General features: G+C 68.8%; 55 protein-coding genes (2 of these 55 running past the window's edge). 29 read left to right on the forward strand and 26 right to left on the reverse strand.

What is annotated here, in order from left to right:
• Positions 1-310: the beginning of a cryptochrome/photolyase family protein gene (locus F3H57_RS00295; protein ID WP_149753844.1), read on the reverse strand. Its footprint begins 1,109 nt before the window's first position; only the first 310 of its 1,419 coding nucleotides appear in the window; it begins with the start codon at positions 308-310; its stop codon lies off the left edge, out of view.
• A 150-nt stretch (positions 311-460) separates the two neighbouring features.
• Between F3H57_RS00295 and lexA the strand changes: the two genes are divergently transcribed.
• A complete protein-coding gene (lexA, locus tag F3H57_RS00300) occupies positions 461-1,156 on the forward strand; it encodes a transcriptional repressor LexA (protein WP_149753846.1) in 696 nt (231 codons plus the stop codon).
• Here lexA and F3H57_RS00305 read toward each other — a convergent pair.
• On the reverse strand, positions 1,150-3,255 hold the full coding sequence (locus F3H57_RS00305) for a ComEC/Rec2 family competence protein (protein ID WP_149753847.1): 2,106 nt from the start codon (positions 3,253-3,255) through the stop codon (positions 1,150-1,152). The two genes, lexA and F3H57_RS00305, sit on opposite strands and share 7 nt — an antisense overlap.
• A 79-nt stretch (positions 3,256-3,334) precedes the next feature.
• On the opposite strand from F3H57_RS00305, the gene gltX reads away from it, so the two are divergent.
• From gltX to F3H57_RS00320, 3 genes are all read left to right on the forward strand, one after another.
• Positions 3,335-4,744: a glutamate--tRNA ligase gene (gene gltX / locus F3H57_RS00310; RefSeq protein ID WP_149753849.1), complete on the forward strand. Its 1,410-nt coding sequence runs from the start codon at positions 3,335-3,337 to the stop codon at positions 4,742-4,744.
• Between the two features lie 105 nt (positions 4,745-4,849).
• Positions 4,850-6,151, forward strand: a complete 1,302-nt coding sequence (locus tag F3H57_RS00315) for a citrate synthase (protein ID WP_149753851.1) — start codon at positions 4,850-4,852, stop codon at positions 6,149-6,151.
• A 396-nt stretch (positions 6,152-6,547) separates the two neighbouring features.
• Positions 6,548-8,665, forward strand: a complete 2,118-nt coding sequence (locus tag F3H57_RS00320; RefSeq protein ID WP_149753852.1) for a hypothetical protein — start codon at positions 6,548-6,550, stop codon at positions 8,663-8,665.
• Positions 8,666-8,724: 59 nt separating this feature from the next.
• Here F3H57_RS00320 and F3H57_RS00325 read toward each other — a convergent pair whose 3' ends face one another.
• The 5 genes from F3H57_RS00325 to F3H57_RS00345 all read right to left on the reverse strand — a co-directional run bounded on the left by F3H57_RS00325 (position 8,725) and on the right by F3H57_RS00345 (position 13,467).
• Positions 8,725-9,501, reverse strand: a complete 777-nt coding sequence (locus F3H57_RS00325; protein WP_149753854.1) for an enoyl-CoA hydratase-related protein — start codon at positions 9,499-9,501, stop codon at positions 8,725-8,727.
• 163 nt (positions 9,502-9,664) lie between these two features.
• Entirely contained in the window at positions 9,665-10,135 is a 471-nt protein-coding gene (locus tag F3H57_RS00330; protein WP_149753856.1) for a cytochrome c-type biogenesis protein, read from the reverse strand.
• On the reverse strand, positions 10,132-12,096 hold the full coding sequence (locus tag F3H57_RS00335; RefSeq protein WP_149753857.1) for a heme lyase CcmF/NrfE family subunit: 1,965 nt from the start codon (positions 12,094-12,096) through the stop codon (positions 10,132-10,134). Before F3H57_RS00335 ends, F3H57_RS00330 begins: the two co-directional genes overlap by 4 nt.
• Before the next feature lie 160 nt (positions 12,097-12,256).
• A complete protein-coding gene (locus tag F3H57_RS00340; RefSeq protein WP_149753859.1) occupies positions 12,257-12,853 on the reverse strand; it encodes a holin family protein in 597 nt (198 codons plus the stop codon).
• Positions 12,844-13,467 (reverse strand): holin-associated N-acetylmuramidase, encoded by a 624-nt coding sequence (locus tag F3H57_RS00345; protein WP_149753861.1) that lies wholly within the window; start codon positions 13,465-13,467, stop codon positions 12,844-12,846. Before F3H57_RS00345 ends, F3H57_RS00340 begins: the two co-directional genes overlap by 10 nt.
• Before the next feature lie 109 nt (positions 13,468-13,576).
• On the opposite strand from F3H57_RS00345, the gene F3H57_RS00350 reads away from it, so the two are divergent.
• The gene (locus tag F3H57_RS00350) at positions 13,577-14,005 is read left to right on the forward strand and encodes a cupin domain-containing protein (protein ID WP_149753863.1); all 429 of its coding nucleotides are present in this window, start codon (positions 13,577-13,579) and stop codon (positions 14,003-14,005) included.
• 14 nt (positions 14,006-14,019) lie between these two features.
• Here the strand turns inward: F3H57_RS00350 and F3H57_RS00355 are convergent, their stop codons facing one another.
• From F3H57_RS00355 to zwf, 4 genes are all read right to left on the reverse strand, one after another.
• Positions 14,020-14,754 (reverse strand): lysozyme family protein, encoded by a 735-nt coding sequence (locus tag F3H57_RS00355; protein ID WP_149753865.1) that lies wholly within the window; start codon positions 14,752-14,754, stop codon positions 14,020-14,022.
• 65 nt (positions 14,755-14,819) lie between these two features.
• A complete protein-coding gene (gene pgi, locus F3H57_RS00360) occupies positions 14,820-16,403 on the reverse strand; it encodes a glucose-6-phosphate isomerase (RefSeq protein ID WP_149753867.1) in 1,584 nt (527 codons plus the stop codon).
• A gap of 59 nt (positions 16,404-16,462) precedes the next feature.
• Complete coding sequence (gene pgl / locus F3H57_RS00365) at positions 16,463-17,140, reverse strand: 6-phosphogluconolactonase (RefSeq protein WP_223162883.1); 678 nt, start codon at positions 17,138-17,140, stop codon at positions 16,463-16,465.
• Between the two features lie 11 nt (positions 17,141-17,151).
• Positions 17,152-18,603: a glucose-6-phosphate dehydrogenase gene (zwf, locus tag F3H57_RS00370; protein WP_149753869.1), complete on the reverse strand. Its 1,452-nt coding sequence runs from the start codon at positions 18,601-18,603 to the stop codon at positions 17,152-17,154.
• A 282-nt stretch (positions 18,604-18,885) separates the two neighbouring features.
• Between zwf and F3H57_RS00375 the strand changes: the two genes are divergently transcribed.
• The 4 genes from F3H57_RS00375 to F3H57_RS00390 all read left to right on the forward strand — a co-directional run bounded on the left by F3H57_RS00375 (position 18,886) and on the right by F3H57_RS00390 (position 22,371).
• Entirely contained in the window at positions 18,886-19,827 is a 942-nt protein-coding gene (locus F3H57_RS00375; protein WP_149753871.1) for a nucleoside hydrolase, read from the forward strand.
• Between the two features lie 38 nt (positions 19,828-19,865).
• Positions 19,866-20,396 carry a hypothetical protein gene (locus F3H57_RS00380; RefSeq protein WP_149753872.1) on the forward strand — a complete coding sequence of 177 codons (531 nt, stop codon included), beginning with the start codon at positions 19,866-19,868 and terminating at the stop codon, positions 20,394-20,396.
• A gap of 24 nt (positions 20,397-20,420) precedes the next feature.
• Positions 20,421-20,870, forward strand: a complete 450-nt coding sequence (locus tag F3H57_RS00385; RefSeq protein WP_149753874.1) for a GNAT family N-acetyltransferase — start codon at positions 20,421-20,423, stop codon at positions 20,868-20,870.
• An 82-nt stretch (positions 20,871-20,952) separates the two neighbouring features.
• A complete protein-coding gene (locus F3H57_RS00390; RefSeq protein WP_149753875.1) occupies positions 20,953-22,371 on the forward strand; it encodes a protein adenylyltransferase SelO in 1,419 nt (472 codons plus the stop codon).
• A 22-nt stretch (positions 22,372-22,393) separates the two neighbouring features.
• On the opposite strand, the gene F3H57_RS00395 is transcribed toward F3H57_RS00390, so the two are convergent.
• Genes F3H57_RS00395 through F3H57_RS00430 form a run of 8 tightly spaced genes read right to left on the reverse strand, consistent with a single transcriptional unit; the run spans position 22,394 to position 29,545 of the window.
• Positions 22,394-22,834, reverse strand: a complete 441-nt coding sequence (locus F3H57_RS00395; RefSeq protein WP_149753877.1) for an SRPBCC family protein — start codon at positions 22,832-22,834, stop codon at positions 22,394-22,396.
• A gap of 11 nt (positions 22,835-22,845) precedes the next feature.
• A complete protein-coding gene (locus F3H57_RS00400) occupies positions 22,846-23,688 on the reverse strand; it encodes a phosphoenolpyruvate hydrolase family protein (protein ID WP_149753879.1) in 843 nt (280 codons plus the stop codon).
• A complete protein-coding gene (locus tag F3H57_RS00405; protein WP_149753881.1) occupies positions 23,688-24,893 on the reverse strand; it encodes a Tm-1-like ATP-binding domain-containing protein in 1,206 nt (401 codons plus the stop codon). Before F3H57_RS00405 ends, F3H57_RS00400 begins: the two co-directional genes overlap by 1 nt.
• A 13-nt stretch (positions 24,894-24,906) precedes the next feature.
• Complete coding sequence (locus F3H57_RS00410) at positions 24,907-25,620, reverse strand: ABC transporter ATP-binding protein (RefSeq protein WP_149753882.1); 714 nt, start codon at positions 25,618-25,620, stop codon at positions 24,907-24,909.
• Complete coding sequence (locus F3H57_RS00415; RefSeq protein ID WP_149753884.1) at positions 25,610-26,377, reverse strand: ABC transporter ATP-binding protein; 768 nt, start codon at positions 26,375-26,377, stop codon at positions 25,610-25,612. Before F3H57_RS00415 ends, F3H57_RS00410 begins: the two co-directional genes overlap by 11 nt.
• A complete protein-coding gene (locus tag F3H57_RS00420) occupies positions 26,377-27,642 on the reverse strand; it encodes an ABC transporter substrate-binding protein (protein ID WP_149753886.1) in 1,266 nt (421 codons plus the stop codon). Before F3H57_RS00420 ends, F3H57_RS00415 begins: the two co-directional genes overlap by 1 nt.
• Before the next feature lie 14 nt (positions 27,643-27,656).
• Complete coding sequence (locus F3H57_RS00425; protein ID WP_149753888.1) at positions 27,657-28,658, reverse strand: branched-chain amino acid ABC transporter permease; 1,002 nt, start codon at positions 28,656-28,658, stop codon at positions 27,657-27,659.
• On the reverse strand, positions 28,658-29,545 hold the full coding sequence (locus tag F3H57_RS00430; RefSeq protein WP_149753890.1) for a branched-chain amino acid ABC transporter permease: 888 nt from the start codon (positions 29,543-29,545) through the stop codon (positions 28,658-28,660). The genes F3H57_RS00425 and F3H57_RS00430 overlap by 1 nt, the downstream gene beginning before the upstream one ends.
• A 337-nt stretch (positions 29,546-29,882) precedes the next feature.
• On the opposite strand from F3H57_RS00430, the gene F3H57_RS00435 reads away from it, so the two are divergent.
• Positions 29,883-30,449 carry a hypothetical protein gene (locus F3H57_RS00435; RefSeq protein ID WP_149753892.1) on the forward strand — a complete coding sequence of 189 codons (567 nt, stop codon included), beginning with the start codon at positions 29,883-29,885 and terminating at the stop codon, positions 30,447-30,449.
• Here F3H57_RS00435 and F3H57_RS00440 read toward each other — a convergent pair.
• Positions 30,439-32,166, reverse strand: coding sequence for a phosphoenolpyruvate hydrolase family protein (locus tag F3H57_RS00440; RefSeq protein WP_149753894.1), 1,728 nt, complete (start codon positions 32,164-32,166; stop codon positions 30,439-30,441). The two genes, F3H57_RS00435 and F3H57_RS00440, sit on opposite strands and share 11 nt — an antisense overlap.
• A gap of 258 nt (positions 32,167-32,424) precedes the next feature.
• On the opposite strand from F3H57_RS00440, the gene F3H57_RS00445 reads away from it, so the two are divergent.
• From F3H57_RS00445 to F3H57_RS00460, 4 genes are all read left to right on the forward strand, one after another.
• On the forward strand, positions 32,425-33,375 hold the full coding sequence (locus F3H57_RS00445; protein WP_149753896.1) for a CorA family divalent cation transporter: 951 nt from the start codon (positions 32,425-32,427) through the stop codon (positions 33,373-33,375).
• Positions 33,376-33,457: 82 nt separating this feature from the next.
• Positions 33,458-34,243 (forward strand): DUF533 domain-containing protein, encoded by a 786-nt coding sequence (locus tag F3H57_RS00450; RefSeq protein ID WP_149753898.1) that lies wholly within the window; start codon positions 33,458-33,460, stop codon positions 34,241-34,243.
• A 36-nt stretch (positions 34,244-34,279) separates the two neighbouring features.
• Positions 34,280-35,197, forward strand: coding sequence for a DMT family transporter (locus F3H57_RS00455; protein WP_149753900.1), 918 nt, complete (start codon positions 34,280-34,282; stop codon positions 35,195-35,197).
• Positions 35,194-35,610, forward strand: a complete 417-nt coding sequence (locus F3H57_RS00460; protein WP_149753902.1) for a Fur family transcriptional regulator — start codon at positions 35,194-35,196, stop codon at positions 35,608-35,610. Before F3H57_RS00455 ends, F3H57_RS00460 begins: the two co-directional genes overlap by 4 nt.
• 71 nt (positions 35,611-35,681) lie before the next feature.
• Here the strand turns inward: F3H57_RS00460 and F3H57_RS00465 are convergent, their stop codons facing one another.
• Together F3H57_RS00465 and F3H57_RS00470 are read right to left on the reverse strand one after the other, a co-directional pair.
• Positions 35,682-36,527 (reverse strand): fumarylacetoacetate hydrolase family protein, encoded by an 846-nt coding sequence (locus F3H57_RS00465; RefSeq protein WP_149753904.1) that lies wholly within the window; start codon positions 36,525-36,527, stop codon positions 35,682-35,684.
• Between the two features lie 39 nt (positions 36,528-36,566).
• Entirely contained in the window at positions 36,567-37,226 is a 660-nt protein-coding gene (locus F3H57_RS00470) for a GntR family transcriptional regulator (RefSeq protein ID WP_149753906.1), read from the reverse strand.
• A 228-nt stretch (positions 37,227-37,454) separates the two neighbouring features.
• On the opposite strand from F3H57_RS00470, the gene F3H57_RS00475 reads away from it, so the two are divergent.
• From F3H57_RS00475 to F3H57_RS00500, 6 genes are all read left to right on the forward strand, one after another.
• Positions 37,455-38,480 carry a TRAP transporter substrate-binding protein gene (locus tag F3H57_RS00475; RefSeq protein WP_149753908.1) on the forward strand — a complete coding sequence of 342 codons (1,026 nt, stop codon included), beginning with the start codon at positions 37,455-37,457 and terminating at the stop codon, positions 38,478-38,480.
• A gap of 101 nt (positions 38,481-38,581) precedes the next feature.
• Positions 38,582-39,388 carry a TRAP transporter small permease subunit gene (locus F3H57_RS00480; RefSeq protein WP_149753910.1) on the forward strand — a complete coding sequence of 269 codons (807 nt, stop codon included), beginning with the start codon at positions 38,582-38,584 and terminating at the stop codon, positions 39,386-39,388.
• A 1-nt stretch (position 39,389) separates the two neighbouring features.
• Positions 39,390-40,985 carry a TRAP transporter large permease gene (locus F3H57_RS00485; protein ID WP_188129566.1) on the forward strand — a complete coding sequence of 532 codons (1,596 nt, stop codon included), beginning with the start codon at positions 39,390-39,392 and terminating at the stop codon, positions 40,983-40,985.
• The gene (locus F3H57_RS00490) at positions 40,955-41,992 is read left to right on the forward strand and encodes an NAD(P)-dependent oxidoreductase (RefSeq protein ID WP_262504479.1); all 1,038 of its coding nucleotides are present in this window, start codon (positions 40,955-40,957) and stop codon (positions 41,990-41,992) included. The genes F3H57_RS00485 and F3H57_RS00490 overlap by 31 nt, the downstream gene beginning before the upstream one ends.
• A gap of 7 nt (positions 41,993-41,999) precedes the next feature.
• Positions 42,000-42,725, forward strand: coding sequence for an SDR family oxidoreductase (locus tag F3H57_RS00495; RefSeq protein ID WP_149753913.1), 726 nt, complete (start codon positions 42,000-42,002; stop codon positions 42,723-42,725).
• Entirely contained in the window at positions 42,725-43,615 is an 891-nt protein-coding gene (locus tag F3H57_RS00500; protein WP_149753915.1) for a DMT family transporter, read from the forward strand. Before F3H57_RS00495 ends, F3H57_RS00500 begins: the two co-directional genes overlap by 1 nt.
• Before the next feature lie 36 nt (positions 43,616-43,651).
• Here F3H57_RS00500 and F3H57_RS00505 read toward each other — a convergent pair whose 3' ends face one another.
• Both F3H57_RS00505 and F3H57_RS00510 read right to left on the reverse strand, forming a co-directional pair.
• Positions 43,652-44,389: an SDR family oxidoreductase gene (locus F3H57_RS00505; protein WP_149753917.1), complete on the reverse strand. Its 738-nt coding sequence runs from the start codon at positions 44,387-44,389 to the stop codon at positions 43,652-43,654.
• A gap of 74 nt (positions 44,390-44,463) precedes the next feature.
• Positions 44,464-46,245 (reverse strand): IlvD/Edd family dehydratase, encoded by a 1,782-nt coding sequence (locus tag F3H57_RS00510; protein ID WP_149753918.1) that lies wholly within the window; start codon positions 46,243-46,245, stop codon positions 44,464-44,466.
• Between the two features lie 121 nt (positions 46,246-46,366).
• Between F3H57_RS00510 and F3H57_RS00515 the strand changes: the two genes are divergently transcribed.
• From F3H57_RS00515 to F3H57_RS00525, 3 genes are read left to right on the forward strand one after another with little or no spacing between them, the layout of a single operon-like run.
• The gene (locus F3H57_RS00515) at positions 46,367-46,756 is read left to right on the forward strand and encodes a hypothetical protein (protein ID WP_149753919.1); all 390 of its coding nucleotides are present in this window, start codon (positions 46,367-46,369) and stop codon (positions 46,754-46,756) included.
• A complete protein-coding gene (locus F3H57_RS00520) occupies positions 46,753-47,454 on the forward strand; it encodes an AzlC family ABC transporter permease (RefSeq protein ID WP_149753920.1) in 702 nt (233 codons plus the stop codon). The genes F3H57_RS00515 and F3H57_RS00520 overlap by 4 nt, the downstream gene beginning before the upstream one ends.
• Entirely contained in the window at positions 47,451-47,771 is a 321-nt protein-coding gene (locus tag F3H57_RS00525; RefSeq protein WP_149753921.1) for an AzlD domain-containing protein, read from the forward strand. Before F3H57_RS00520 ends, F3H57_RS00525 begins: the two co-directional genes overlap by 4 nt.
• A gap of 99 nt (positions 47,772-47,870) precedes the next feature.
• On the opposite strand, the gene F3H57_RS00530 is transcribed toward F3H57_RS00525, so the two are convergent.
• Entirely contained in the window at positions 47,871-48,632 is a 762-nt protein-coding gene (locus F3H57_RS00530) for an SDR family oxidoreductase (protein WP_149753922.1), read from the reverse strand.
• 137 nt (positions 48,633-48,769) lie between these two features.
• On the opposite strand from F3H57_RS00530, the gene F3H57_RS00535 reads away from it, so the two are divergent.
• From F3H57_RS00535 to denD, 6 genes are read left to right on the forward strand one after another with little or no spacing between them, the layout of a single operon-like run.
• Positions 48,770-49,807: an L-idonate 5-dehydrogenase gene (locus F3H57_RS00535; protein WP_149753923.1), complete on the forward strand. Its 1,038-nt coding sequence runs from the start codon at positions 48,770-48,772 to the stop codon at positions 49,805-49,807.
• Complete coding sequence (locus F3H57_RS00540) at positions 49,801-50,403, forward strand: LysE family translocator (protein WP_149753924.1); 603 nt, start codon at positions 49,801-49,803, stop codon at positions 50,401-50,403. The genes F3H57_RS00535 and F3H57_RS00540 overlap by 7 nt, the downstream gene beginning before the upstream one ends.
• Positions 50,404-50,446: 43 nt before the next feature.
• On the forward strand, positions 50,447-51,361 hold the full coding sequence (locus tag F3H57_RS00545; RefSeq protein WP_149753925.1) for a dihydrodipicolinate synthase family protein: 915 nt from the start codon (positions 50,447-50,449) through the stop codon (positions 51,359-51,361).
• On the forward strand, positions 51,358-52,725 hold the full coding sequence (locus tag F3H57_RS00550; RefSeq protein ID WP_149753926.1) for an FAD-binding oxidoreductase: 1,368 nt from the start codon (positions 51,358-51,360) through the stop codon (positions 52,723-52,725). Before F3H57_RS00545 ends, F3H57_RS00550 begins: the two co-directional genes overlap by 4 nt.
• Positions 52,722-53,639 carry a sugar kinase gene (locus F3H57_RS00555; RefSeq protein ID WP_149753927.1) on the forward strand — a complete coding sequence of 306 codons (918 nt, stop codon included), beginning with the start codon at positions 52,722-52,724 and terminating at the stop codon, positions 53,637-53,639. The genes F3H57_RS00550 and F3H57_RS00555 overlap by 4 nt, the downstream gene beginning before the upstream one ends.
• Entirely contained in the window at positions 53,636-54,601 is a 966-nt protein-coding gene (denD, locus tag F3H57_RS00560) for a D-erythronate dehydrogenase (protein ID WP_149753928.1), read from the forward strand. The genes F3H57_RS00555 and denD overlap by 4 nt, the downstream gene beginning before the upstream one ends.
• 98 nt (positions 54,602-54,699) lie before the next feature.
• Here the strand turns inward: denD and F3H57_RS00565 are convergent, their stop codons facing one another.
• Positions 54,700-55,052 carry the 3' end of a 2-hydroxyacid dehydrogenase gene (locus F3H57_RS00565; protein ID WP_149753929.1) on the reverse strand. The gene runs 586 nt beyond the window's last position, so 353 of the gene's 939 nt are visible here — the last part of the coding sequence; the start codon falls outside the window, past its right edge; its stop codon occupies positions 54,700-54,702.

Consider the following 55,052-nt stretch of genomic DNA (forward strand, 5'->3'; position numbering starts at 1 on the left):
TCACCGGATCGTAGGCGCGCATCCAGTAGACCGCGCCGGCGCCGGTCTCTTCGATCAACGCCTCGAGCGCCTCGCGGGCAGGGCCGGAGCGCAGGATCAATCGGCTGCCCTTCGCCTCCAGCGTCTCGGCCAGCGCGCCGGCCCCGAGGCCCAGCCGCCATGCCGGCGCGGTGCGGAGCATCTTCACCCCTTCGTCACGCAAGAACACAGGGATCACCGGGCCGCCGCGCCGCAAGGCCGCGTCCCAGGCGGGATGGTCCGACAGCCGCAGATCACGGCGGAACCACAGGATCGTCGGGGTCTCGGGCATGGGCGCTCCTTCATCGGTTGCGCCGATAGCTAGCGCCCGCGCGGTGCCGGCAAGCCGCCCCGCCCGATTCGGATTATCCACAAGCGGTTGACACAAACCGTGAACACCCATAGAACATGAACACGGCAATGTTCCAAAAGGGCGGTCCGCATGCTGACGAAGAAACAACTCGACCTGCTCGACTTCATCAACCGGCGCGTGGCGCGCGACGGCGTGCCCCCGTCCTTCGACGAGATGAAGGAGGCGCTGGATCTGCGGTCGAAATCCGGCATCCACCGCCTGATCACGGCGCTGGAAGAACGCGGCTTCATCCGCCGCCTCGCCCACCGTGCCCGCGCGATCGAGATCGTGAAGCTGCCCGAGAGCCTCGGGGGGGAGCCCTCGGGCTTCAGCCCCCGCGTGGTCGACGGCGGGCGCCCGGATGCGCGACCGGCCAATGCCCAGCCGGTGGAGGCACTGAACGCGAGCGAACTTCCGGTGCTCGGCCGCATCGCCGCCGGCCGCCCGATCGAGGCGATCGACGACAATCCGCCGGGGATCGCGGTGCCTGGGCAGATGCTGTCGGGTCGCGGCAAGCACTACGCGCTGGAGGTCAAGGGCGACTCCATGATCGACGCGGGGATCAACGACGGCGACGTCGTGGTGATCCGCGAGACATCCGACGCCGACGATGGCGATATCGTGGTCGCGCAGGTCGAAGGCTACGAGGCGACGCTCAAGCGCTTCCGCCGCAAGGGCGAGACGATCGTGCTGGAGGCGGCGAACCCCGCCTACGAGGCGCGCGTCCTGCCGCACGGCGCCGTCAAGGTGCAGGGCCGGCTCGTCGGGCTTATCCGCACCTACTGAGCCCGCGCGGCAAGGCGCCTCGGGACCGGCCAGGGCCAGAGCGCGGGGCGCGCCCCGTTCCAGAGGCGAATGCCGCTCACGTCGCGCACGCTGACCCGGCGAAGGCCGCCGTACTTGTCATGGTAATAGGCCAGCGCCCCAGTCTGCCGCAACAGCGCCGGCGACGCGATCTCGCAGCGCCAGCCTGCCGACGGCTCGGTATCGAGGACGACCAAGTCCTCGCCATCACAGCCGGGAAAGGCCGCGGCCGCACGTTTGCCCCGCAGATGTGCAATGCGTCGACCGGCCAGTTGCACCTCCACCCAAGGGGTGCCCGTTTCCGGCCAACGCGCCGCCGCCTGTTCCTGCCCCGCGCCGTCGCCGTCGTTCTCCAACCAGATCCCGGCGACGAAGCCTTCCCCGCGCTGGCGGCTGAGCGCACGCCCCTCATCGGTCATCGTGCCGACAAGCTTTCCGGTGTCGGAGACCAGCAGCGCCGGCCGCTCCGCCCCGACCCAGAGGCCGAGCGCCAGAGCCACCGGCGCCAGGCCGAGTGCGCGCACCCTGCCCTGCCAGAGCACGACGAAAAGCGCGCCCGCCGCGATCAGCGGCAACACCGGGCCGGGCGGCTGCGGTACCTGCCCGACCGCGCCGGGCAACGCCGCCACCCCGTGCGCGATGGTCAGGATGGCGCCAAGGCCCCAACCCATGACGGCAAAGCCCAGCCCGTCGAGGCCCAGCGGCATCAGCGCCATCGCCGCGACACCGGCCGGCATGACCAAGGTGCCCATCAGCGGCACCGCCAGCAGATTGGCCAGCAGACCATAATGCGACACCTGGTTGAAATGCGCCATCGCCACCGGCGCCGTCGCCGCGCCGGCCACCGCAGATGAGACGACCACCGCCAGCACCGGCCGCAGCCAGCGCGGCACGTGGTCCGAAACCCTCGCCTCGCGCAGCACACCGAAGGCGGCGACGAGCGCGGTGGTCGCGGCGAAGGACATCTGGAAGCCAGGGCCGGTCAGCGCTTCTGGCGTCGTGATCAGCACGATCAGCGCCGCGATTGCCACCGAACGCAGCGTCAGCGCCCGCCGGTCGCACAGCACCGCGCCGAGCGCGACCGCCGCCATGACGAATGCCCGCTCGGTCGCGACGTTGCCACCGGACAGCGCAAGGTAGCCGGCCGCCGCGGCCAGCGCGCCAACGGCCGCGATCTTCTTGACTGGCCAGGTCAGCGCGATGCGGCGCGGCAGCAGAAAGAGCATCCGCAGACCCCCGAAGACGACGCCGGCCAAGAGCCCCATGTGCAGGCCCGAAATCGCCAGCAGATGCGCAAGGTTCGTCTCGCGCAGCGCGTCCCGCGTCCCGGCCCCGATGGCACTGCGGTCGCCGGTGAGGATCGCGGCTGCAAAGGCCCCCGTCTCACCCGGCAGGGCCGCGCGAACCCGCGCTGAAAGCGCCTGGCGCGCGGCAAAGACCGGCACGCCGCCCGCGTCCGGTTCCAGCACCAGGACCGGCGTGCGAGTGTAGCCCACCGCGCCCAGCCGCTGGAACCAGGCGTGCCGGCGGAAGTCGAAGCCGCCCGGCTCTGCCGGACCGGAGGGGCCGGCGAGGTGTCCCGTGAGGATGACCACCATGCCCGGCGAAGGCTCGATCCAGCGCTGCTCTCCATGCAGCGAGATGCGCACGCGGTGCGGCGTCCGCGAGGACGCGACGTCATCCAGCCGCACCCGGTCGAGCGTCAGCCGCACCGCGTCGGAGGCGGAGCGGTCGATCCCCACGACACGCCCCTCCACCGGCCCGTAGTAGCGAAAGCCCAGGACCGGTTCGGCCACGAGATGCGCCCGCGCGCCGGCGAGCGCCACCCCGGCCAGCCCCAACGCGACGGCGACGCGAATGGCCCGCGGCCCAGGCCCTTCCCGACGTGCCGACCAGAGCCCCGCGGCGGCGCCTGCGCCACAGAGTGCCAGCACCCAGACGGCAGGTTCGGCCCTCAGCCCGAAGTAGAGCCCGATACCGACCGCGAGGCAGACCGGTGCCCAGGGGAACAGGTGTCCCTCTTGTTTTTCGAGCCCGAGCTGTCGCCCGAAACCGCCGAGGACCCGACCCAGGCTGTCCATCTTGTCCTTCGCCGCCCCCATCGCTAAGGGTTGCGTCCAACTTTCCAGACCGACGTTAGAAAAAGGTTAACGCGCGCCCATGTCCCAGGACGTCGTCACCCGTTTCGCCCCCTCGCCGACGGGATTTCTGCATATCGGCGGCGCACGGACGGCGCTGTTCAACTGGCTCTTCGCGCGCGGACGCGGCGGAAAATTCCTGCTGCGGATCGAGGACACCGACCGCGCCCGCTCCACGCAGGCGGCGACCGACGCGATCCTCAAGGGGCTCGCCTGGCTCGGCCTCGACCACGACGGCGACGTCGTCTCCCAGGCTGCGGGCGCGGAGCGCCACGCAGAGGTCGCGCGGCAGATGCTGGACGCCGGCGATGCCTACAAGTGCTTCTCCACCCAGGACGAGATCGAGGCATTCCGCGAGGAGGCGCGCGCCGCCGGCCGCTCCACCCTCTTCCGCTCGCCCTGGCGCGACGCCGATCCCGCAACGCACCCGGACGCGCCCTACGCGATCCGCCTGCGCGCCCCGCAGGAGGGTACGACGGTGATCGCCGACGCAGTGCAAGGCGACGTGACCATCGGCAACGACCAGCTCGACGACATGGTGCTGCTGCGCTCGGACGGAACGCCGGTCTACATGCTGGCCGTGGTGGTCGACGATCACGACATGGGCGTCACCCACGTCATCCGCGGCGACGATCACCTCAACAACGCCGCGCGGCAGATGCAGATCTATCACGCGCTCGGATGGCCGGTGCCGGTCTACGCCCATATCCCGCTGATTCACGGCCCCGACGGCAAGAAGCTGTCGAAGCGCCACGGCGCGGTCGGGCTCGAGGAATACCAGGTGATGGGCTACCCGTCGGCGGGGATGCGCAACTACCTCGCGCGGCTCGGCTGGAGCCACGGCGACGACGAAGTCTTCTCGGATGTGCAGGCGATCGAATGGTTCGACCTGTCCGGCATCGGGCGTTCTCCGGCGCGCCTCGACTTCAAGAAGCTCGACAATATCTCGGGCCAGCACATCGCGATGATGGACGATGCCGCGCTGCTGAATGAAATCGAGGCCTTCCTGGCCGCCGCGGGCCGCCTGCCGCTGACCGATACGCAGCGGGACGGGCTGTCGCGCGCCATGTACTGCCTCAAGGACCGGGCCAAGACCTTGCCGGAACTCCTTGACAAGGCTCATTTCGTTCTAGCTGAACCGCCGATCGAGCCGGACGAGAAGGCGGCGAAGGCCCTGGACGATGTATCCCGTGGTATACTGTCAGAATTGACGCCGCAGCTGCAAAATGCTAGCTGGTCGCGCAACGATCTGGAGGCGGCCGCGAACGCTGTGGCCGAGGCCAACGGGGTCAAGTTCGGAAAGCTCGCCGGCCCCTTGCGCGCCGCCCTCGCAGGCCGCACGGTTTGCCCGAGCGTGTTCGACATGATGCTCGTGCTGGGCCGCGACGAAAGCCTCGCCCGGCTCGCCCGGGCGGCGAGCGGAGAGAGCTGATCCGCCTTTCGGTCAGCATCTCTTAACCGCTTGGTGATTTGACAGGACGGACGGCGCGGGACGATGGCCCCTGCCGTCTCACCAGAGACGAAAGGGACCACGAAAATGGCCGATTCCTCGACCTCGAAGACCGCGACTCTGAGCTTCGACGGCAAGTCGTTCGACCTGCCGATGTACTCTCCCACGGCCGGGCCGGAAGTCATCGACATCCGCAAGCTCTACGGCACGGCCGGCGTGTTCACCTACGATCCGGGCTACACCTCCACGGCGTCCTGCGACTCGACCATCACGTTCATCGACGGCGACAAGGGCGAGCTTCTGCACCGCGGCTACCCGATCGACCAGCTGGCGTCGAAGTCGCACTACCTCGAGGTCTGCTTCCTGCTGCTCTACGGCGAATTGCCAACGGCCGAGCAGCTCGAGACCTTCGAGAGCACGATCACCCGCCACACGATGATCCACGAACAGATGCACAACTTCTTCCGGGGCTTCCGGCGGGATGCGCATCCGATGGCGACGATGGTGGGCGTTGTCGGCGCGATGTCGGCGTTCTACCACGACAGCACCAATATCCACGACCCGCGCGAGCGCGAGATCGCCAGCCACCGGCTGATCGCGAAGATGCCGACGATCGCTGCGATGGCCTACAAGTACTCCATCGGCCAGCCCTTCGTGTATCCGCGGAACGATCTCGATTACGCGGCGAACTTCCTGCACATGTGCTTTGCCGTCCCGGCAGAGGAATACGTGCCCGATCCGATCCTCGCCCGCGCGATGGACCGGATCTTCACCCTGCATGCCGACCACGAGCAGAACGCGTCGACCTCCACCGTGCGGCTCGCCTCGTCCTCGGGGGCCAACCCGTTCGCCTGTATCGCTGCCGGGATCGCCTGCCTCTGGGGGCCGGCGCATGGCGGCGCCAACCAGGCCTGCCTGCAGATGCTGCGCGAGATCGGAACACCCGACCAGATCCCTGAATACCTCGCCCGCGCGAAGGACAAGAACGACCCGTTCCGCCTGATGGGCTTCGGCCACCGCGTCTACAAGAACGTCGACCCGCGCGCGCGGGTGATGAAGCAGTCCGCCGACGAGGTGCTGGAGCTGATGGGGGTGGAGAACAACCCCACTCTGCAGGTCGCCAAGGAGCTCGAGAAACAGGCGCTGGAGGACGATTACTTCGTCGAGAAAAAGCTGTTCCCGAACGTGGACTTCTACTCCGGCATCATCCTGGAAGCGATGGGCTTCCCGCTGTCGATGTTCACGCCCATCTTCGCCATCGGCCGCACCGTCGGCTGGATCTCCCAGTGGAAAGAGATGCTGGGGGATCCGCAGAACAAGATCGGCCGGCCGCGCCAACTCTATCTCGGTCATACGCTGCGCGACTACGTGGATATCGAGAACCGCTGACAATTCCGGCCGTCAGGAACGATAGGGCCCGCCATTCTGCGGGCCCTTTTCCATTCCGTCTCGGAAACAATTCCTGAAAATCACGCCGATCCCCACGCAATTGGCCAGCAATGGAATTGATGCTGTCCGCGCAGGTTGGACACTGGCAAAGCCCCGCATACGGCTATCGATTCGACTTTGACCCGCCCTGAAGGTGACAATTTTCACTCATGGGATCGCCCGGAATGCAGGACAAAATCGCCCCTATCAGCGCTCTAACCCCATACCGGAAACAATTACCGAAGCATTGCGGCCAAAGCCGGAGGAACTTGGGCCAAAATCGGTTTTTCTTTGGTCGAACTACGGTACCGGCGATATCACCTTCTTCGGATTTCCATTTCTCGGAGTGTTTTCGAAATGACCGGCATCAAGACGGAAAAGGTAGTGAAGCTCGGCTGCGATCCGCAGGTCACCGTCACCATCGTCGAAGACGACGGCAGCCTTCAGCTGCGCGTCACCGCACTCGATCCCGAAACGGACATCGACGCGCTGGCGTTCAACATGACGAACCAGCAGGCGCTCGAGACGCTGACGGTCTACCCCGAGGTGGATACCCAGGACGTGACCGGCTTCCAGGTCGAGGCCGGCGGCATCGACAGCCCCGCGACCGGCGTGATCCTGCCCGAGAGCTTCGACGTCGGCGTGCAATTCGGCACCGAGCAGAACCTCACCTCCGAGGGCGACATCAACAATGTGGCGTTCAACGTCTTCGTTCTGGAGGGTGAAAACCTGACCGTCGACGACATCGACATGGATAGCCTGACCGCGGTCGTCAACTCCGAAGACGGCAACGGCCTCGCCCTGACCCCGGTCACTCCCGACACCACCACCGAGATCGTCGAGACCGTGCAGCTTGAGGAAGATTTCGATCACCTCTGGAGCGCGGACCACAGCGACGCGATCAAGTCCGACGCGCACTGGATCATCTGGAACGACAAGCTGACCACCACCGGCTGCAACGACGGCGCGCTGCAGCTGAGCGAGGTGCGCACCGACGATCCGGTGAAACTGACCTTCGACGCAAAGGTCTGGGACGCCTCGAAGTTCGATAACAGCGGCCACTTCGCGGACGAGCTGAGCGTCGAGGTCCGGCTCGACAACGGCGACTGGGTCAAGCTCGACACCTTCAAGGTGAACGATCAGGGCACCGCGCTCGTGGGCGACCAGACCGGCCAGACCATCGGCGAGGACATGGGCGCGCTGGAATATTCCGGCGGCCTCCTCGACGACGTGAACCACGGCGCGGAGTTTCGCATCGTCTCCGACTTCACCAGCTACGACGAGATCCTGATGGTCGACAACCTTCAGGTGACGACGCTGGAGGAGGTCGAGATCGAGGCCGGCGAGGAGATCCGCGAGACCGTCCAGCAGGAGGATTTCGACCGCCTGTGGTGGAACCCCGACCACAGCGACGAGATCGTCTCCGACGGGCGTTGGGCCGTGGCTCACGATCAGCTCGTCACCAACGGCTACAGGGACGGCACGCTGACCTTCAAGGAGATCCAGACCGACAAACCGGTGGAACTCAGTTTCGACTCCAAGGCCTGGAACGTCGACGAATTCGAGAGCGCCGGCCACCAGGCCGACAGCCTGAAACTGCAGGTGCAGATCGACAACGGCGACTGGGTCACGCTGGATGACTTCGTGGTCAACGACCAGGGCACCGCGCTCGTCGGCTCCGAGACCGGGCAGGAGATCAATGGCGATCCCTCGACGCTCAGCTACGGTGGCGGCGTGCTGGACGAGGCCGAAGAGAATGTGCAGTTCCGCCTCGTCTCCGACCTCAGCGCATGCGACGAGGTCGTCAAGATCGACAACTGGAAGGTGGAGACGGTCGAAACCACCGGCACCGAAAAGGACCCTGCCTGCATCGACGAGGATTTCGAGGATGCCGAGGCCGGCGACACCGTGTCCGACCAGTTCGAGGGCTACACCGTCTCGGGCCAGAAGGCCGGCGACGCGGAAGACAGCGCCAACGACGCGATGATCTTCGACACCGGCAACCCGACCGGCCGCGATGACGATCTCGGCTACGACGACCGGGGCAATGCCATCATCCTCTCGGAAGACGGCGACGCGAGCGATCCCGATGACAATGCAGGCGGCGGCACACTCAGCTTCGCTTTCGACGACTCCTCCACGATCCAGCAACTCACCCTTCTGGACATCGAGGAAGAGGGCGGCTCCATCGACCTCTACGACATCGACGGAGAACTTCTGAACTCTATCGAGATCCCGGTAGCGGGCAACAATTCCGCCCAGGACCTGGCGGTCGAAACCTCTGGCGTGAGCTTCATGGACGTCAACCTCGCAGGGTCCGGCGCGGTCGACAACATGTGCTGGGCGCCCGACAAGGATTGCCAGTTCCAGTACGGCGTCGGCTATAAATTCCTCGAGGACGAGGAGGCGCCGGACGATGAGCCCGAGCCCGAAGAGGACGAGGAGGAGATCGTCGAAAGCTACCTGGCCGCCTGACCGGCCCCGCCCCGACCGAACGCGCCCCGGCCCGCAGCCCGCGGCCGGGGCGCGTTACGTCAGCGCCCCTCGTAGCGCGCTGGTCGCTTCTCCAGGAAGGCCAGCACGCCTTCCTTGAAATCCCGCGTCTTGCCGCATTCACCCTGCAGGCGCGCCTCCACGGCCAGCTGATCCTCGAGGCTGTTGCCGAAGGACGTCCGCAGCGCCTCCTTCACCCGGGCATAGGCGGCGGTCGGGCCCTGCGCCAGATGCGCCGCCCGCGCGCGCCAGCCGGCCCCGAACTCGGCATCGGGGTAGCTCTCCCAGATCATGCCCCAGCGCTCGGCCTCGGCCGCGGTGATCCGTTCGGCGAACAGGGCCGCGCCCATTGCCTTGGCCATGCCCACCTGCCGCGGCAGGAGCCACGTGCCCCCCGCATCGGGGATGAGCCCGATCTTCGTGAACGCCTGGGTGAAGGCCGCGCTTTCCGCCGCGATCACCACGTCGGCAGACAGCGCGAGGTTCGCCCCCGCCCCCGCCGCCGCGCCGTTCACTGCGGCAATGGTCGGCACCGGGCAACCGGCGATGGCCGTGAGCATCGGCACGTATTCGTCGCGCAGCGTCCGCTCCAGGTCGAGGCTCGCCGCGTTGCCGCCGTCACCGAGATCCTGGCCCGAGCAGAACGCCCTTCCCTCACCGGTCAGCACCACGACCCGCGCCTCGGACCCGCCGCGCTTCACCGCGTCGGTCAGCTCGGCCCGCATCGCTGTGTTGAGCGCATTCATGACCTCCGGCCGGTTCAGCGTGACGACGGCCACCCTGTCCTCCACCCCGTAGGTGATCGTGTCGTACTGCATGGGTCTCCCTCCGCCGGCCGCTTCGGCCCGCATCAAACACGGGCGGCTCGGCGGCGCCAAGCTCAACGCGGCGTCAGGGCCGGCCTCATCGGCATGTCCCCGGCTTCATCTGCCCGGAAAATATCCCCGCCGGAGGCTCTGCCGGCACCGCGCGCGGTGCCGCCTACCGGTCGCGCAGAAGCTCCCGCAGGCGCGCCTCTTCCTCCGCCGAAAGCGCCGCGGCGCCGTCCTCGCCGCGGGCCCGTCCCCGCAAGTAGACGGCCCCGACACCTCCCGCGACCAGCAACATCAGCGGCCCCGCGGCCCACAGGAGCCAGTTCCAGCCGCCGGTCGTCGGTTGCAACAGCACGAACTCGCCGTAGCGCGCGACGATGAAGTCGACGACCTCCTCGTCGCTGTCCCCTTCGACCAGCCGGTCGCGCACCAGGATGCGCAGGTCGCGCGCCAGCGGCGCGTTCGATTCGTCGATCGACTCGTTCTGGCAGACGAGACAGCGCAGCCCCTCGCTGATCTCCCGCGCCCGCTCCTCGAGCGCGGGATCGTCCAGCATCTCGTCCGGCTGCACCGCCCCCGCCGGGGCCGCCAGCGCGGCCGCGAGGACGCCCGCAAGGGCGGAGGAGCGCAGCCCTCTCATTCCGCCGGCACCGCGGTCCCGGGCGCCTTGCGCGCCCCGGCCGCGACCCGGAACCGCCGGTCGGACAGCGACAGCCCGGCGCCGAAGGCCATCAAGAGGCAGCCCGCCCAGATCCAGTTCGCCAGCGGCTTGATATAGGTGCGCACGACCCAGCCTCCGCCCTCCTGCGCATCGCCGATCACCACGTAGAGATCGCGCAGGAACCGGTAATCGATCGCCGCCTCGGTGGTCGGCATCTGTGCCACCGGGTAATTCCGCTTCTCGGGATGGAGTGTGACGATCTCGGCCCCGTCCTGCCGCACCACGATCTCGCCCATGGTCGAGAGGTAGTTCGGCCCCTGCACCTGCCGCACGTCCGCCAGTTCCAGCTCGAAGCTGCCGACGGTGAAGCGCTCGCCGATCTGCGCGACGCGGATATCCTCGCTCTCCCAGGCAAGAAGCCCGGCGATCCCGAGCATCGTCACGCCCAGCCCTCCATGCGCCACCGCCTTGCCCCAGTCGGCCCGCGGCAGCCGGCCGAGCCGTGCCAGCGACCCGCCGCGCCCGGTCTTCGACCAGAGGTCCGTCGCCGCGCCGGCGACCAGCCAGGCCCCCAGGAAGACACCGACGGGCCCGAGGATCGACCGGCCCGTCTGTATCGCCCAGACGAGCGCGGCCAGCGCGAGCGCGAGGCCGAAGGCCGGCGCCAGCGCCCGCAGCGTACGGCCCGCGCGCCCGCGCTTCCACGACAGCATGGCGCCCACCGGCAGGATCAGCCCAAGGACCAGCATGAACGGCGTGAACGCGAGGTTGAAGAAGGGCGCGCCCACCGACAGCTTTCGGTCGAGGAACATCTCCGCCACCAGCGGCCACATCGTCCCCACGAAGACCACGAAGGACGACACCGCCAGCAGGATGTTGTTGGCCACCAGCGCGCCCTCACGGCTGACCACGCCGAAGACGCCGCGCGCCTGCATAACCCCGGCCCGCGCGGCGAAGAGCGTCAGCGCCCCGCCGGTGAAGACCACCAGGATCGCCAGGATGAAGACGCCGCGCTCGGGATCGTTGGCGAAGGCGTGGACGGAGGTCAGCAGCCCCGAGCGCACGATGAACGTGCCGATCAGCGAGAATCCGAAGGCGAGGATGGCCAGGAGGATCGTCCAGGCCTTGAGCGCCTCGCGCTTCTCCACCACGATCGCCGAATGGAGCAGCGCCGCGGCAAAGAGCCAGGGCATGAACGACGCGTTCTCCACCGGGTCCCAGAACCAGAAGCCGCCCCAGCCGAGCTCGTAATACGCCCACCAGGACCCCAGCCCGATGCCGATCGTCAGGAAGCCCCAGGAGGCCAGTGTCCACGGCCGTACCCAACGGCCCCAGGCGGCGTCCACCCGCCCCTCGATAAGCGCTGCGACGGCGAAGGAGAAGCAGATCGAGAGCCCGACATAACCGAGGTAGAGAAACGGCGGATGGAAGGCGAGCCCGGGATCCTGCAGAAGCGGGTTGAGGTCCTGTCCGTCGAAGGGCGGCACCGCGAGCCGGTCGAACGGGTTCGAGGTGAAGAGGATGAAGGCGAAGAACGCGGCCGCGACCGAGGACTGCACCGCCAGCACCCGCGCCCGCAGGCTCGGCGGCAGGCCGCCCCCGAACCACGCCGCCATCGCCCCGAACAGCGTCAGGATCAGCACCCACAGCAGCATGGAGCCTTCGTGGTTCCCCCATGTCCCGGTGATCTTGTAGAGGAGCGGCTTGGCCGAGTGCGAATTCGACGTCACTACGGCAAGGCTGAAATCCGAGGTCACGAAGGCGTAGACCAGCGCGGCGAACGACCCCGCGGTCAGCAGGAACTGCGCCGAGGCCGCGGGCTCGGCGACCGCCATCCAGCCCGGCCAGCGCATATGCGCGCCGACAAGCGGCACGATCATCTGCACGAGCGCCGTCAGGAAGGCGAGGATCAGGGCGAAGTGGCCAAGCTCGGTAATCATGACAAAGCTATAGCGGTCTCGGGCCGGGTTTGTCCAACCACGCAGACGTGACACTGTGCCTCGCACGCTGGGCGCCGGCGGGGCCCGCGGAACGCCCGTCGCCGGACCATTGGTGGCCCGGCGACGTATCTGAAATCCGAAGATGCGCGCAAAGCCGACCTCAGGCCCGTCCCCGCGACCAGTCGGCCAGAGCGGCGTTGTCGCCGGCCTCCACGAGCTCGGCTGCCCGGTCCGGTCCGGGCTCGGCCGCCGCCGCACGCAAAGCGACGGGGTCCGGCGCCGCGATCGCGGCGCGCAGCCGCTCGATCTCGCCGACGCGGGCGGCGACCTGCGGCGCCGCCGCCATGGTCGCGGCGATCTCGCGCCGGAACTCCTGCCCCTTGGCCTGGTGGCGCGCACCGAAATAGAAACTGACGATGGCGCCCAGCAGCCACCAGAGCGGCTCCGGTACCAGCGCGATCCCGGTCATGCGCGCGGCGAACCAGACCGGATCGACCATCGCCGCGGCGAAGAGCGCCAGTGTACCCAGCGCCATCGCCGGCCGCGGCACACGGTTGAGCCCGTCGATCAGCCGGTCGAACCAGGACCGTCTGTTTGCACCGAACTCCGCGGCGAACTGCGTCAGCGCCTGCCCCTGCAGATTGGCTCTGCGCTCAGCGTCGGCCTCGGCGTTCACGCGGAAGACCTCCGCGGTCTCCACGATGGCGTTGCGCCCTTCACCGAAGACCAGCCCGAACAGCTGCGAGATCAGTCCCATGCCGCGACCCTCGCCTCGAACTCCTGCGCGCTCAGGTGGTAGCGTGGCGCGATGAATTCCTCGGCCCGGCGGATCCAGCCACCTTTGCCGCCCGCCCGCGTGCGGGCGTACTTGCGCGAGGCCGGGCGGCGGTCTGCGAGCGCGAAGTAGTAGTTGCGCCGCGCGATCCCGTAGGCGTCGGCCAGGTGGTCGGGCGCGGCCGCCTGCGCCTCGGACGCCGCCGCAAGCGTCTGCGGCCCGACCACCCCGTCGACCGCGATCTGCCAGCCCATCCGGCGCAGCAGGCGCTGCAGGATCTTCACCGCGTTGGCACCCGCGTTGACATACATGTCGAAAACCGACGCCTGCAGCGGTTCGGGCAGCGCACCGATGCGCGGCCGCGCGAAGTAATGCTCGAGGAAGATCTCCACCGCCTGCGCGCGGGTCAGTCTTTTCACATCGGCCGGCGTCACCCGCCCGTCGCCGTCGAGGTCCATTCCCAGCCGCGCCATCGTGCCGATGGTCACGCCGAAATTGGTCGCGCCGCCGGGATCGTCGGGGTCATTGACATACCCCCCCTCGCGGGCGACGATTCCTTCCGCGATCTGCCGTACATCCGGTCCGCTCTGGCCCATGTCTTTCACCTCCGGTGCAGACGGAGGCTCTGTGCCGCCTCCCACCGTGCAAGGTGCCGGAGGCGCGCTAATACCGGCTGAGCCCACCGCACGCTGCCTTGAGGAGCCCATGGAAGCCGACGAGATCATCGCCAAGCTGGGCCTCGCGCCGCATCCCGAGGGCGGGCATTTCCGCGAGACCTGGCGCGCCGAGACGCCGGAAGGCGGCCGCGCCACCGGCACCTGCATCTATTTCCTGCTGAAGGCGGGGGAGCGGAGCCACTGGCACCGCGTCGACGCCACGGAGATCTGGCACCATTACGCCGGCGCGCCGCTGACGCTGTCCCTCGCCCCGGACGACGCCGGCCCGCGCACCGATCACGTGCTCGGCCCTGACCTGGCCGCCGGCGCCGCGCCGCAGGTGATCGTGCCCGAGGGGCATTGGCAGGCCGCGGCGGCGGCGGATGACGGCTGGACGCTCTGCGGCTGCACGGTCTCGCCGGGCTTCGACTTCGCGGGGTTCGAACTGGCGCCAAAGGATTTCGACATCCCGCGCTGAGCGCCGGAGGCCAGTCATCCCGGGAATATCTCGCGCATCGCGGCGTCGAACTGCGCCCAGCTCATGGTCGCGTGGTTTCCGGCATAGCCGTGGTAATGGGACCGGCCCGAGGAGTTCGGAAAGCCCGCCCAGATCTTCGCGAGATTGTTCATGAACCCGGTGCGCGACAGCTGCCCGCGCGTCATCTGCGCCAGTCCCGCCTCATCCAGCAGCAGGTCCGCCAGACGGTCCTGCACTGCCGGGGAAAAGCGCGTCCGCTCGCCCAGCCCCAGCGTCGCGACCAGTCGGCGCAGGGTGGCGGGGATGAACTGGTAACGCCCGATCGCGTGCGGCTGGCCAGGCGTCGCGTCGATCCAATCGTAGATGTCCCCGATCGTCATGGCCGTGGGACGCCGCGGCGGTTTGATCCGTGCGCCGTGCTGCACGGCATCGTAGCCGCGCTTGCCGGCCTCAGCCCGGGCGATCAGATGGCGGATCCGCTCCGCCGCCGAGGCGAACGGGCCGGGCAACGCGGCACGACCCGCCACCGGGCGCCGGGCCACGGGCGCGAACAGGCCCGCCCGCGCGCGCCCGGCGAAGAGGCTGCCGCCCGCGGCCGCGCCGGCCGGGGCGGAGACCTCCACCAGCGCCGCGCCCGGACGCAACAGCGGCCCGCGCGCGCCGCCGAAGAGCGGTTCGGCCCGCGCCAATCCGGCGGCGGCCAGCACCGCCAGCAGAGACAGGATCAGAACGAAGCTCTTGCGGACCATGGCCCCCGCGCCAACAGGATCGGATGGCGCGGATCATGGCGCAGGGAAGTTCACATTCCGTTTCCTCAGCCGCGATAAAGCAGCACGTAGTCCACGAGCTGCCTTGTGGAGCCGTCCTTGTCGCCGGCTGGCGCGTCCCCGGTCACCACGGGCTCCAGCGACTTGGCCAGTTCCTTGCCGAGCTCCACGCCCCACTGGTCGAAGGAGTTGATGTTCAGGATCGCCCCCTCGACGAAGACCCGGTGCTCGTAAAGCGCGACGATCTTGCCGAGGATCTCGGGCGTGAGCTGCGGGTAGATCAGCGTCGTGGACGGTCGGTCGCCCGGGAACACGCGATGCCGCGCCTGCCGTTCCAGTTCGTCGCCTTCGAAGCCCTTCGCGGCGCAGATCTCGCGCGCCTCGTCCAGGCCGCGGCCGCGCATCAGCGCCTCGGACTGCGCAAGGCAATTGGCGACTAGAAGGTCGTGGTGATGGCCGAGATCGGGCTCGTGCCCCGTCGCCGCGACCATGAATTCGCAGGGCACCACCCGCGTGCCCTGGTGGATGAGCTGGTAGAAGGCGTGTTGCCCGTTGGTGCCCGGCTCGCCCCAGACTACGGGGCCGGAGGGCACGTCGAGCGTCCGGCCGTCCATCGACACGCCCTTGCCGTTCGATTCCATCTCGAGCTGTTGCAGGTAGGCCGGCAGCCTTGCCAGGCGGTTGTCGTAGGGCAGCACCGCACGGGTCGCGTGCCCCATCACCTGATTATGCCACATGCCGACCAATGCCAACAGCACCGGCATGTTCTCGTGCAGCGGCGCCGACAGGAAGTGCCGGTCCATCTCCTGCCCGCCGCGCAGGAAGCTGCGGAAGGCCTTGGGCCCTATCGCCATCATCAGCGACAGACCGATCGGTCCCCACATCGAATAGCGCCCTCCGACCCAGTCGGCGAAGCCGAAGACGCGGTCCTCGGAGATACCCCACTCCGCCGCCTTCTCCTTGTTCGACGACAGTGCCACGAAACGGCCCTCGTGCCTCACCCCCTTGTCGTCGAGCCAGGCCTTCGCGGTGCGCGCGTTGGTCATCGTCTCGATCGTCGTGAAAGTCTTGGAGGCGACGACGAATAGCGTGGTCTCGGGGTCGAGCGTGCGCAGCGTGTCGGCGATGTCGGCGCCGTCGACGTTCGAGACGAAGTGGCAGCGCGGCCCGTCGGCATAGGGCTTGAGCGCAAGATATGCCATCGCGGGGCCGAGGTCCGATCCGCCGATGCCGATATTGACCACGTCGGTGACGTCGCCGGCGCGCACGTCGTCGGCCAGCTTGGCCATCCGGTCGAGCGTATCCCGCACCTCGGGCATGACGTCGGCGCCGTCCACCAGCACCGGCCCGCCATCGAGATTGCGCAAGGCCGTGTGCAGGACGGCACGCCCCTCGGTCTCGTTGATCGCGTGCCCGGCGAACATGGCATCGCGGCGCTCTGCCACGCCGGTTGTGCGCGCGATATCCAGAAGCGCCGCGCGGCTTTGCTCGTCCAGCTGCGTCTTCGAATAGTCGAACAGCATCCCCGCCGCGTTCAGGCTGAACTCCGCCGCGCGGTTCGCGTTGTCGAACCGCGCCAGGATGCTCTTTCCCGCCCCGGCCCCGGCCAGCCGCTTCACCTCGTCCCACATGGGCCCTTGCCTCCGTATCGTCGCCCCTTCGGGCCATCCATGTCTCGCACGCCCGGCCGTCAGGGGGCCCAGTGCACCTCGGCCTCGTCGAGGATCGCGTTGACCGGCGCCTCCTCAGCGCTCTTGCCCTTCGCGGCCTCGAGCGCGGCGCGCTTCTCGTCACCGAAGATCAGCAGATGCTTGGAGAGCGCCCCGCCCAGCACCGGCGCCGTCAACGTCACTCGCGGCTCCCCCGCGCCGGGGGCGCGCATCGGCATCAGGATCGGCGCCGAGCTTTCCAGCGCCGCGGCAAGATTGTCCGCCCCGGGAAAGAGCGACGCGGTGTGCATGTCCGTTCCCATCCCCAGAAGGACCACCGATAGCGGCAGGTTCGGGCGGATGATCTCCGCCAGTTCCTCAAGCCGTTCCTCGGGCTCCTGGCAGGGCAGGAACATCGGCAGGAGCCGCGCCGCCGCCGCCTTGCCAACCGTCAGGCGCTCGCGCAGCAGCCGGGTGTTGGACCGCTCGTGGTCTTCCGGCACCCAGCGCTCGTCGGTGAGCATCACGTCGACGCGGTCCCAATCGAGCTCCACTTCGCAAAGGTCGTCGAAGACCGGCCCGGGCGAGGTGCCGCCGGGCACCGCCATGGTCACCCGTTCGGCCCGCGCCAGCGCGCCGCGCAATTCTCCGGCGATGCGGTCGGCGAGCGCGAGCGACAGCATCTCTCGGTCGGCATATTCGTTGAAACTGTAGGACAAGTCGTGGCTCCTCAGGCCTTTATGTCGCGCCAGCGGCGTCCGTCTCGGTGCAAAAGCATCAACGCATCCTCCGGCCCCGACGATCCCGGATCGTAGGGCTTGGGCACGTCGCCGCGCGCTTCCCAGCCGTCGATCATCGGATCGGTCCAGGCCCACGCGGCCTCGACCTCGTCGCCGCGCATGAACAGGGTCTGGTTGCCCCGGATCACATCCATCACCAGCCGCTCGTAGGCGTCCGGCACGTTGGCCCCGTCCGGGCCAAGCGCATCCGCGAAGGTCATGTCGAGCGGCACGTCGACCAGCCGCATGCCGCCCGGCCCCGGCTCCTTGATCGTCACGTCGAGGGTCATGCCCTCGTTCGGCTGCAATCGGATTGCCAGCACGTTGTTGTGCCGCCCCGCCTCCGCGCCGAAGATCGAGTGCGGCGCGTCCTTGAAGACCACCGCGATCTCGGAGGTGCGCGCCCGCAGCATCTTGCCCGTGCGCAGGTAGAAGGGCGTCCCCGCCCAGCGCCAATTCGACACGTGCGCCTTGAGAGCCACGAAGCTTTCGGTGCGCGAGCGTTCGTTCTCCACGTGCGCGCGGTAGCCCGGTTGCTTCTCGTCGGCGCCGTACTGGCCGCGCACGATATGGTGCGGCTCCACCGGATCGAGCGCGCGGATCACCTTGAGCTTCTCGTCGCGTACCGAATCCGGTTCGAACTGCGCCGGCGGCTCCATCGCGATCAGACACAGAAGCTGCATAAGGTGGTTCTGCACCATATCCCGCATGGCACCGGAATCGTCATAGTAACCGCCGCGCCCGCCGACGCCGACGGTTTCGGCCACGGTGATCTGGATGTGGTCGACGAACTGCGCGTTCCAGAGCGGCTCGAACAGCACGTTGCCGAAACGCACCGCCATCAGATTCTGCACTGTCTCCTTTCCGAGATAATGGTCGATCCGGTAGATCTGCGTCTCGTCGAAATATTGCGCCAGCTCGCGGTTGAGCGCGCGCGCGCTCTCCAGATCGTGGCCGAACGGCTTTTCCACGACGATGCGGCTTGTCTCCGTGGCAAGGCCGAAGGCGCGCAGCCGCTCCGCAAGGTCGCCGAACAGTGCCGGTCCCACGGAGAAATAGAACGCCCGCACGCAATCGTCGCGCAGCCTGTCCTTCAGAGCCTTCCAGCCGCCGTCGCCCTTGGCGTCCACCGCGACGTAGCCTACTCGCTCCAGAAAAGAGTCGAGCTGGCCAGGGTCCTCCGCCCCGCCGCCGAATTCGTCGATCGCCGCGCGCACCATGTCGCGAAAGCCCGCATCGTCCATCTCGGTCCGGGCGGCGCCGACGATCTGCGCCTCGGGCGGCATCTGCCCGGCGCAGAAGCGTCGGAAGAGGCCGGGAAGAATCTTTCGTCGCGCCAGGTCGCCCGTGCCGCCGAAAATGACGAGGTCGAACGAGTCGACGGGAATGACGCGCGATACCATGGCAGCCTCCAGCTGAGCTCCGCTTCTATCCGTGTCGTGGGCGCCGCAGCGCATGTTACCGCTAACGGACCATCACGTCGCGGCAGATACCGCAGGTCCCGGGCAAAGTCTAACATTCGTCGCCGCTGCGGCAATGACGGCGGCCCGAAAGTCCACGCGGCGCACCCGGCCGCAGCATATGCGCCGCAATGCCGACCCGAGGGCCCGGGCCGACAAGACCCTTGCGGCCCCCCGCCGCCCGTGCGACCCCAAGCATCGCACCCAGCCGGAGCCCGCTGTCCCATGCCCCCGCGCAAGATCATCATCGACACCGATCCGGGCCAGGACGACGCTGTCGCCATCCTGCTGGCCCTCGCCTCGCCCGAGGAGATCGAGGTCCTGGGCATCACCGCCGTCGCCGGTAACGTGCCGCTGGAGTTGACCGCCAAGAACGCGCGCATCGTCTGCGAACTGGCCGGCCGGCCCGAGATACGCGTCTTCGCGGGCTGCGACACGCCGCTCGCCCGCCCGCTCGTCACCGCCGAACACGTCCATGGCAAGACCGGGCTCGACGGTCCGGACCTGCCGGACCCGGCGATGCCGCTGCAAGACACCCACGCCGTCGACTTCATCGTCGAGACGCTCCGCGCGGAGCCTCCGGGGACCGTCACGCTCTGCCCGCTCGGGCCGCTGACGAACATCGCCACGGCGCTGGCGCGCGCGCCCGACATCGCGAACCGGATCGCCGAGATCGTGCTCATGGGCGGCGCCTATTTCGAGGTGGGCAACATCACGCCCACGGCCGAGTTCAACATCTACGTCGACCCCGAAGCTGCGGCGCAGGTCTTCGCGTCCGGTGTGCCGCTGACGGTCATGCCGCTCGACGTGACGCACAAGGCGCTGGTGACCGGCCCGCGCAACGACGCCTTCCGCGCGCTCGGCACGCCCGTCGGCCGCGCAGTGGCAGAGATGACCGACTTCTTCGAACGGTTCGACAAGGACAAGTACGGCTCTCTCGGCGCGCCGCTGCACGATCCCTGCGTGACCGCCTACCTGATCGAGCCGGAGATCTTCACCGGCCGCCACATCAACGTCGAGATCGAGACGACTGCCGAGCTTACCCTCGGCATGACCGTCGCCGACTGGTGGGGCGTCACGTCCCGCGCGCCCAACGCCACCTTCATGGGCGATCTCGACGCCGACCGTTTCTTCGCCCTGCTGACCGACCGCCTCGCCCGGCTCTGACGCTGGCGCGCTCCGCTTCACAGATCGAAAGACCCGCCATGCCCCGCCTCTCGCTTTCCGCCCTTCTCGCCGCCCTGCCCGGCCTTGCCGCCGCGCAGGACTTCGCCCCGCGCTGGGAGGTGCTGGGCACCTTCGAGGCGACCGTCGAGGGCACGGACCACACGCTCTACGCGCTGGCGGACAATGAGGGCGGATCGGACTTCGTTGGCGTGACCGAAGCCGGCGGCTTCACGGTCATCACCGTCACCGCCGCCGCACCGGGCGCCGGCGGTCAGCCCGCCCCGCCCTACCTGTCGGCCACGATCGGCCCCTTCCGCGACGCGCCGGGCGACGGCGCCGGCATTGAGTGGCGCGAGGGCGAGACCGCCTGGTTCGCCACCTCCGACAGCGGCACGCGCGCCGACATGTCGGATGTCGACTACGATGGCGAGCGGCTATCCTTCACCTTCGACGCGCCCGAGCTCGTCGCGCTCGAGACCGACGAGGACTGGAACTTCATCCCCGTCGAGGGCGTCGCACCGGTTTCGGCCTCCGGCACGTTCGAGGGCCGCGTGCCCGCCTCCGACTAAGCCGCGAACCGGAGACCTACACCCGTGAAATCGCTCCACCTTGCCGGTCCGGAAGACGCACCGAAGCTTCTGCCGATGGTCGCCGCCTTCCACGCCGAAAGCGGCTTCGATACCGATGCCGATCATCAGGAAAGCGCAATCGCCCCGCTGCTTGAAGGCTCGCCGCACGGCGCGGTCTGGCTGATCGGCCCGCGAAAGGCGCCGGTGGGCTACATCGTCGTCACCTTCGGCTGGTCGGTGGAGTTCGGCGGACTCGATGCCATCATCGACGAGGTCTACGTCCGCGCCGCCGTACGCGGCCGCGGCATGGGCTCCGATGCGCTCGAAGGAATCGCCAAGGCCCTGCGCGAAGCCGGCGTGCGCGCCCTCCACCTCGAGGCGGACCGGAGCGACACGCAACTTCATAGCTTTTACGCCCGTGCACGCTTCAAGCCGCGGGAGGACTACATGTACATGACGCGCCTTCTCGGCTGAGGGGCCTACGGGCGCATCGCGCCCTCCGGGCATCGTCGGCGCACGGGTGGCACATAGCCGCCCCGACTCCTATGTATCCACCATGACCTTCGCGATCCCGTTCGACAACAGTTACGCCGCCCTGCCCCCGGGCTTCTACTCTCGCCTCGACCCCAAGCCCGTGGCGCAGCCGTCGCTCGTCGCCTGGAACCGGCCACTGGCGGATACGCTCGGCATCGGCGAGGCGGATGATGCCACGCTCGCCCGCGTCTTCTCGGGCTCCGAGGTGCCCTCGGGCGCGGCGCCGCTGGCGCAGCTCTATGCCGGGCACCAGTTCGGCCAGTTCAACCCGCAGCTCGGCGACGGCCGCGCGCATCTCCTGGGCGAGGTGATCGGCACCGACGGGGTCCGCCGCGACATCCAGCTCAAGGGCTCCGGTCCCACGCCGTATTCGCGCATGGGCGATGGCCGCGCCTGGCTCGGCCCGGTGCTGCGCGAATACGTGGTGTCCGAGGCGATGCACGCCCTCGGCATCCCCACCACCCGCGCCCTCGCCGCCGTCCGCACCGGCGAGGAGGTCGTGCGCGAGGCGCCGCTGCCCGGCGCCGTCCTCACCCGCGTCGCGCGCAGCCACATCCGTGTCGGCACCTTCCAGATCTTCGCCGCGCGCCAGGACATCGAGGCGCTGCGCGCCCTCTACGACTACACGGTCGACCGCCACTACCCAGACGTGACCGACCCCGCCGATCTGCTGCAGCGCGTGATCGACCGGCAGGCCGCGCTCGTCGCGCAATGGATGAGCGTCGGTTTCATCCACGGCGTGATGAACACCGACAATTGCACGCTCTCGGGCGAGACCATCGATTACGGCCCCTGTGCCTTCATGGACGACTACCACCCCGACACGGTGTTTTCCTCCATCGACCGGTTCGGCCGCTACGGCTTTGCCAACCAGGCCGACATCATCGTGTGGAACATGGCGCAGCTGGCCACCTCGCTTCTCCAGCTCATGCCCGACCCCGAGGCGTCGGTGGAGCCGTTCACCCGGCAGGTCCACGCCATGCCCGACGTGATCCGCGCGGAGTGGGAACATCGCTTCGCCGCCAAGATCGGCATCTCGACCCCGCGCGACGGGGACGCGACGCTCGTCGCCGATCTTCTGACCCGGATGCAGGCGAACCAGGCCGATTTCACCAACACCTTCCGGGGCCTGCTGACCGGCACCGCGCGCGACAATTTCACCGACCGCGCGGCCTTCGACGAATGGGAACCGCGCTGGCGCGCCCGCATTGAGGAAGAGCCGGAGCCAGAGGCGCAGATGGCCCGGTCCAATCCGGCGTTCATCCCGCGCAACCACCGGATCGAGCAGATGATCGAGGCGGCGACCGAAGGCGACGACGCCCGCTTCCACCGGCTGAACGCCGTTCTGGCCCGCCCCTACGAGGACCAGCCCGGCGCCGAGGACCTGACCCGCGCGCCGCTTCCCGCGGAGCGCGTGCCGGCCACCTTCTGCGGCACCTGATCGGTCCCGCGCGCGCCGGCGGTCAGCCGCCGGCGAGCCGTTCCGCCAGCGCGCGGATGCCGGCGGCGAAGGTCTCCTGCCCCACCGCCTGCCGGATCTCCGCCTCGTCCTCGGCGCCGACCTCGAAGGTCGCCCACCACTCGACGAACGTCGCGCCCCGCTCGGTCACCGGGGTGCAACGGAAGGTGGCGACGTAGTTCTCGATCGGCATCGGGGAGACGATGATCGAATAGGTGAACGCGTGGTCGAGATCGCTGAAGCTCAGCAGGCGCTCGCGTAGATGGCCACCATCGGTGAGGGTGAAATTGCGCACGCAGCCGACCTGATCGGGCGGCAAGCCGTCCTCGATGGTGCTTTCGGCGATCCGGGGATGCCAGTCGCCATGACCGTTGAAGTCCCGCGCCAAGGCCCAGACCTTGTCCACGGGCGCCTCGATGATATCGCTGATATAGACCTTTGCCATGTTCTCCTCCGTCACCGGGCCGCGCCGGGTTTCAATGCCTTGAACTCGCGCGTCTGGGCGATCAGCGCGTTCTCGGTCGGCAGCCGCTCCATGGAGCTTGCGCCGTAGAAGCCGTGGCACCCGGGGCAATTGTCCAGGATGAAGGCCGCGTCGTCCGGCATCGCGATCGGGCCGCCGTGGCAGATCACCATGACGTCGTCGCGCACCGTGCGGGCGGCGTCGGCGATGGCGTTGACCTCGTCCACGCAATCCTCGAGCGTCAGGGCGGTTTCCGCGCCGATGGCGCCGCCGGTCGTCAGGCCCATATGGGCGACGACGATGTCGGCACCGGCGCGGGCCATGTCCTGCGCGTTGGCGGCATTGAAGACGTAAGGCGTGGTCAGCAGGTCCTTGCCCCGCGCGCGGGCGACGAGGTCGACCTCCAGCCCGTATCCCATGCCGGTCTCTTCGAGGTTGGCGCGGAAGGTCCCGTCGATCAGGCCCACGGTCGGGAAGTTCTGGATCCCGGAAAAGCCAACCGCGCTCAGCTGGTCGAGGAACCAGTCGAAGTTGCAGAACGGATCGGTCCCGTTGACCCCGGCGAGGACCGGCGTCTCGCGTACCACGGGCAGCACCTCGCGGGACATCTCCATCACCACGTCGTTGGCGTTGCCGTAAGCCAGGAGCCCGGCGAGAGAGCCGCGCCCGGCCATGCGGTAGCGCCCGGAATTGTAGATCACGATGAGGTCGATGCCGCCGGCCTCCTCGCACTTGGCCGAAAGGCCGGTGCCGGCGCCGCCGCCGACGATGGGCCGGCCCTCGTCGATCATGCGGCGGAACTTGGCGAGGATCTCCTCGCGGGGGATGCGGGGCATCACTGACCTCCTGTCGTTGTCTCCCGCCAGGCCGAGACGAGCGCGTCGGCGAAGGCGGGATCGTTGATGTGATGGGGCACGCGGACAAGGCGGCGGGTCTGTGTCTGCTCCACCGTGGCCTCGAGCGCCTCGAAGAGGGCGGTCCGCGCGGCATCGTCGTGGAAGGCCGCGCCCGGCGCGTCGAGGGCGGAGATGCCGCCCTCGGGCAAGAGGAACCGCACAGGTCCCTCGCAGGCGTTGAGCTTCGCGCCCAGCCAGCGGCCCATCTCGGCGTTCTCTTCCGGCGTGGTCCGCATCAGCGTGACCTGCGGGTTGTGTTCGTAGAAAAGCCGGCCGGCGTAGCGCTCCGGCACCGTGTCCGGAGCCCCGAAATTCACCATGTCGAGCGCCCCGACGGAGCCGACATACGGCACCCGCGTGCGCGCGATGGCGCCAAGCCGGTCCTCGGTGGCGGGAAAGACGCCGCCGAACAGCAGATCGCAGATCTCGGTCGTGGTGGTGTCGATGACGCCCTCGACGAGGCCCGACTCCACCAGCTTCTCCATCGACTGCCCGCCGGTGCCGGTGGCGTGGAAGACGAGGCAGTCGTAGGTATCCGACAGCCGCTCCACACTCTGGTTCACGCACGTCGTGGTGACGCCGAACATGGTCAGGCCGAGCGCCGGCTTGACGTCCGCCGCCGGCACCTCTGCGCGGGCCATGCCGGCGATGGCCCCGGCAGCGTTCGCGAGAACCCGGCGCGAGATGCGGTTGAGACCCGCGACGTCCGTGACCGAGTACATCATCGTCACGTCCGACGGCCCGACATAGGGGGCCACGTTGCCCGACGCGACGGTGGACACCATGAGCTTCGGCACCCCCACGTCGAGCGTGCGCATCGCCGGCGTGATGAGCGCCGTGCCGCCCGAGCCACCGATCCCGATCAGGCCCGCGAGGTCCTCGCGGCCGCGCGCGAACCGCTCGAACGCCTCTGCCATCGCCGCGACGGCGCTGCCGCGGTCGCCGGTGAAGACCGCGTCGGCGCCGTCCGGGTGGTGCGCCGCGACCTCGCGGGCCGGAATGTCGGCGCCGCTCGGCGGGCTTTCGGTGGTCGACAGGTCCACGAGCGCGACCTCCGCACCCGCCGCGCGGATGCGGTCGCGGACGTAGTCGAGTTCAGGATATTTCGTGTCGCAGGTCCCTGCGAGGTAGATGCGCGTGGTCATCCTGTTTCCTCCCTCAAGCCTCGGCGGCCACACCGAGATAGCGGTTGCGCAGCGCGCGGTCGTTCAGCAGAGACTCCGCATCGGTCTCCAGCGCGATCTCGCCGTTCATCATCACCATGATCCGGTCGCTGACCTGCGTGGCGACGCTCAGGTTCTGCTCCACCAGCAGCAGCCCGACACCCGACCGGCCGATCTCGCGCAGAACCTCGACCACGTGATCGACGATCACCGGCGCCAGCCCCTCGGTCGGCTCGTCCATGACCAGAAGCCGCGGGTTCAGCAGCAGCGCGCGGGAGATCGCCAGCATCTGCTGCTCTCCGCCCGACAGCGCGCCGCCGCCGTTCTTGCGACGCTCCGCAAGGCGGGGGAAGGTGTCGTAGATACGCTCGATCGTCCATTCGCCGCCGGGCTTTCCGACGAGCTTCAGGTGCTCCTCCACGCTGAGCGAGCGGTACACGCGGCGCCCCTGCGGCACGTAGCCCACCCCGGCGCGCGCCACCCTGTAGGCGCGGCGCCCGTTGAGCCGTTCGCCGCCGAGCCGGACCTCGCCGCGCGCGGCCGGAACAAGGCCCATGATCGCCTGGCAGAGCGTCGACTTGCCCATGCCGTTGCGGCCGACGAGGGACAGGGGCTCCGTCCCCGCCTCCAGCGACAGCCCGTGCAGGACGTGGCTGGAGCCGTAATAGACGTGCAGGTCCTCGACCTTCAGAAGCGGGTCATTTGCCATGGCGGCCCATGTAGATGTCCTGGATGTCCTGGTTGGCCGAGATCTCGGCCGGTGTGCCTTCGGCCAGAAGGTGGCCGTTGTGCATGACGCTGACGTAGTCGACGGCCTTCAGCGCGATATCCAGATCGTGCTCGATCAGGATCAGCGTCAGATCGCGCGGAAGGTCGGCCAGCATGGCCACCAGCGACTCGCGCTCGCGGGTCGACAGGCCCGCCGCGGGTTCGTCCAGCAGCAGCAGTTTCGGCGGATGCGCCAGCGCCATGCCAAGCTCGAGCTGGCGCTGCTCGCCGTGGCTGAGTTCATTCGCCATCGTGTCGAGCCGGTCGGTCAGCCCCACCCGCTCGGCCAGCGCGTCGGTCTGCGCGCGGTCGGGCTGGTTTTCGGCCCGCTTCCAGATCGTCAGCCGCGGGCCCGTGGCGCCGCGGATCGCGACATAAAGGTTGTCTCTGACGGTCATGCCGCCGAAAACCAGCGATTTCTGGTAGGTGCGGCGCACCCCCGCCAGTACGCGCTTTTGCGGCGATAGCTCGGTGATGTCCTCTCCGAAGAGCCGGATATGCCCGGCGCTCGGGGGCAGATCGCCCGCGATCATGTTGAACAGCGTCGTCTTGCCTGCGCCGTTGGCGCCAAGCACCGCCCGGCGTTCTCCGGCCGAGACGCGCAAGGTCACGTCATCGACCGCCACGAGCGCGCCGAAGCGGCGGGTGAGGCCCTCGATCGCGAGGGCCTCCTCCGTAGTCTGGCGAGCCGCCTGCATCACGACGGGCAGGACGGGTTTTCGCGGGACGGCAGACCAAGCTCCATGTAGGTCTCCCGGTCGAGCCCGAGATACTGGTCCACGCTCTCGATCCGTTCCAGCGGTTCGAGCGCGAGGGAACCGCCTTCCTGCTCCACCACCTCGTTGATGTAGATCGCGGCGGTCGCCTGCCGGTTCTCGTTGAGGCTCACGGTGCCCGTCGGGCTGGTGAACTCCAGGTTGGCAAGCGCTTCGTTGAACGCGGCGTGGTTGTCGGACAGGTCGCCCTCGACCTCCTGCAGTGCCAGCAGCGCGGCCTTCGTGTTGGTGTAGTAGTTCGACGCGAAGAGCGACGGCGACGGCAGGCCCTCGTCACCATAGTAGTCGCGGTAGAGTTGCTTGAACTCTTCCCACGCCTCGAGGTCGTCGTTGTCCGACACCGGGCCCGAGGACAGGATGCCGGGCAGAAGCTCGCGCGCCGGGCCCTGGGTGGTCAGCACGGTCTGGTCGGTCACGTTGGTACCGCCGACGATGGGAAGCTGCCCGCCCATCTGCGCGTATTGCGACAGGAAGTTCACCGCGTCCGAACCGCCGAGCACGACGTACATGCCGTCGATCTCTCCGGCTTCCAGCGGCAGCTGCGCGATCACCGAGGAATAGTCGTTGTTGCCGACGGGCGTGAAGTACTTGTCGGCCACGGTGCCCCCGGCCTCGCAGTAGGTGGCCATGAAGCCGAAGATCTGCGCGTAGGGGAACGAGTAGTCCTCGGACACGATGACGATGTTGTCCCAGCCGCGCTCGTTCACGACGTACTCGCCCAGGGGCGCGGTCCATTGCGCGCCCTCGGTGTTGAAGCGGAAGAAGTTCTCGGCCGGGTCCACCAGCGTCGTCTCGATCGCCGCGGAGCCGCCGTTGAGGAACGTGGTGCCGGGCTGCTCCTTGGCGTATTGCGCGATCCGGATGCCTTCGGAGCCCGAGAGCGGCCCGACCATGATGTCGGCGCCGTCCTGCTCCACCAGGCGGCGGGCGGATTCGAGCGCGACGTCGGGGTTGCCGTCCGAGGACGCGGTGATGAACTCGATCGGGTGGCCGGCGATCTCGCCGCCGAACTCGTGGATCGCCAGCTCGACGCCGCGCAGGCCGTCCTCGCCCGGTGCCGCGAACGGCCCTTCGAGCGTGGCGAGCCCGCCGATGGTGATGGTCTCGCCGTCCTGCGCGAGCGCGGTGGAGCCCATGAGCGCGGCAAGCGTCGCCGCCGTGCCCAGCATGAAGCGTTGGGTGTTCATATCGGGATACCTCCTCATTTTCCGATATCGTCGGTCTCTCGGGCGTCGCCGTCATTGCGGCGCGCCCATCCGGTCCCCCGCGTCCAGGCGCGGTGGACAAGGCCGGTCAGCCCGTCGGGCGAGAACAGCACGATGGCCAGGAAGATCAGGCCGATCAGCGTGTTGAACCGCTCGCGGGCGATGAAATCGATGGCGAAGTTGTCGACGACGGTGAACACGAACGCGCCGATATAGGCCCCGATCGGGTGGCCGATGCCGCCGAGCACGCCGGCCATCAGCACGTCGATCACCGGGTTCAGAGCGACCGAGCCGGGCGAGATCGAGGCGTTCAGCCAGATGTTCAGGATGCCGCCGATCCCGGCGATGAACCCCGCGAGCCCGAAGGCCAGCACGCGCAGCAGCGGCACGTTGTAGCCCAGCGCACGCAGCCGGTCGGGTTCGTCCCGCAGCCCTTGCAGCGCCAGCCCGAAGGGTGTGCGCACGACATGGCGGACACCGAAATAGCATGCCGCGGCGAGAACGACGCTCATGTAGTAGAACGGCAAGTTCGCACCGAGGTCGAGGCCCAGGATCACCGGCGGCTGGACGTTGTTGAAGCCGGTATAGCCATTGAACAGGTCGTAGTTCTGCAGCGTCAGGAAGTAGAACGCCATCGCCACGGCGAGCGTGATCATCAGCGTGTAGATCCCCCGCGTGCGCACCGCGACGAGGCCGATCAGGAGCCCCGCCACCGTGGCGAGGCCGAGCGCGAGGATCAGTGCCAGCGGCCAGGGCAGCAGCAGGCCGACACCGCTCGTGGGCGCGGTGAAATAGGCGGTCGCGTAGCCCGCGACGCCCGCCACACTCATCTGCGCGAGGCTGAGCATGCCGGTATAGGCGGTCAGGAAGACGAGGCTGAGGACGATGGTCCCGAAGCCCAGGGTGCGGCCGCCGATCTGCACCAGCCAGAAGCTGTTGACGACGAAGGGATAGACCAGCAGCAGGGCGATCACGGCGAGGGGCAGGATCCAGCGCATCAGGCGGCCCTCCCCAGCAGACCCTGCGGGCGCACGGCGAGCACGGCGACCATGATCGCGAAGGTGTAGACGATGCCGTAGGTCGGCGTATAGGCGAGCCCGTAGGTCTCGGCCATCGCCACCAGCAGCGCGCCGATCGCGGCGCCGGGGATCGACCCCATGCCGCCGACGATCACCACGATCAGCGACGACAGCAGGTAGCGCGCATCCTCGCCCGGCGAGACCGACAGGACCGACCCGCCGATCACCCCCGCCATGCCGGCCAGCCCCGCGCCGATGGCGAAAACGCCGACGAAGACGAGCGGGACGTTCACGCCCATCGCCTCCAGCATCCGGCGGTCATCGACACCGGCGCGGATCAGCATGCCGATGCGGGTGCGGTTGAGAATGAGCCAGAGCGCCACGCCGATCACAAGCGCGAAGCCGATCAGCATCAGCCGCGCCATCGCGTAGCGTCCCGCGACCGGCACCGGCACGAAGGTCGACACCGCCTCGGGCAGCGCGATCTGGTAGGCCGATCCGCCCCACTGGGCCAGCATCAGGTCCGCCGCGACGATGGACACGCCGATGGTCGCGAGCGCCTGTCGCAGGTCCTGCCCCTGCATCCAGGACAGGATCGACACCTGCAACGCGGCACCCGCAGCGGCCACGACCACACCGGCGGCGAGGATGCCGAGGATCCAGCTTCCCGTCGCCTCCGACACCTCGAACCCCACATAGGCCCCGAGCAGGTAGAGCGAGCCATGCGCCATGTTCACCACCCGCATCAGCCCGAAGATCAGGGAGAACCCGCTCGCCACGATGAAATACAGCGAGGCGAGCGTGAGCCCGTTCAGCGTGACGATGGCGAAGAGCCGCCAGTTGATGTCGGCCAGCGTCTCGATCATGGCCGGCCTGGCCCTTCAGTCGCGGTGCATAGCATTGGTGGCGTCTCCTCCCCTGTTTCCGGTGCGGGCACGACGCCTCCGTCCGGCAACGCGTCGCGCCGCTGGCCAGCCTCCCCTCTGGGATGCAGTCGATCCGGATTGTTCTCCCGCATCGCGGTGTGGCAGAGCCACGTCCGTCCGCGATGACCCGAGCATTCCACGGCCCGAGACAGTCGCTCAACAGTCTCGGCACGCTATTTTGGGTAATATTGGGTAAACATGGCCTCGAATGCGTAGATTCTCCAAATGGCCGATCCAACGGCACACGGCAGCGTCGCGGTCCCTCCCCGATGCGCTCGTGACCGCATCGGTGGGGCTGCCCCCTGCGGAGATGCCGCCGGTCGTGGCGCTCCTTCTGCCGACTTTCGGCGGGGCGCAGGACGTTCTCGATGCGCTCGGGGAGGCGTGCCCGCAAGCGCTCGGCCTGTTCCTGGCCGATCCCAATCTGCTAACCGAACGGCTGTCCCGGCAGATCGCGCGCCACAGCCGCTGGGTGTGCAACCTGCCCAGCGTCGGGCAGCACGAACACGCGTTCCGGCGCTACCTGTCGGAGGTGGACCTCGACCACGGGCGCGAGATGCGCGTGCTGACCGATCTCGCCGCGGCGGGGCTGTCGACGATCGCCACCGTCTCGACCCCGCGCGACGTGGATGCGGCGCTGTCGGCAGGGCCCTCGGCGCTTCTCGTGGTGCCGCCCGTGCCCGACTTCGTCACCGGCGCGGTGCCGCTGGCGCGACGGGCGGCGCTTGAGCGCTCGGTCGCCGCGCAGAGCGACGCTCTGCCGATCCTCGGCCTGCGCGCGCCCGGAGAGGACGCGCTCGGCCTTGACGCCGCCCTCCTGCCCCCGTCCGGGATCAGTCTTTGAGCCCCAGTCGCGCCATTCGGTTGTAGAGCGTCTTGCGCGAGATGTGCAGCGCCTCGGCCGTGCGGCCGCGATGAAAGTCGTTGCGCCAGAGCGCTTCCACGATTTGCCGCTTCTCGAGGTCGGCGGCCGTCTCTGGCGGCGGTCGCGCCGCTTCGCCGTCATCGAGGAAGGCGGCGATTTCGGTGCCGCCGACGTCGCCGGCGGCACCGCGTGCCGCGAGGCGCCCGATCACGCGGGCAAGCTCCGCCTCGTTGCCCGGCCAGGGATGGCGCCGCAACCGCTCCAGCGCGCCGGCGCCGAGCGGCGGCAGATCGGCGGCGTCCAGACCCGCTTCGGCCGCGAGCGCCGCCATGACCTCGGACAGATCCTCGACGCGCTGTCGCAGCGGCGGCAGCCGCACCGTCCACCCCGACAGCAGCGCAACGAGGTCCGGGTGCAGATCATCCGGCAGGAGCGGCTCGTCCGAGCCACGCTCGAACAGGAAGATCACCCGTGCCGTGACCCTTATGCGGCGACGACGGCGCGACGTCACCAGCGCGCCGCTCGCGAGGCTGCGCGCCAGCCGCTGCTGCAGCGACGGCAGCGCCCGGTCGATGTCGCGCACGATGATGGTCTCGCAGCCGGGCGCCGTCAGAAGGCCGGCCTCGTTGCCGCCCTCCGCGTCGTGCCCGAACAGCCGCCGGGACAGGCGCGGGCCCGGGTCTGTGCGGCCATCGACCTGCGGCACGTCTCGCCGCCGCCGGTCGAGCGCCGAGAGCACCGGCGCCAGCGGCATGCCCCGCTCCAGCGTCACCGCCAGCGACCGGCGCGCGCGCGACAGCGCCCCGAGATGCTCCAGGCAAGCCAGGACGGGCTTCGAGCGTCCGGAGAATCCGTGACCCCTTCCCCATCGCAGAAGCGCCTCCTGCCGCTGCGTCAGCTCGTCCTGCCGGCGGCCGGCCTGCCGGTAGCCGGCGATCCGGTTGGTCACCGATTCCTCGTAGGGCATCCGGTCGAGCGTCGAGCCGCCGACATAGCCGTCGAGGGTGGCGACGCGGGCGACATGCCCCAGGTCCTCGGCCGAGACCACCGGCCCGCCCTCCAGCAGGATCCGCGCGCCGGGATGGATGCGGCGCACGAGCGCGGCGTAGTCGCGCGCGATCAGGCCGACTTCCTCGAGCGAGGCACGCCGCGCATGGCCAAGAGAGCCGCCGGCGTTCCAGCCGAAATTCAGCAGGATCATGTCGAGCCCCGCCTCGGCGGCCGCCTGCGCATGCTCGCGTGCCCCGCAATAATAGAGCGCCCGGTAGCCGGCCGCCTGCACCCGCGCGAGCGTCTCGATCTCGCGGCGAAACCCCCGTCCGGCCCGGTCCAGCATCTGCCGCATCGCCCGCGGCATTAGCGTGGCATTGGGAAAATTCACGGCGCCGGCAAAGCCTTGCTCGGCCACACGGTCGAGCGCCGCCTCCGGCGTGAAGTCCGGATCCCAGCAATTGACTCCCAGAAGAACCGGCACCGAAACCCGCGGCAGAATCTCCCGGGCCGCGAACGCATCTGTCATCGCGCTGGCCGCGTGACAGGGCAACATGCCGGCGATCGACGGTGCGCCCATGTTGCGCATCCGCGCCGCGTTGACCGCCAGGAGCAGATCGGCGCCGCCGACCTCCGCGGTCTGCGCGGCGATCCCGCTTCCCACGGCAGCGCCGATCAGCAGGCGTCCGGATGTCGACGGCATCATGCGCCGAGAGTGCACCGAAATCGCCCCCCGGGTCGAGCACCCCAATGCGTCCCTCCCGGCAGGCCCGATCGCCGCCGGCGCGTCCCACGTCCGGCCGGGGCGCCGCCCCTGCTTCTTTGGGCCTCAAATACTCCGGGGAGCGCGAGGGGCCGGCCCCTCGCTCCCGCCCTCTCCCTCCGCGCCGCCCGCCAGCCCTGCACGTACCGGAACCGCCCGCCTTGCGTTACGGTTCGTCCGGAGACAGCCGACGGACCCCGCATGACCCCGCTTTTCGCCTACGACATCGCGCCGGACGGTTTCGCGCGCGCGACCCGCCCGGACGCCCCGCAGCCCGCCGAGGGGTATCGCTGGATTCACTGCGACATCACCCGGCCGGGCACGGAAAGCTGGCTCTTCGCCAGCCTGCCCGAACGTGCCGCCGAGATCCTGTCGCAGCCCGAGACGCGCCCGCGCGCGCTCGCCCACCAGAACGGCATCATCGCGATCCTGCGCGGGCTCAACCTCGACCCCGAGGCCGACGATCCGGAGGACATGGTTGCGCTGCGGCTCTGGGTGGCGCCGGAGACCGTCGTCTCGGTCCGCCGCCGGCCGGTGCGCGGCGCGCAGGAGATCGGCGCGGAAGCCGCGGCCGGCCGCGCCCCGCAATCGCCGCAGATGCTGCTGGTGTCGCTCGCCGCCAACTTCACCGACCGGATCGAAACGCATTCCGTCGCGCTCGAGGACCGGGTCGACGAGCTGGAGGACATCCTCTTCGTCGACGACCGCGATCCCGGCCGAAAGTCGCTGCCCGAACTGCGCACCGCCGCCATCCGCCTGCACCGCTACCTCGGCCCGCAGGCGGCCGCGCTGCACGCGCTCACCGACCCGCGCCTGCCGCTGATCGATGCCGAGGCGCGCGAGGACCTGTCGGAGCTGGCCGACCGCGCCCAGCGCGCGGTTGAGGAGACAAGCGCGATCCGCGACCGGCTCGCCGCGCTGGCCGATCATGTGGACATGAAGCAGAACGCACGGCTGTCGCGGCATTCCTACGCGCTGTCGATCGTTGCGGCGATCTTCCTGCCGATGAGCTTCCTGACCGGCCTGTTCGGTGTCAACGTCGCCGGGATGCCGGGCGTGGAGACGCCTGCCGCCTTCGCCGTCCTGACGCTCGCGAGCCTCGGGCTCGGCGGGCTCGTCTGGCTGGCGCTGCGCGCCTTGCGGCTGTTCTGATCGCTACGCCTGAATCGCTCGCATGGACCGGTCCGATGTGTCAGTCTGTGCGCATGATCCCCGTCTCGGAAGGAGCCGTCCCATGGGCATGATGAAAACGCTCGCCAAGGTTGCCATCGGCTACGCCGCCGCCCGCGGGGTCGACCGGATGAGCGGCAGCCAGGGCCTCGCCGGCCTGTTCGGCGGCGGCAAGCAGCTCAAGGGTCAGCATCCGATGACCCAGGCCGGCACCCAGATGAGCCAGGCGATGCAGGGCGGCGCGGCGCAGGCGACGCAACCCATGCAGGCGATCCTCGACAAGATGCGCGCCTCGGGCTTCGATCTGTCCTTGATGATGGGCGGTGCCGCGGGCACGGCGCCGAAGCCCGGCAGCGGCATGCTCTCCTCCACGTCGCAGGGCAGCGGCGGCGTCGCGGGCATGCTCGCCGCGGCCGGCGGGGCCGGAGCGATGGGCGGCAAGGGCGTGAGCCAGCTGCTCGACCAGTTCAACGCCGAAGAGACTGCGCCGGAGATGGAGAAGAGCGCCGGGCTGATGCTCCGCGCCATGATCCAGGCCGCGAAGGCGGACGGTGAGATCGACGCGGACGAGAAGGCGAAGATCCTCGAACTCGTGGGCGACGACGCCAGCGCCGAGGACATCGCCTTCGTGAAGAAGGAACTCGCGGCGCCGGTCGACGTGGAAGCGCTCGCCGCCGCGACACCGGCGACCCAACGCATGCCGATCTATTCCGCCTCGCTGATGACGATCCGCGTCGACACCGAGGCCGAGGCGCAATATCTCGACCGTCTTGCCAAGGCGCTGGAGCTCGACGAGCCGACCGTGAACGCCCTGCACGTGCAGCAGGGCCTGACGCCGCTCTACGCCTGACGGCCCCGGCCCGCCTCGGCGGGCCGCACATATCCCATGCCCCATACCCGCCTCTCCGGTCCCGCGCTCGCCTGTCTTGGCGCGCTGCTGCTCACGCCCGACGCGCTCTTCATGCGCCTGTCGGGCATGGATGGCTTGCAGATGCTCGCCTGGCGCGCGCCATCGATGGCCGGCATCTTCCTGATCGCCTGGGTGCTGACCTCCGGCACGCGGGCACGGGACTTCGCGGCGCTCGGCAGCGCCGCCGGCCTGACGGTGATCGCCGCGCAATTCGTCAACAACACGCTCTTTCCCGCCGGCATCGCGCTTGCGCCCGTCGCCGTGATGCTGCTCGCCGTGGCGACGGTGCCGGTCTGGGCGGCGGTGCTGGGTCGCATCCTGTACGGCGAGCGGACGTCTCGCGCGACCTGGGTGACCATCGCCGTTGTGCTCTGCGGCATCGCGCTCGCGGTGACCGGCGGGCCGATGGAGATCGACCGTTCGGCGCTCTGGGGGGCGCTCTGCGGGCTCGGCGTGGCGATGTCGCTGGCGACGAACTTCGTCACCCTGCGGCACCACCCGCAGGTGCCGCTGCTCTTGGCGATGGGCGTCGGCGGGCTTGTGGCCGGCCTCATGGGGATCGCGATCACCGGCCCCGCGCGCCTGGGCGACGGGCAGGTCTGGGCTATCCTGGTGACTGGAATCGTGATCCTGCCGGCCTCCTTCTTCGCGCTCTCCAGCGCCTCGCGCCGCACCTCGGCGGCGACGGTCAGCCTGCTGATGCTGCTGGAGACGGTGCTGGGCCCGCTCTGGGTCTGGCTCGGCACCGGCGAGGCGCCGACGCCGCGGATGCTGGCCGGCGGCGCCATCGTCGTCACCGCGCTGGCGCTCTACCTGCGTCGCGGCACGCGCGCCCTTGGCGTGCCCCCGCGCGCCACGCTATCAGAAAGACCACCCGCGCCGCAGGATCCATGACCGACACCATCGCCCGCCGCTGCACCGACAAGGGCCTGCGCATGACCGGCCAGCGCCGCGTCGTGGCGCAGGTGCTGGACGAATCGTCGGACCACCCGGACGTCGAGGAACTGCACGCGCGCGCCGCTTTGCATGACCCGAAGATCTCGCTCGCCACGGTCTACCGGACGGTGAAACTGTTCGAGGAAGCGGGGATCCTGGAGCGGGTCGATTTCGGCGACGGCCGCGCCCGTTACGAGGACGCCGAGCGCGAACATCACGACCACCTCATCGACCTGACCACCGGCCGGGTGATCGAGTTCGTCGATCCCGAGATCGAGGCGCTGCAGGAAAAGATCGCCGAGCGCCTGGGCTACCGGCTCGAGGGTCACCGGATGGAACTCTACGGCACGCCGATCAAGAAGCGGTCGTAGGGTTGGCAATCGGCCCACCCCCGGTGCCACGGACGGGTGGGCAGATTGCCCACCCTTCGCGATGGCGCGCCTCAGGCGGCCGTCACTTCCTGGCGCTGCGTGCCCAGGGTCTCGATCGTCACTTCCATGACGTCGCCGGCCTTGAGGAAGCGCTGTGGCTTCATGCCCATGCCGACGCCTTCGGGCGTGCCGGTGGCGATGATGTCGCCCGGCACCAGCTTCATGAACTGGCTCATGTAGGACACGATATGCGCCACGCCGAAGATCATGTCCGAGGTCGACGAATCCTGCATCACCTGGCCGTTCAGCGTCAGCGAACAGGCCAGCGCCTGCGGGTCCGGCACCTCGTCCGCGGTCACCAGCCACGGCCCGGTCGGCCCGAAGGTCGGCGCCGACTTGCCCTTGACCCACTGGCCGCCGCGCTCGATCTGGAATTCGCGCTCGGAGACGTCGTTGATCACGCAATAGCCGGCGACCTTCGACAGCGCCTCGGCCTCGGAAACGTAGAGGCACTCCTCCCCGATCACCACGCCGAGTTCGACCTCCCAGTCGCCCTTCTTCGAGCCCTTGGGCAGGACGACCTTGTCGAACGGGCCGCTGAGCGCGGTGCTCGCCTTGGAAAACAGGATAGGCTCCTCGGGCTCCGCCGCTCCGGTTTCTGCCGCGTGCTTGGAATAGTTCAGTCCGATGCAGTGGAAATTCGGCACCGACGCGAGGCACGCGCCGATCCGGCCCGGCGCGTCCACCACCGGCAGGCTGCCGATGTCGAGCGCGCGAATCCGGTCGAGCGCATCTAGCGACACGCCCGCGCCGGCGAAATCGGGCACGCCCGCACCGGACAGATCGCGCACGTTGCCGTCGGCATCGAGCAGCCCCGGTTTCTCCTGCCCCTCGGGGCCGAACCGCAGTAGTCTCATTCATTGTCTCCCGTTGATTGTCCGTGTCGAACGCGCCGGTCAGGCAGCGTCCGTCCGCTCCGCCTCGAACACCTCGCGGATGTCGTGCGGCAGCGTGCCCAGGTGGCGGTCGATGGCCGCGCGCGCCGCGTCTCGGTTGCGCGCCTCCAGCGCCTCCAGGATCGCGGTGTGATGGGCGACCACCCGATCGCGGTTCCGCCGCTTGATGGCGGTGAGGTATCGCGCCCGCCAGAGCCGCGCAAGATAGGCGCCGTGGGTCTCGGCCAGCGCGTCGTTGTGCGAGGCCCGCGCGATGGCGGTGTGAAAGCTCATGTCGATCTCGAACATGTCGAGCGGATCGGTGGTATCGAAATGTTCGCTCATGTGGTCGGTGATCCGGCGCAACTCGGTCAGATCGTCCGCGGTCGCCTCCGCACAGGCGATCTCTGCCGACAGCTTCTCGAGCGCCAGCAGCACCTCGATCGCGTCCGAGATTTCCTTGTAGGACGGCTTCGCCACGATCGGGCTGCGCGCCGGGCGCAGTACCACGAGGCCCTCCTTGGCGAGGATGCGGATCGCCTCGCGCATCGGCGTGCGGCTGACACCGAGTTCCGCGGCGTTGTCGCGTTCCTTGACCTGCGCGCCGGGCGCCAGCTTGCCGCGCAGGATATGGCGCCGCAGCTCGGAGGCGATCTGTTCCGGCAGGCTTGCCTCGGTCATGTCAGGCCTCCCCTTTCGCGCCGCGGGCAAGATCGCCCGGCCGGCCCTCGGGCCTGTCTTGTACGTATTCGCATCACGAGATTTGGTATACCAAAATTTGTTGATTGTCGATATCGCTTTCGCTACGGTCCTTCCCAGGATGGTATACCATCTGTGGCACGAACCCGACCAAACGGGCATCCAAATACGATAGGCGGCTTCAGGAGGGCCGCCGCAGGGAGGACAGACATGACCATGAAGACGCTTCTCGCGACGGCCTCGGCCGTCGTCCTGACCGCCGTTCCGGCCCTTTCGCAGGAGGTAACCCTGCGCATCCAGACCCACTACGCGACCGAGCATCCCTCGGGCCAGCTCGCCCAGCAGTTCATCGACGACGTCGAGACCATGTCCGGCGGCGAAATCGCCATCGAGATGTTCTATTCCTCCTCGGTGGTCGGCACGACCGAGACCTGGGACGCCGCGGTCAACGGCATCCTCGACTGCGACATGACCGGCGGCGCCTACCAGACCGGCAAGAATGCCGCGTTCCAGTTCGTGGGCGACATCATGGGCGGCTACGACACGCCGTGGCAGCAGATCTCGTGGCTCTACTACGGCGGCGGCTACGACGCGGCGCAGGAGCTCTACAACGCCAACGACATGCAGCTCATCGGCTGGTGGCTCTACGGCCAGGAATCGCTCTCGTCGTCCTCCCCGGTGGCCACCATCGAGGATCTGGAAGGCTGGAAGTTCCGTTCGCCTCCGGGCATGGAGACCGAGATCTTCGAAGAGCTGGGCGCCTCGCCCATCGTGATGGACTTCACGGAGATCTTCACCGCGCTCGAGACCGGCATCATCGACGGCGCCGACGCCTCGGGCCTGGCCAACAATGTCGGGCTCGGCCTCTACGACATCGTCGACCACGCGACCTATCCCGGCTTCCACTCGATGCCGTCGGACCACCTGGCGTGCAACAAGTCGGTCTGGGACGGGCTCAGCGAGCAGCACCAGCGGATCATCGACACCGCGATGCAGAAGCTGACGCTGCACACCACCCTGTCGAACGAGAAGAAGAACGCCGAAGCCGCGGCCGAGCTGCGTGAACAGGGCGTGACGCTGCACGATTGGGCCGAAGAGGATCGCGCCGCGTTCCGCGAGGCGGCGCAGACCGCCTGGGACCGCTGGGCCGAGAAGACGCCGGAGGCCGCCGCGCTGGTCGAAAGCCACAAGGCGTACCTCACCGACCTGGGCCTGATCTCCGGCGAAGACGGCTGATCCGGACCGGAGGCTGAACCGACACGGCGGACGGGCCGCAGGCCCGTCCGTTTCCGTCCCGCGGCCCCCGCGGCCGCCCGGTTTTCGAAAGGTCGCGACCGATGACGAGACACAGCGTCTGGCTGGGCAGACTGCGCGCACCCGTCCGCTGGGGCATGATCGCCTTCACCGCGCTCGCCGCTGCCCTATGGGCGATCCTGGCGGTACTGCTGATCCTCGACCCCGAGAACGCCGCCGGCATGTACGAGATGATCCGGCCCGGGGGGCGCCCCCTGGTCATCGCCCTGATCGTCTGCCTGTCGCTGGCTCTGTTGTTCGGCTCGCTCTACCTGTCGGACTTCATCGGCCCGATCGAGCCCAGGCCGCAAGGTTTCTTCGACTATGTCAGCCTTGTGTGTTCGCGCCTCGCGATGATCGCGATCGCCTTCATCGTGCTGGTGATGTTCTACGAGGTCGTCTCGCGCTACGTCTTCGCGCGCCCCACGCTCTGGGCGAACGAGCTGTCGCTGTGGATCGCCGCCTTCATCTTCCTTCTGGCCGGCCTCTACGCGATGCAGCAGCGCAGCCATATCCGCATCTACGTGATCTACGACATGATGCCGCGCTGGATGCAGAAGGCGTCCGACGTGATTTCGGTGTCGCTGATCTGCGTCTTCACCTTCGCGCTGATCTGGGGCGGCTACAACGACGCCATGCGCCGGATGATGCGGATGGAAACCTTCGGCACCGCGTGGGATCCGCCGATCCCCGGCACCGTGAAGCCGGCGATCCTGATCATCATCCTTCTGGTCGCCATCCAGGCGGTATCGAACCTCATCGCCGACTGGAACAAGGCGCCGGAAAAACACACCGACGAGCCCGACGAGCACGAGATCGAAGCGATGCGCCGCGCGCTGAAGGACGACTGACATGGTGGATATCGGCACTCTGAGCTTGATCCTGTTGCTGGCGATGTTCGCGCTCCTTGCGATCGGCATGCCGCTCGGCTTCGCATCGGCCTTCCTGGCCTTCGTCACGCTGCTGCTGAAATTCGACGTCGACATCCTGTTCCGCACCTTCGGACAGGGGCCGATGTCGGTGCTGGCACAGGCGGTCTACCGGCAGATGACGAACTACGTCCTCATCTCCATACCGCTGTTCATCTTCATGGCGGCACTGCTGGAGCGCTCCGGCATCGCGCGCGACATGTATTCGTCGCTCAATGTCTGGCTGTCGCGCACCCGCGGCGGCATCGCCATCGTGACCTCGGTCATGGCGGTCATCATGGCGGCGATGTCCGGCATCATCGGCGGCGAGGTGGTGCTGCTCGGCCTGATCGCGCTGCCGCAGATGCTGCGTCTGGGCTACAACCAGAACCTTGCCATCGGTACGATCTGCGCGTCGGGATCGCTCGGCACGATGATCCCGCCCTCGATCGTGCTGATCTTCTACGGGCTGGTGACCGAGACCTCGATCAAGTCGCTGTTCACCGCGTCGTTCCTGCCCGGCTTCATGCTGGCCTCGTTCTTCATCATCTACATCATCGTCATCACCCGGCTCGACCCGTCCAAGGCTCCCCTGCCCGAACAGGGCGACGAGGACCCGCAGGGCGGCGAGAAGGGGCTGATGTTCCTCGGTTTCCTGTCGCGTCTGGGCATGTGGGTCGTCGGAGTTCTGATCCTGCGGGCGCTGTTCTTCACCGCCACCGGGGCGAACGTCGTGCGCGAAGGCGTCGACCCGATCCTCTTGGGCATGATGAGCGACATCCCCTGGCTGATCGGCGCCTTCGCGATCCTCGCGGCGGTGGTCTTCCTGCTCGTCGGACGCGAGCGTACGGCGCGCGGCTGGGACATGGGCAAGGGCCTCGTCGCCCCCATCGTGGTGATCGGCGTCGTGCTGGGGTCGATTTACGGCGGCATCACCGGCATCACCGAAGCCGCGGGCATGGGCGTCGTCGCCGTCTTCGTCATCGGTCTCGTCCGGCGCGAGATGACATTCGACATCGTCTGGGACAGCCTGATGCGAACGCTCAAGTCCACCGGCACGATCATCTGGGTGACCATCGGCGCCGCGGCGCTGGCGGCCGCGTACACGCTCGCCGGCGGGCCGAACTACGTCGCCAACCTGATCGTCGGGGCCGAGATGCCGACCATGGGCGTGATCCTGATCATGATGCTGATCTTCCTGATCATGGGCATGTTCATGGACTGGATCGGGATCGTGCTGCTGATCATGCCGGTCTTCCTGCCCATCGTGGTGCGCCTGCCGGCCGAGGAGATCGGCTGGCTCGCCTCCATCGACGCGCGCTACATCCCGATCTGGTTCGGCGTGGTGTTCTGCATGAACATGCAGGTCAGCTTCCTGTCGCCGCCCTTCGGGCCGGCCGCGTTCTACCTGAAATCCGTGGCCCCGGCGCACATCTCGCTCACCGACATCTTCCGCGGCTTCCTGCCCTTCATCGCGCTGCAACTCCTGGCGCTGTCGGTGCTGTTGATGTGGCCGCCGATCGTCACACTCTTCCTCTGAGCGCATCGCCCGGGGCGGTCCACCGACCGCCCCGGGCCGCGGCCGGACCAGATCAACCAGCCCGCCGCTCGGTCGCGGACCGGCGCGGCCACGTAACCGAAACAGAACGGAGACACCCGATGGCACAGGAGAAAATCGGATTCATCGGCCTCGGCCTGATGGGCCGCGCGATGGTCGAATGCCTGCAGAAGGCGGGCCACCCGGTCACGGTGCTCGGGAACCGCGATCGAACCGGACTCGAGGAAGCCGTCGGCCGCGGCGGCACCGAGGCCGCGAGCGCGCGCACCCTCGCCGAAGAGACGGACATCGTGATGCTTTGCGTCGGCACGTCCGAGCAGGTCGAGGCGCGGATCTTCGGCGACGACGGCGTCCTCGCCGGCGCGAAGGATGGCCAGGTGGTGATCGACTTCGGCACCTCCCTGCCCGCCTCCACGCTGAAGATCGGCGCCGCGCTGGCCGAGAAGGGCGCGATCTACCTCGACGCGCCGCTGGGGCGCACGCCGTCCCACGCCAAGGACGGCATGCTCAACATCATGTGCGCCGGGAACGAGGACGCCTATGCAAGCGTCAAGCCGGTGCTGGAGGTTCTGGGCGAGAACGTGTTTCACCTCGGCAAGCTCGGCAACGGGCACACGATCAAGCTGATCAACAACTTCTTCGCCATGACCACCGCCACCGCGATGTCCGAGGCCTTCGCCGCGGCCGACGCCGCCGGGATCGACCGGCAGGCGCTCTACGGCGTGATGTCGGCCGGCCCGCTGCATTCGGGAATGATGGACTTCATCCGCAACTACGCGGTCGACGGGAAGGTCGACCTTGCGTTCTCGGTCGCCAACGGGTCCAAGGATGTCGGGTACTACCGCCAGATGACCGAGGATCTGGGCCTCGCCAGCCGCATGTCCGGCGCCGCCGACGCCACCCTGTCGGAGGCAAAGGCCGGCGGCAGCGGCGATCTGATGATCCCGCAGATGGTCGACTGGCTTTCCGAGAACCTCAAGAAGGACTGACACAGAGATGCGATTGCAGGGCAAGACGGCGTTCGTCACCGCGGCCGGCCAGGGCATCGGCCGGGCCATCGCCGAAAGTTTCGTGCGCGAAGGCGCCTCGGTCATCGCCACCGACCGTGATGCCGCGCTTCTGGACGGCCTGGAGAGCGCGCAGACGGCCGCGCTGGACGTGACCGACAAGGCGGCGCTGACGCGCGCGATCGAGGCCGCCGCGCCGGACGTGCTCGTCAACTGCGCTGGCATCGTGCATGCCGGCGCGCTCCTCGACGCGACCGAGGACGAATTCGACTTCGCCTTCGATCTCAACGTCAAGTCGCAGTTCCTGGCGATGCAGGCGGTACTGCCGGGCATGATCGAGCGCGGCGGCGGGTCAATCGTCAACATCGCCTCGGTCGCCTCCAGCATCGTCGCGGCGCCGGGCCGCTGCGTTTACGGCGCCTCCAAGGGGGCGGTGATCGCGCTGACGAAGTCCGTGGCGCTCGATTACGTCACCCAGGGCGTGCGCGTGAACGCGATCTGCCCCGGCACCGTAGACAGCCCGTCGCTACACGACCGACTGCGCGCCACCGGCGACTACGAGGCCGCGAAGAAGGCTTTCATCGCGCGTCAGCCCATGGGCCGGATCGGCACCGCCGAGGAGATCGCGCATCTCGCGCTTTATCTGGCCTCGGACGAAAGCGCCTTCACCACCGGCCAGGCTCACATCATCGACGGGGCCTGGTCGGTCGGCTGATGGGAGAGGCAATTCCCCGCGAAGACCGGGCCTCCGCCGGGCTTTTGACCATGTGCCTGGCGGTGAGCTTCTTCACCTGCATCGACACCTCCGCCAAGTGGCTGATCCTGGCGGGGGTGCCGGCGCTGCAGGTGGTGTTCGCGCGTTATGCCGGGCACGCGCTCCTGGCGCTCGCGCTCTACCTGCCGCAGGAGGGGCGCGGGGCGCTGCGTTCCAACAGTCCGGGCAAGCAGGTGATGCGCTCAGCCTTCCTGGCCGGCTCCACGATCTGCAACTTCACGGCGCTGCAATTCCTGCCGATCACGGTGACCACGACGATCATGTTCTCGGGGCCGATCGTGGTGACGCTTCTGGCGATTCCGATCCTCGGCGAGCGTGTCGGCATCCGCCGCATCGCCGCCGTCTGCACCGGCTTTCTCGGCGTGCTGATCGTGATCCAGCCCTGGGGCGCGGAATTCCACCCGGCGATGCTGCTGTCGCTCGCGGCGCTGACCTTCGCGTCGCTCTACTTCATCATGACGCGGATGCTCGCGGGGGTGGAGGCGAACGCGACGCAGCAGCTGTGGTCCTCCGGCCTCGCCGCCGCGGTGCTCTTTCCGTTCGTGATCCCGGGCTGGACCTGGCCGGACTCGCCGCTGACCTGGATGGTCTTCTGCGGCATCGGCGGCTTCGGCGCGGCGGGACACATCTGCGCCACCATCGCGCATCGCTGGGCGGACGCCTCGCTGCTGGCGCCGATGGTCTATATCCAGGTGTTCCTCGCCGCCTTCGCCTCGATCGTGGTGTTCGGGGAATGGCCGACGGTCTGGACGCTCGCCGGCGCCGCGGTGATCATCGCCGCGGGCCTCTACATCTGGCAGCGCGAACGCCAGCAGGCCGGTGCCGCGTGACCGGCCCCGGCGGCGGGCGCGCCGCCGGGGCCACCTTCAGCCGCGTCCGATATAGGGCATCGCGCTCGCCATCACCGTCATGAACTGCACGTTCGCCGAGAGCGGCAGCGACGCCATGTGCAGAACGCTGCTGGCCACGTGTTCGGCGTCCATCACCGGCTCCACCGCGACCGAGCCGTCGGCCTGCGGCACGCCCTTTGTCATCTTCTCGGCCATGTCGGTGAGCGCGTTGCCGATGTCGATCTGCCCGCAGGCGATGTCAAACTCCCGCCCGTCGAGGCTGAGCGAGCGCGTCAGCCCGGTGATCGCGTGCTTGGAGATCGTGTAGGGCGCCGAGCCGTAGCGCGGCACATGCGCCGAGATCGACCCGTTGTTGATGATCCGCCCGCCCTGCGGATCCTGCCGGCGCATCAGCCCGAAGGCGGCGCGGGCGCACAGGAACATGCCGTGCACGTTGATATTCAGCAGGTTGTGCCAGTCGGCGACCTCGATCTCGTCGATCATGCCGGTGCCGAGGCTCACCCCCGCATTGTTGAAGAGCGCGTCGAGCCGCCCCCATTCGCGCGCCACCGTCGCGAAGCCTTCGGCCACGGCGGCCTCGTCGGTGACGTCGAACGGCAGGACGAGCGCACCCTCGCGGCCCTCCGCCGTCTCCTCCAGAGGCGCCGGCCGCCGCCCGACCAGCGCGACCTTCCAGCCCGCGTCCAGAAACGCCCGCCCGGTGAGACGGCCGATGCCGCTCCCCGCTCCGGTGATCACGATGCCCTGCGCCATGTCGTCCTCCCATACCTCTCCGCCGGGCGCAGAATTTTAGCTAGAATTCTGCGCGCTGCCCCGGCCGGTGTGCTTCAGTGGTTGTCGCGGGGCAAGTCCCGCGCGATGCGGCGATAGGCCGTCGCGAGTTCCAGGCAGCCGCCGTCGCCGAGTTGGCCGACATGGGTGCGGTAGATCTCCTGCCACGGCGTCTGGTGGTGCAGATCGGGCGAGCTCCAGTCCGCGCGGCGCTGCGCCCACTCGGCCTCGTCCACCAGCGCGTCCATCCGGCTGGCGTTCAGATCGAGCCGCACCCGGTCTCCCGTCCGCAAGAGAGCAAGCCCCCCGCCGACCGCCGCCTCGGGCGAGGCGTTGAGGATCGACGGGCTCTCCGACGTGCCCGATTGCCGCCCGTCCCCGACGGTCGGCAGATGCGCGACGCCCGCCCGGATCAGCGCATCGGGCGGCTGCATGTTCACCACCTCGGCCGAGCCGGGATAGCCGACGCAGCCGACACCACGGATGAACAGCACCGTCGTCTCGTCGATCCCGAGATCGGGATCGTTGATCCGGTCGTGGTAATCCTCGGGTCCCTCGAAGACGACGGCGCGGGCCTCGTAGATGCCCTCCTGCCCCGGCGTCGACAGGAAGCGGCGCCGGAAATCCTCCGAGATCACCGAGGTCTTCATCAGCGCCGACTCGAAGAGGTTGCCGGAGAGCACCTTGAACCCGGCATTCTCGCGCATCGGTGCGGCGCAGGTCTTGATGACCTCGTGATCGACGCTCGCCACACCCTCCAGGACCTCCGCCATCGTCCGGCCCGAGGCCGTGCGGCAAGCGCCGTGGATGCGCCCGGCCCTGACCAGCTCGCCCATCACCGCCGGCACGCCGCCGGCGCGGAAGAAGCTCTCGCCCAGATAGGCCCCCGCCGGCTGCATGTTCACCAGCAGCGGCACGTCGAAGCCGATCGTCTCCCAGTCCTTGACGTCGAGGTCCACTCCGGCATGCCGCGCGACCGCCTGCAGGTGCGGCGGGGCGTTGGTCGACCCGCCGATGGCGCCGTTGACCACGATGGCGTTCTCGAACGCCTCGCGCGTGAGGATGTCAGACGGCTTGAGATCCTCCAGCACCATGCCGACGATCCGCTTGCCGGTCTCGTAGGCCATCGCCATGCGCTCGCGGAACGGCGCGGGGATCGCGGACGATCCCGGCAGCGTCATGCCCAGCGCCTCGGCCATCGCGTTCATCGTCGACGCGGTGCCCATCGTGTTGCAATGCCCCAGCGACGGCGCCGAGGCGCAGGCCCGGGAGATGAACTCGTCGTAGTCGATCTTGCCCTCGGCCAGCAGGCGCCGCGATTCCCAGATGATCGTGCCCGACCCGGCGCGCTGGCCCTTCCACCAGCCGTCCAGCATCGGCCCGCCGTTGAGCGCGATGGCCGGGATGTCCACCGTCGCCGCGCCCATCAGCATCGCCGGCGTGGTCTTGTCGCACCCGGTGGTCAGCACCACGCCGTCGATCGGGTAGCCGTGGAGCACTTCGACAAGGCTGATATACGCCAGGTTGCGGTCCAGTGCCGCGGTCGGGCGCTTGCCGGTCTCCTGGATCGGATGGACGGGAAACTCCATCGGGATGCCGCCGCCATCGCGGATGCCGGCCTTGATCCGGTCCATCAGGAAGACGTGGATCTTGTTGCACGGCGCGAGGTCGGAGCCGGTATTCGCGATGCCGATGACGGGGCGGTCGCCCTGCAGCTCGTCGCGGGTGTATTCCTGGTTCTGGTAGCGCTCAAGGTAGAGCGCGGTCATGCCCGGGTTGTTGGGGTTGTCGAACCATTCCTGCGAGCGGAATCGCTTGCGGGCGCGGGTGTCGGCCAAGTCGTGATCTCCTTCCGGTCGGTGGGCGGAGTCCCTGCCCGCCTGCCTCCTCTTGCCGCACCTTCTCAATTTGGTATACCAAATGCAAGGGGTTTCCACGGCCCCGGAAGAGAGGCCCCTCATGATACGCAATGCCGCGCTCCTTGCCGTCTTCGGCGCGCCCGCCAGCGCCGAGTTGGCGCTCGATGCGCCCGAGACCTGCCTGGCCCGTGCCCGCGCCGATGGCCCTGTCACGGCCGCCCGCTCCGGCGGGACGGAAGAAGCCCGGACGGCCGGCACCCGCGCCCGGTTGCCGGCATCGCGCGACGACGTCCGCGACCATGTCACCGCGATCCGGGGGACCGAGGGCAGGTACGGCGCGCTCGCCGGCTTCGTGCCATGCGACCGGACGGAGGCGCTCGCCCGCCACCCCAATGCCCGAACCTCCGAGATCGTCCGCACGCGCTGCGAGGCGCGGGCCTCCGGTCCGGCCTATGCGCGGCTCTTCCGCCGGGGAGCGCTCTCCGAATGACGGCCCGCAGCTTCTACGAAGGCGCCCGCGACTGCGCGCCGTTCATGATCATCGTGATCCCCTTTTCGATGCTCTTCGGCGTGGTCGCGCGCGAAGCGGGGCTCGATATCCTGCAGACAGTCTCCATGGCGGTCCTGGTGATCGCCGGCGCCTCGCAATTCACCGCGCTCGCGCTCCTGCAGGACAACGCGCCCGTCGTGGTGGCGCTGATCGGCGGGCTGGCGGTGAATCTGCGCATGGCGATGTATTCCGCCGCGCTCGTGCCCTATCTCGGCCATGCCCGCCTCTCCACGCGGGCGCTGATGGCCTACCTGATGGTGGACCAGTCCTTCGCGGTGGCGGTACGCGCCTACGAGGAACGGCCGCAGATGACCGCCCCGCAGCGGGTGGCCTATTATTTCGGCTGCATGGCGGCGATCTGCCCGCTCTGGTACGGTTGCACCTTCCTCGGCGCGGTGATCGGCGAGGCGCTGCCGGAGGCGCTGTCGCTCGATTTCGCGGTGCCGGTCTGCTTCATCGCGCTTTTGGCGCCGCTCTTGCGCTCTGGCCCGCATATCGTCGCCGCCTTCGTCTCGGCCGTAACCGCCCTGGCCTTCGCCTGGCTTCCGTGGAAGCTCGGCCTCGTCATCGCCGCGCCGGCCGCCATGGTTGCCGGGGCGCAATGCGAACTCTGGCTGGCAAGGAGGCGTGCCGCATGATCTCCGACACCGCGTTCTGGGTGCTCACCATCCTGCTGGGTGCCGGCACCTTCCTGATCCGCTTTTCCTTCCTGGGCCTGCTCGGCGGGCGCACGCTGCCCGACTGGGCTCTTCTGCACCTCAAATACGTGGGCGTGGCGGTCTTCCCGGCGCTGATCCTGCCGCTGGTCCTCTGGCCCGACGCCACCGGCGGCACGCTCGACCCGATCCGCATCGCGGCCGCCTGCGCCGCCCTCGCCGTCGGCCTCAGCGGCTCCGTCATCGGCGCCATCTTCGCCGGCATGGGCACGCTCTATGCGCTTCAGTGGCTGTCCTGACCGCGCCTCCCGAAAACCCGGCCCCTCCTTCATCTGGCCAGGTAAACCCCGGGGAGCGCGAGGGGCTGGCCCCTCGCTCCCGGCAGCACCACCCGCGCCTCACAGGCTGGCCGTAATCCCCCCGTCGACATAGAGCACGTGCCCGTTCACGAAGCTCGCCGCGTCCGAGGTCAGGAACACGCAGGCGCCGACGAGCTCCTCGACGCGGCCCCAGCGGCCGGCGGGCGTACGCTTCTCCAGCCAGGCGCAGAAGTCCGGATCGGCCACCAGAGCGGCGTTGAGCGGCGTGTCGAAATAGCCCGGCGCGATGGCGTTGACGTTCAGCCCGTGCCGCGCCCAGTCGGTCGCCATCCCCTTCGTCAGGTTGACGATCGCCCCCTTGGACGCGGTGTAGGGCGCGATCCCCGGCCGTGCGAGCTGCGCCTGCACGCTGGCGATGTTGACGATCCGCCCCTGCCCGCGCGGGATCATGTGCCGCGCCACCGCCTGACCGACATAGAAGGCGGAGTTCACGTTGGTCCGCATCAGCCGGTCGAACGCCTCCACCGGGAAATCCTCGAGCGGGGTGCGGTGCTGCATGCCGGCATTGTTCACGAGGATGTCGAGCGGTCCCTCGTCGCGCTCGTAGCGGTCCACCGCAGCCGCGGCCTCTTCGGCGTCGGTCACGTCGAAGGGCAGCACCGCGACTTCCGCGCCGGTATCCCGCAGGGCCGCCGCAGCGGCGTCGAGCCGGTCGGCATTGCGCCCGTTCAGCACGATGCGCGCGCCGGCCCGCGACAGTCCGCGCGCCAGTGCGTATCCGATCCCCATCGAGGATCCGGTGACGAGGGCCGCGCGCCCCCGAAGGTCGAATTCTTGCATGCTACCTCCCGGCCCCGGGCGTGGCCGGCGGGCGGTTGACATCCCCCGGCATTCCCGTGTTGATGAAAATGGTATACCAAAGCGCCCCGGATGCAAACCGTTGGGCGCGGCGGACCGAAGGGGGAGGAGACGCGCCGGTGAAGGCACTTTTTGCGCATGGTGCGCGCGATCTGCGGCTCGGCGAGACCGACATCGCGCGGCCCGGCCCAGGCGAAGTGCGCGTGCGGCTCGCCCGTGGCGGCATCTGCGGGTCGGACCTGCACTACTACACCCATGGCGGCTTCGGCGCGGTGCGGCTGCGCGAGCCGATGATCCTCGGGCACGAGGTGTCGGGCCACGTGGAGGAGACCGGACCGGGCGTGAGCGGCCTTGCCCCCGGCGACCTCGTGGCGATCTCACCCTCGCGCCCCTGCCGCGCCTGCACCGAATGTCTGCGGGGATTGCCGAACCAGTGCCTCGACATGCGCTTCTACGGCTCGGCGATGCCTTTCCCGCATGTCCAGGGCGCCTTCCGGGAAGAGATGGTCGCGGACGCCGCGCAATGTGTCCCGGCCGGCGGGCTCAGTCCCGCCGAGGCGGCGATGGCCGAACCCCTGTCGGTGGCGCTCCATGCGGTGCGCCGCGCCGGCCCGGTGCTCGGGATGCGTGCGGTGGTGACAGGCTGCGGGCCGATCGGCGTGCTGGCGATCCTGGCGCTGCGCCGCGCCGGCGCGGGCGAGATCGTGGCCACCGATATCGCCGGGCCCGCGCTGGACTTCGCCCGCGCGGCCGGCGCCGACCACGCCCTCGACACGCGGGCGGACCCCGAGGCGCTGGCGCCCTGGAGCGAAGGCAAGGGCAGCTTCGACGTGATGATCGAGTGTTCCGGGGCGGAAGCGGCCCTGCGCGCGGGCGTCGCCGCGCTGCGCCCGCGCGGACGCGTTGTGCAGCTCGGGCTCTCGGGCGACATGGCACTGCCGATGATGCAGATCACCGCCAAGGAGTTGGAGATCGCCGGCGCCTTCCGCTTCCACGCGGAGTTTTCCGTGGCGGTGACGCTCATGCAGAAGGGCCTGATCGACGTGCGCCCGCTGCTGACCCACAGCTTCCGGCTTGACGATTACGAAGAGGCCTTCGCCACGGCCCTGGACCGGTCGCGCGCGATGAAGGTGCAGCTGGAGTTCCAGTCGTGCTGACCTTCGCCGCGGCGGTGTTCTTCCTGATCATCACGCCCGGACCGGGCGTTCTGTCGACGGCCGGCGTCGGCGCGGGCTACGGCTTCCGGCCCGGACTGGCCTACGTCGCCGGGCTGTTCATCGGGACCAACATCGTCGCGGCGGGGGTCATCACCGGCATCGCCGCAATCGTCCTGTCGGTGCCGTGGCTGCGTGCGCTGCTGATGGCCGCCTCGATCGGCTATCTGTGCTACCTCGCCGCGCGCATCGCCTTCGCCGGCGCCCGCGTCGCCTTCATCGAGGCGAAGGCCCCGCCGGGCCTCCCTGCCGGAATCCTGCTGCAGGCGATCAACCCCAAGGCCTACGCGGTCAACACCACGCTGTTCGCCGGCTTTCCCTACGCGCCGCAGAACCTGGCGTTCGAGACCGCCTCCAAGCTCCTGATCGTGAACGCGATCTGGATCCCGATCCACCTCGCCTGGCTCTGGGCCGGCGCGTCGCTCCACCGGCTCGATCCGGGGGATGCGGCGCAGCGGCGGATCAACTATGCCATGGCGGCCTCGATGCTGGCGGTCGTGGCGCTTGCCATCCTTTCGGGCGCGCGCACCGCCGCGTGACACCGCGCCCGCCCCATGTTTCGCTTTTCGCAAGGAGCCGAAAATGAGCATATCCTACACCGGCATCTGGCCCGTCGCGCCGACCCCGTTCCACGAGGACGGCAGCCTCGACGAGGGCGGCATGAAGCGGGTGCTGGACCTGATGATCGACCAGGGGGTCGACGGGATCTGCATCCTCGCCAACTTCTCCGAACAATTCCTGATCACCGACGACGAACGGCGCACGCTCACGCGGCTCTGCCTCGAACACGTCGCGGGCCGCGTGCCGGTGATCGTCACGATCAGCCACTATGCCACGCCGATCGTCGTCGCCCGCGCGCAGGAGGCCAAGGACCTCGGCGCCGCCATCGTGATGATGATGCCGCCCTATCATGGCGCCCTGATGAAGGGCACGGCCGAGCAGACCTTCGAACAGTTCCGGCAGGTGGGCGAGGTCGGCATCCCGATCATGCTGCAGGACGCGCCGCTGTCGGGCGTCGATCTGCCGGTGCCGCTGCTGGTCAGGATGGCGCGCGAGATCGAGATGCTCAAGCTCTTCAAGATCGAATGCCCGCAGGCCGCCGCGAAGCTGCGCGCGCTGATCGCCGCGGGCGGCGAGGCCATCGAGGGGCCGTTCGACGGCGAGGAGGCGATCACGCTTCTGGCGGATCTCGACGCCGGCTGCACCGGCACCATGACCTCGGCCATGATCCCCGACCTGATCGGCCCGGTCGTGAAGGATTTCCTTGCCGGCAACCGGCAGGCTGCGTTCGACGGCTATGCCCGCGTGCTGCCGGCGGTGAACCACGAGAACCGGCAATGCGGCTTCCGCTCCGCCAAGGCGGCGATGGTGGAAGGCGGCGTCATCGGCTCGGCCTTCTGCCGCCACCCGATCGCGCCCCTGCACCCGGACACGCACGGGATGCTGATGGAGCTGCTGCGCCCGCTCGACCCGCTCGTCTTGCGCTGGGGGAAATGATGGACCTCGGCGGACTTCAGACGATCCTCGGCGACCGCCTCGTGACGAGCGAGGCGGACCGCACCCAGCACGGCCGGAACGAGACGTACTATCCCACCACCCCGCCCGACGCGGTGGCCTATCCCGAGACCACCGAAGAGGTCTCAGCCATCCTCGCCCATTGTCACGCGCAGGGCATCCCGGTGACCGCCTGCGGCGCGGCAAGCTCCCTCGAAGGGCAGCACCTCGCGATCCGCGGGGGGATCAGCCTCGACATGTCGCGCATGGCGCGGGTGCTGAGCGTCAACGCCGAGGATCTGACCTGCGAGGTGCAGCCCGGCCTCACCCGCAAGCGCCTGAACGAGGAGCTGCGGGACACCGGCCTCTTCTTCCCGGTCGATCCCGGCGCCGACGCCTCCATCGGCGGGATGGCGGCGACGCGGGCTTCGGGCACCACGGCCGTGCGTTACGGCACGATGCGCGACAACGTGCTCGCGCTCGAGGCGGTGATGGCGGACGGCACGGTGATCCGCACCGGATCGCGCGCGCGCAAGTCCTCCACCGGCTATGACCTGACGCACCTGCTGATCGGCTCCGAGGGCACGCTGGGAATCATCACCGCGCTCACCCTGCGCCTGTCGGGCATCCCGGAGGCGGTCACCGCCGCCACCTGCCGCTTTCCCTCCGTCGCCGCGGCAGTGGATTGCGTCATCCTGACGATCCAGTCGGGCCTGCCGGTCGCGCGGATCGAGCTTCTGGACGAGGTCATGGTGCGCGGCTTCAACCTGTATTCCGAGGCCGGCCTGCCGGAGCTGCCGCATCTCTTCCTCGAATTCCACGGCACCCCCGCCGGCGTCGCCGAACAGGCCGAGACCTTCGCCGCGCTCGCCGCCGATTTCGGCGCGGAGGGTATCGCCACCGCTACCAAGGCAGAGGATCGCACGAAGCTCTGGACGATGCGGCACGACGCGCATTACGCCTCGGCCGCGCTCGGTCCCGGCAAACGGATCTGCGCGACGGATGTATGCGTGCCGATCTCGCGGCTTGCGGGCGCCGTCGTCTGGGCGCAGGAGGAATGCGTGCGGCTGGACCTGACCTCGACCATCGTCGGCCATGTCGGCGACGGCAACTTCCATTGCGGGATCTGCGTCGATCCCGATGACATGGGCGAAATGGCGCGGGTGGAGGACTTCACCCACCGGCTTGCCGAGAAGGCGCTGGCGCTCGGCGGCACAGTGTCGGGCGAGCACGGCATCGGCATCGGCAAGCAGGGCTTCATGGACGCCGAACACGGGCCCGCGGTGGCCTACATGCGCGCGGTCAAGACGGCGTTCGACCCGCGCGGCATCCTCAATCCGGGTAAACTTCTGCCGGAGGCACAATGACCCAATCCTTCCTCGCCGTCGGCGAATGCATGGTCGAGATGGCCCAGACCGAGGGCGGACTCTACCGCCGCGGCTTTGCCGGCGACACGTTCAACACCGCCTGGTACGCACGTCGCCTGCTGCCGGGCGACTGGTCCGTCGCCTATGGCAGCGCAATCGGCACCGACGCGATCTCCGACGAGATGGCGGCCTTCTTCGAGGCCGAGGGCCTCGATATCTCCGCGCTGGCGCGGATCGAGGGGCGCTCGCCCGGGCTCTACATGATCTCGCTCGACCGGGGGGAGCGCAGCTTTTCCTACTGGCGCTCGCACTCGGCCGCGCGGCTTCTGGCGGACGACGCGGAGCGGCTTCAGGGCATGCTGGAGGACCGCGACGTCGTCCATTTCTCGGGCATCACGCTGGCGATCCTCGCGCCCGAGGCGCGCATCCGTCTGTGCAACGCGCTGCGCGAGGCGCGGGCGCGCGGGGCGCGGGTGTGCTTCGACACCAACCTGCGCCCGCGCCTGTGGGAAGGCGCCGAAGCTATGCGCCAAGGCATCCTGATGGGCGCGGCGGCCGCCGACATCGTGCTGCCCAGCTTTGACGAGGATTCGGAGCTCTTCGGAGACGCCGCCGCCGACGACACCATAACGCGCTACAGCGGCCAGGGCGCGCAGGAGGTCGTTGTCAAGGACGGCGCCGGGGCGCTGACGATCTGGACGGAGGAGGGCGGTAAGACGGTGCTCAGCCCCGAGCCGGTGGAACCGGTGGATACCACCGCCGCGGGAGACAGCTTCGCCGCCGGCTGGCTCGCCGCACGCGCGATGGGCGAAGGCCCCGAGGAGGCCGGGCGCCGGGCGATGGCGCTGGCGGCCAAGGTCATCGGCGCGCACGGCGCGCTGGTGCCCCAGATCTTCGAAGGAGGCGAGGCATGAACGTAGTGATCATCGGCGGCGGCGGCGTCGTCGGCCAAAAGCTTGCCCGTGCGCTTGTCGCGCGGGGCCACCTACTCGGGCGGGACATCGCCAAGATCACCCTAGCCGACATCGCCGCGCCTGCCCTGCCCGAGAGCGGCGTGCCGGTGGAGGCCGTCACCTGCGACATCTCCGATCGGGCCTCCGTCGCCGCCTGCCTCGGCCCGGAGGTGGACGTGATCTACCACCTCGCCGCCATCGTGTCGGCCCACGCCGAGGAAGACGTGGACGCCGGCTACCGCATCAACCTTGCGGGCACGATGAACGTGTTGGAGCGGGCCCGCGCGCTCGGCACGCGGCCCGTGGTGGTGTTCTCGTCCTCGATCGCGGTCTATGGCGGCGAGGTTCCGGACCCGATCACCGACCATTCGGCGCTGAACCCGCAGACGTCCTACGGCGCGCAGAAGGCGATGGGCGAGCTTCTGGTGACGGATTATTCGCGCAAGGGCTTCATCGACGGACGCGCCTTCCGGCTGCCGACAATCTCCGTCCGACCGGGCAAGCCCAACCGGGCGGCGTCGTCCTTCATGTCCTCGATCCTGCGCGAGCCGCTGAACGGGCAGGAGGCGGTATGTCCGGTCGATGACGATTTCCGGCACTACTACCTCAGCCCCCGGCTTTGCGTGGAGAACCTGATCCGCGGTGCGGAGATCGAGGAGGCGGCGCTGGGACAGAACCGCGCGATGCAGATGCCGGGGCGCACCTGGACGATCCGCGAGGTCGTCGATGCCATGACCGCCGTCGCCGGCCCCGAGCCGGCGAAGCTGATCCGCTGGGAAAAACAGCCGGAGATCCGCCGGATCGTCACCGGCTGGCGCTACGACATCCAGGCGCGCAAGGCTCTGTCGCTCGGTCTGAAGGCCGACGAGAGCTTCAAGGACAACGTCCGGTATTACCTCGAGGACGACAAGCCCGGCAGATAGGGCGAAAGCCCTATCCGTCCGAGCCCGGAAAAGATGGCCCGAACAGTACCGAAGGTGCCGGGCCAGCGCCGGCCCGTCCTGCGCTAGCGGATGCCGCCTCAGTTCACCGGCGTCAGCAGCGCATTCCCGGTCAGAAACGCGGAGATGTTGTCGCGCTGAAGCTGCGCCATCGCCCCTCGCGTCGCCACCGATCCCGACCCCTGGTGCGGCTGGATAACCACCGACGGGATCTTGTAGAAGCGCGGGTCGATATCGGGCTCGCCCCGGAACACGTCGAGCCCCGCGCCCCCCAGCGCGCCGCTTTCCAGCGCATCGAGCAGCGCGCCCTCATCCACCGTCGTTCCGCGCGAGATGTTGACGAGCACGCCTTCCGGGCCCAGCGCCTCGATCACCTCCTTCGACACGTAATTCTCCGTCTCAGCCCCTCCGACCAGCGCGATGAAGAGCGAAT

Origin of the sequence: Roseivivax sediminis, assembly GCF_900112685.1 — a bacterium.
In the GTDB taxonomy this organism is placed as follows: Bacteria; Pseudomonadota; Alphaproteobacteria; order Rhodobacterales; family Rhodobacteraceae; genus Roseivivax; species Roseivivax sediminis.

Excerpts from the sequence above, each read along its gene's own strand:
- lexA (WP_149753846.1), top strand. The coding sequence starts at position 461 with ATGCTGACGAAGAAACAACTCGACCTGCTCGACTTCATCAACCGGCGC.
- F3H57_RS00305 (WP_149753847.1), bottom strand. The coding sequence starts at position 3,255 with ATGGACAGCCTGGGTCGGGTCCTCGGCGGTTTCGGGCGACAGCTCGGG.
- gltX (WP_149753849.1), top strand. The coding sequence starts at position 3,335 with ATGTCCCAGGACGTCGTCACCCGTTTCGCCCCCTCGCCGACGGGATTT.
- F3H57_RS00315 (WP_149753851.1), top strand. The coding sequence starts at position 4,850 with ATGGCCGATTCCTCGACCTCGAAGACCGCGACTCTGAGCTTCGACGGC.
- F3H57_RS00320 (WP_149753852.1), top strand. The coding sequence starts at position 6,548 with ATGACCGGCATCAAGACGGAAAAGGTAGTGAAGCTCGGCTGCGATCCG.
- F3H57_RS00325 (WP_149753854.1), bottom strand. The coding sequence starts at position 9,501 with ATGCAGTACGACACGATCACCTACGGGGTGGAGGACAGGGTGGCCGTC.
- F3H57_RS00330 (WP_149753856.1), bottom strand. The coding sequence starts at position 10,135 with ATGAGAGGGCTGCGCTCCTCCGCCCTTGCGGGCGTCCTCGCGGCCGCG.
- F3H57_RS00335 (WP_149753857.1), bottom strand. The coding sequence starts at position 12,096 with ATGATTACCGAGCTTGGCCACTTCGCCCTGATCCTCGCCTTCCTGACG.
- F3H57_RS00340 (WP_149753859.1), bottom strand. The coding sequence starts at position 12,853 with ATGGGACTGATCTCGCAGCTGTTCGGGCTGGTCTTCGGTGAAGGGCGC.
- F3H57_RS00345 (WP_149753861.1), bottom strand. The coding sequence starts at position 13,467 with ATGGGCCAGAGCGGACCGGATGTACGGCAGATCGCGGAAGGAATCGTC.
- F3H57_RS00350 (WP_149753863.1), top strand. The coding sequence starts at position 13,577 with ATGGAAGCCGACGAGATCATCGCCAAGCTGGGCCTCGCGCCGCATCCC.
- F3H57_RS00355 (WP_149753865.1), bottom strand. The coding sequence starts at position 14,754 with ATGGTCCGCAAGAGCTTCGTTCTGATCCTGTCTCTGCTGGCGGTGCTG.
- pgi (WP_149753867.1), bottom strand. The coding sequence starts at position 16,403 with ATGTGGGACGAGGTGAAGCGGCTGGCCGGGGCCGGGGCGGGAAAGAGC.
- zwf (WP_149753869.1), bottom strand. The coding sequence starts at position 18,603 with ATGGTATCGCGCGTCATTCCCGTCGACTCGTTCGACCTCGTCATTTTC.
- F3H57_RS00375 (WP_149753871.1), top strand. The coding sequence starts at position 18,886 with ATGCCCCCGCGCAAGATCATCATCGACACCGATCCGGGCCAGGACGAC.
- F3H57_RS00380 (WP_149753872.1), top strand. The coding sequence starts at position 19,866 with ATGCCCCGCCTCTCGCTTTCCGCCCTTCTCGCCGCCCTGCCCGGCCTT.
- F3H57_RS00390 (WP_149753875.1), top strand. The coding sequence starts at position 20,953 with ATGACCTTCGCGATCCCGTTCGACAACAGTTACGCCGCCCTGCCCCCG.
- F3H57_RS00395 (WP_149753877.1), bottom strand. The coding sequence starts at position 22,834 with ATGGCAAAGGTCTATATCAGCGATATCATCGAGGCGCCCGTGGACAAG.
- F3H57_RS00400 (WP_149753879.1), bottom strand. The coding sequence starts at position 23,688 with ATGCCCCGCATCCCCCGCGAGGAGATCCTCGCCAAGTTCCGCCGCATG.
- F3H57_RS00405 (WP_149753881.1), bottom strand. The coding sequence starts at position 24,893 with ATGACCACGCGCATCTACCTCGCAGGGACCTGCGACACGAAATATCCT.
- F3H57_RS00410 (WP_149753882.1), bottom strand. The coding sequence starts at position 25,620 with ATGGCAAATGACCCGCTTCTGAAGGTCGAGGACCTGCACGTCTATTAC.
- F3H57_RS00415 (WP_149753884.1), bottom strand. The coding sequence starts at position 26,377 with ATGCAGGCGGCTCGCCAGACTACGGAGGAGGCCCTCGCGATCGAGGGC.
- F3H57_RS00420 (WP_149753886.1), bottom strand. The coding sequence starts at position 27,642 with ATGAACACCCAACGCTTCATGCTGGGCACGGCGGCGACGCTTGCCGCG.
- F3H57_RS00425 (WP_149753888.1), bottom strand. The coding sequence starts at position 28,658 with ATGCGCTGGATCCTGCCCCTCGCCGTGATCGCCCTGCTGCTGGTCTAT.
- F3H57_RS00430 (WP_149753890.1), bottom strand. The coding sequence starts at position 29,545 with ATGATCGAGACGCTGGCCGACATCAACTGGCGGCTCTTCGCCATCGTC.
- F3H57_RS00440 (WP_149753894.1), bottom strand. The coding sequence starts at position 32,166 with ATGATGCCGTCGACATCCGGACGCCTGCTGATCGGCGCTGCCGTGGGA.
- F3H57_RS00445 (WP_149753896.1), top strand. The coding sequence starts at position 32,425 with ATGACCCCGCTTTTCGCCTACGACATCGCGCCGGACGGTTTCGCGCGC.
- F3H57_RS00450 (WP_149753898.1), top strand. The coding sequence starts at position 33,458 with ATGGGCATGATGAAAACGCTCGCCAAGGTTGCCATCGGCTACGCCGCC.
- F3H57_RS00455 (WP_149753900.1), top strand. The coding sequence starts at position 34,280 with ATGCCCCATACCCGCCTCTCCGGTCCCGCGCTCGCCTGTCTTGGCGCG.
- F3H57_RS00460 (WP_149753902.1), top strand. The coding sequence starts at position 35,194 with ATGACCGACACCATCGCCCGCCGCTGCACCGACAAGGGCCTGCGCATG.
- F3H57_RS00465 (WP_149753904.1), bottom strand. The coding sequence starts at position 36,527 with ATGAGACTACTGCGGTTCGGCCCCGAGGGGCAGGAGAAACCGGGGCTG.
- F3H57_RS00470 (WP_149753906.1), bottom strand. The coding sequence starts at position 37,226 with ATGACCGAGGCAAGCCTGCCGGAACAGATCGCCTCCGAGCTGCGGCGC.
- F3H57_RS00475 (WP_149753908.1), top strand. The coding sequence starts at position 37,455 with ATGACCATGAAGACGCTTCTCGCGACGGCCTCGGCCGTCGTCCTGACC.
- F3H57_RS00480 (WP_149753910.1), top strand. The coding sequence starts at position 38,582 with ATGACGAGACACAGCGTCTGGCTGGGCAGACTGCGCGCACCCGTCCGC.
- F3H57_RS00485 (WP_188129566.1), top strand. The coding sequence starts at position 39,390 with ATGGTGGATATCGGCACTCTGAGCTTGATCCTGTTGCTGGCGATGTTC.
- F3H57_RS00495 (WP_149753913.1), top strand. The coding sequence starts at position 42,000 with ATGCGATTGCAGGGCAAGACGGCGTTCGTCACCGCGGCCGGCCAGGGC.
- F3H57_RS00500 (WP_149753915.1), top strand. The coding sequence starts at position 42,725 with ATGGGAGAGGCAATTCCCCGCGAAGACCGGGCCTCCGCCGGGCTTTTG.
- F3H57_RS00505 (WP_149753917.1), bottom strand. The coding sequence starts at position 44,389 with ATGGCGCAGGGCATCGTGATCACCGGAGCGGGGAGCGGCATCGGCCGT.
- F3H57_RS00515 (WP_149753919.1), top strand. The coding sequence starts at position 46,367 with ATGATACGCAATGCCGCGCTCCTTGCCGTCTTCGGCGCGCCCGCCAGC.
- F3H57_RS00520 (WP_149753920.1), top strand. The coding sequence starts at position 46,753 with ATGACGGCCCGCAGCTTCTACGAAGGCGCCCGCGACTGCGCGCCGTTC.
- F3H57_RS00525 (WP_149753921.1), top strand. The coding sequence starts at position 47,451 with ATGATCTCCGACACCGCGTTCTGGGTGCTCACCATCCTGCTGGGTGCC.
- F3H57_RS00530 (WP_149753922.1), bottom strand. The coding sequence starts at position 48,632 with ATGCAAGAATTCGACCTTCGGGGGCGCGCGGCCCTCGTCACCGGATCC.
- F3H57_RS00545 (WP_149753925.1), top strand. The coding sequence starts at position 50,447 with ATGAGCATATCCTACACCGGCATCTGGCCCGTCGCGCCGACCCCGTTC.
- F3H57_RS00550 (WP_149753926.1), top strand. The coding sequence starts at position 51,358 with ATGATGGACCTCGGCGGACTTCAGACGATCCTCGGCGACCGCCTCGTG.
- F3H57_RS00555 (WP_149753927.1), top strand. The coding sequence starts at position 52,722 with ATGACCCAATCCTTCCTCGCCGTCGGCGAATGCATGGTCGAGATGGCC.
- denD (WP_149753928.1), top strand. The coding sequence starts at position 53,636 with ATGAACGTAGTGATCATCGGCGGCGGCGGCGTCGTCGGCCAAAAGCTT.